General features: G+C 69.8%; 32 protein-coding genes and 1 pseudogene. 22 read left to right on the top strand and 11 right to left on the bottom strand.

Features of this window, described 5'->3' with window-relative positions; genetic code table 11:
• Window positions 1–287 (bottom strand): annotated as a pseudogene (locus AB0I22_RS36360) (hypothetical protein); the annotation flags it as partial.
• Between the two features lie 236 nt (window positions 288–523).
• On the opposite strand from AB0I22_RS36360, the gene cobT reads away from it, so the two are divergent.
• From cobT to AB0I22_RS36345, 3 genes are all read left to right on the top strand, one after another.
• Window positions 524–1,570 carry a nicotinate-nucleotide--dimethylbenzimidazole phosphoribosyltransferase gene (gene cobT / locus AB0I22_RS36355; protein WP_363135302.1) on the top strand — a complete coding sequence of 349 codons (1,047 nt, stop codon included), beginning with the start codon at window positions 524–526 and terminating at the stop codon, window positions 1,568–1,570.
• 61 nt (window positions 1,571–1,631) lie between these two features.
• Window positions 1,632–3,398 carry a phosphatidylglycerol lysyltransferase domain-containing protein gene (locus tag AB0I22_RS36350; protein WP_363135301.1) on the top strand — a complete coding sequence of 589 codons (1,767 nt, stop codon included), beginning with the start codon at window positions 1,632–1,634 and terminating at the stop codon, window positions 3,396–3,398.
• Complete coding sequence (locus AB0I22_RS36345; RefSeq protein WP_363135300.1) at window positions 3,395–4,258, top strand: hypothetical protein; 864 nt, start codon at window positions 3,395–3,397, stop codon at window positions 4,256–4,258. Before AB0I22_RS36350 ends, AB0I22_RS36345 begins: the two co-directional genes overlap by 4 nt.
• Here the strand turns inward: AB0I22_RS36345 and AB0I22_RS36340 are convergent.
• The gene (locus tag AB0I22_RS36340) at window positions 4,225–4,962 is read right to left on the bottom strand and encodes a hypothetical protein (RefSeq protein ID WP_363135299.1); all 738 of its coding nucleotides are present in this window, start codon (window positions 4,960–4,962) and stop codon (window positions 4,225–4,227) included. The genes AB0I22_RS36345 and AB0I22_RS36340 overlap by 34 nt on opposite strands.
• Window positions 4,963–5,030: 68 nt before the next feature.
• Here AB0I22_RS36340 and AB0I22_RS36335 point away from each other — a divergent pair, with 68 nt between their 5' ends.
• The 7 genes from AB0I22_RS36335 (at window position 5,031) to AB0I22_RS36305 (ending at window position 16,266) form a co-directional block, all read left to right on the top strand.
• Window positions 5,031–5,831, top strand: a complete 801-nt coding sequence (locus tag AB0I22_RS36335; protein WP_363135298.1) for an adenosylcobinamide-GDP ribazoletransferase — start codon at window positions 5,031–5,033, stop codon at window positions 5,829–5,831.
• Window positions 5,832–6,341: 510 nt separating this feature from the next.
• Window positions 6,342–7,874, top strand: a complete 1,533-nt coding sequence (locus tag AB0I22_RS36330) for a leucyl aminopeptidase (protein ID WP_363135297.1) — start codon at window positions 6,342–6,344, stop codon at window positions 7,872–7,874.
• A 359-nt stretch (window positions 7,875–8,233) separates the two neighbouring features.
• Window positions 8,234–9,622 (top strand): dihydrolipoyl dehydrogenase, encoded by a 1,389-nt coding sequence (gene lpdA / locus AB0I22_RS36325; protein WP_363135296.1) that lies wholly within the window; start codon window positions 8,234–8,236, stop codon window positions 9,620–9,622.
• A 49-nt stretch (window positions 9,623–9,671) separates the two neighbouring features.
• Window positions 9,672–11,426, top strand: a complete 1,755-nt coding sequence (gene sucB, locus AB0I22_RS36320; RefSeq protein ID WP_363135295.1) for a 2-oxoglutarate dehydrogenase, E2 component, dihydrolipoamide succinyltransferase — start codon at window positions 9,672–9,674, stop codon at window positions 11,424–11,426.
• A 149-nt stretch (window positions 11,427–11,575) separates the two neighbouring features.
• Window positions 11,576–12,199 (top strand): GntR family transcriptional regulator, encoded by a 624-nt coding sequence (locus tag AB0I22_RS36315; protein WP_363135294.1) that lies wholly within the window; start codon window positions 11,576–11,578, stop codon window positions 12,197–12,199.
• Between the two features lie 157 nt (window positions 12,200–12,356).
• Window positions 12,357–15,035 carry a pyruvate dehydrogenase (acetyl-transferring), homodimeric type gene (gene aceE, locus AB0I22_RS36310; protein WP_363135293.1) on the top strand — a complete coding sequence of 893 codons (2,679 nt, stop codon included), beginning with the start codon at window positions 12,357–12,359 and terminating at the stop codon, window positions 15,033–15,035.
• A 208-nt stretch (window positions 15,036–15,243) separates the two neighbouring features.
• The gene (locus AB0I22_RS36305; protein ID WP_363135292.1) at window positions 15,244–16,266 is read left to right on the top strand and encodes a YafY family protein; all 1,023 of its coding nucleotides are present in this window, start codon (window positions 15,244–15,246) and stop codon (window positions 16,264–16,266) included.
• Between the two features lie 123 nt (window positions 16,267–16,389).
• Here the strand turns inward: AB0I22_RS36305 and AB0I22_RS36300 are convergent, their stop codons facing one another.
• Complete coding sequence (locus tag AB0I22_RS36300; protein WP_363135291.1) at window positions 16,390–17,322, bottom strand: SDR family oxidoreductase; 933 nt, start codon at window positions 17,320–17,322, stop codon at window positions 16,390–16,392.
• Between the two features lie 383 nt (window positions 17,323–17,705).
• On the opposite strand from AB0I22_RS36300, the gene AB0I22_RS36295 reads away from it, so the two are divergent.
• Entirely contained in the window at window positions 17,706–18,233 is a 528-nt protein-coding gene (locus AB0I22_RS36295; RefSeq protein WP_363135303.1) for a DUF4240 domain-containing protein, read from the top strand.
• Between the two features lie 38 nt (window positions 18,234–18,271).
• Here the strand turns inward: AB0I22_RS36295 and AB0I22_RS36290 are convergent, their stop codons facing one another.
• On the bottom strand, window positions 18,272–18,760 hold the full coding sequence (locus tag AB0I22_RS36290) for a GNAT family N-acetyltransferase (protein WP_363135290.1): 489 nt from the start codon (window positions 18,758–18,760) through the stop codon (window positions 18,272–18,274).
• A gap of 75 nt (window positions 18,761–18,835) precedes the next feature.
• Here AB0I22_RS36290 and AB0I22_RS36285 point away from each other — a divergent pair, with 75 nt between their 5' ends.
• Window positions 18,836–19,744: a TIGR01777 family oxidoreductase gene (locus AB0I22_RS36285; RefSeq protein WP_363135289.1), complete on the top strand. Its 909-nt coding sequence runs from the start codon at window positions 18,836–18,838 to the stop codon at window positions 19,742–19,744.
• Between the two features lie 374 nt (window positions 19,745–20,118).
• Window positions 20,119–21,459 (top strand): NAD(P)/FAD-dependent oxidoreductase, encoded by a 1,341-nt coding sequence (locus tag AB0I22_RS36280; RefSeq protein WP_363135288.1) that lies wholly within the window; start codon window positions 20,119–20,121, stop codon window positions 21,457–21,459.
• 43 nt (window positions 21,460–21,502) lie between these two features.
• Here AB0I22_RS36280 and AB0I22_RS36275 read toward each other — a convergent pair whose 3' ends face one another.
• Window positions 21,503–23,074 (bottom strand): regulator, encoded by a 1,572-nt coding sequence (locus AB0I22_RS36275; protein WP_363135287.1) that lies wholly within the window; start codon window positions 23,072–23,074, stop codon window positions 21,503–21,505.
• A gap of 318 nt (window positions 23,075–23,392) precedes the next feature.
• Here AB0I22_RS36275 and lipB point away from each other — a divergent pair, with 318 nt between their 5' ends.
• The 4 genes from lipB to AB0I22_RS36255 all read left to right on the top strand — a co-directional run bounded on the left by lipB (window position 23,393) and on the right by AB0I22_RS36255 (window position 26,414).
• Complete coding sequence (gene lipB, locus AB0I22_RS36270; protein ID WP_363135286.1) at window positions 23,393–24,175, top strand: lipoyl(octanoyl) transferase LipB; 783 nt, start codon at window positions 23,393–23,395, stop codon at window positions 24,173–24,175.
• A 116-nt stretch (window positions 24,176–24,291) separates the two neighbouring features.
• Window positions 24,292–25,242: a lipoyl synthase gene (gene lipA, locus AB0I22_RS36265; protein ID WP_363135285.1), complete on the top strand. Its 951-nt coding sequence runs from the start codon at window positions 24,292–24,294 to the stop codon at window positions 25,240–25,242.
• A 232-nt stretch (window positions 25,243–25,474) separates the two neighbouring features.
• Window positions 25,475–25,723 carry a hypothetical protein gene (locus AB0I22_RS36260; protein ID WP_363135284.1) on the top strand — a complete coding sequence of 83 codons (249 nt, stop codon included), beginning with the start codon at window positions 25,475–25,477 and terminating at the stop codon, window positions 25,721–25,723.
• A gap of 10 nt (window positions 25,724–25,733) precedes the next feature.
• On the top strand, window positions 25,734–26,414 hold the full coding sequence (locus AB0I22_RS36255; RefSeq protein WP_363135283.1) for a DUF4191 domain-containing protein: 681 nt from the start codon (window positions 25,734–25,736) through the stop codon (window positions 26,412–26,414).
• A 115-nt stretch (window positions 26,415–26,529) separates the two neighbouring features.
• Here AB0I22_RS36255 and AB0I22_RS36250 read toward each other — a convergent pair whose 3' ends face one another.
• Window positions 26,530–26,997 (bottom strand): RDD family protein, encoded by a 468-nt coding sequence (locus AB0I22_RS36250; protein WP_363135282.1) that lies wholly within the window; start codon window positions 26,995–26,997, stop codon window positions 26,530–26,532.
• Between the two features lie 244 nt (window positions 26,998–27,241).
• On the opposite strand from AB0I22_RS36250, the gene glnA reads away from it, so the two are divergent.
• Entirely contained in the window at window positions 27,242–28,651 is a 1,410-nt protein-coding gene (gene glnA, locus AB0I22_RS36245; RefSeq protein WP_363135281.1) for a type I glutamate--ammonia ligase, read from the top strand.
• 71 nt (window positions 28,652–28,722) lie between these two features.
• Here the strand turns inward: glnA and AB0I22_RS36240 are convergent, their stop codons facing one another.
• Window positions 28,723–29,250 carry a VOC family protein gene (locus AB0I22_RS36240; RefSeq protein WP_363135280.1) on the bottom strand — a complete coding sequence of 176 codons (528 nt, stop codon included), beginning with the start codon at window positions 29,248–29,250 and terminating at the stop codon, window positions 28,723–28,725.
• A gap of 258 nt (window positions 29,251–29,508) precedes the next feature.
• On the opposite strand from AB0I22_RS36240, the gene AB0I22_RS36235 reads away from it, so the two are divergent.
• From AB0I22_RS36235 to AB0I22_RS36225, 3 genes are all read left to right on the top strand, one after another.
• Window positions 29,509–29,790, top strand: coding sequence for a hypothetical protein (locus tag AB0I22_RS36235; RefSeq protein ID WP_363135279.1), 282 nt, complete (start codon window positions 29,509–29,511; stop codon window positions 29,788–29,790).
• Between the two features lie 35 nt (window positions 29,791–29,825).
• The gene (locus tag AB0I22_RS36230; RefSeq protein ID WP_363135278.1) at window positions 29,826–30,023 is read left to right on the top strand and encodes a hypothetical protein; all 198 of its coding nucleotides are present in this window, start codon (window positions 29,826–29,828) and stop codon (window positions 30,021–30,023) included.
• An 893-nt stretch (window positions 30,024–30,916) separates the two neighbouring features.
• Window positions 30,917–36,019 carry a hypothetical protein gene (locus AB0I22_RS36225; protein WP_363135277.1) on the top strand — a complete coding sequence of 1,701 codons (5,103 nt, stop codon included), beginning with the start codon at window positions 30,917–30,919 and terminating at the stop codon, window positions 36,017–36,019.
• Between the two features lie 220 nt (window positions 36,020–36,239).
• Here AB0I22_RS36225 and AB0I22_RS36220 read toward each other — a convergent pair whose 3' ends face one another.
• Window positions 36,240–37,154, bottom strand: a complete 915-nt coding sequence (locus AB0I22_RS36220; RefSeq protein ID WP_363135276.1) for a hypothetical protein — start codon at window positions 37,152–37,154, stop codon at window positions 36,240–36,242.
• Window positions 37,155–37,381: 227 nt separating this feature from the next.
• Between AB0I22_RS36220 and AB0I22_RS36215 the strand changes: the two genes are divergently transcribed.
• Window positions 37,382–38,797, top strand: a complete 1,416-nt coding sequence (locus tag AB0I22_RS36215) for a hypothetical protein (protein WP_363135275.1) — start codon at window positions 37,382–37,384, stop codon at window positions 38,795–38,797.
• A gap of 357 nt (window positions 38,798–39,154) precedes the next feature.
• Here AB0I22_RS36215 and AB0I22_RS36210 read toward each other — a convergent pair whose 3' ends face one another.
• From AB0I22_RS36210 to AB0I22_RS36200, 3 genes are all read right to left on the bottom strand, one after another.
• Window positions 39,155–41,911: a DUF3962 domain-containing protein gene (locus AB0I22_RS36210; protein WP_363135274.1), complete on the bottom strand. Its 2,757-nt coding sequence runs from the start codon at window positions 41,909–41,911 to the stop codon at window positions 39,155–39,157.
• Window positions 41,912–41,965: 54 nt separating this feature from the next.
• The gene (locus AB0I22_RS36205; RefSeq protein ID WP_363135273.1) at window positions 41,966–45,370 is read right to left on the bottom strand and encodes a hypothetical protein; all 3,405 of its coding nucleotides are present in this window, start codon (window positions 45,368–45,370) and stop codon (window positions 41,966–41,968) included.
• 58 nt (window positions 45,371–45,428) lie between these two features.
• The coding region (locus AB0I22_RS36200; RefSeq protein ID WP_363135272.1) for a hypothetical protein at window positions 45,429–46,109 on the bottom strand (681 nt) is incomplete at its 5' end.

The raw sequence follows: 46,109 nt of genomic DNA, 5'->3' as shown, positions 1-46,109 counted from the left end.
CCTGCGGCGGGGCTTCGCCTGCGGCGGGGCTTCGCCTGCGGCGGGGCTTCGCCTGCGGCGGGGCTTCGCCTGCGGCGGGGCTTCGCCTGCGGCGGGGCTTCGCCTGCGGCGGCAAGGCCGTGCCGGCCTGCCGCCGGGATCGCGCGGCGCGCGGAGCGGGTGCTGGGGGTGCGGCGGATGCGGGTACGGGTACGGGCGCGGTTCAGGGGCACGGCACGGTCCCAGACCGGCGTCAGCCCCTCCCCGGCGCAGCCGTCAGCGCGAGTACAGGCGCGGTTCAGGGGCATGGCACGGCCCCAGGCCTCAGCACCGGCCCGGCGCAGCCGTTGGTGCGAGCACAAGCGCGCGGTCCAATGCGGGCGTCAGCCCCAGCCCGGCGCAGCCGTCGGCGGGGGGCGGGGCCGCCCGTACAGCCTCCCCCCGCGACAGCGGCCCCGCCGGCGAGGCGGTCGGTGGGGCGTCCGTGGATCGACGGCTCGTTCCCGTGGGACTGGCATCTACTTCTGCGGGTACTGTTCTGCGGATGAGCGGCCTGAATCTCGATGACTTCGCCACCCTGATCGAGCGCCCGGACTCCGGCGTACGCCGGGACGCCGAGGAGCACCGTGAACGGCTCGTGCCCGCGCCCGGTGCGCTGGGGCGGCTGGACGAGCTGGGCGAGTGGCTCGCGGCCGCGCAGGGTTCGGTGCCGGTGAAGCCGGTCGAGCGGCCGCGGCTGCTGCTGTTCGCGGGTGACCATGGGGTCGCCGAGCTGGGGGTTTCCGGCGGCCCGGCGGAGGGCGCGCGGGCGCTCGTACGGGCCGTGCTGGACGGCGAGAGCGCGTCGGCGGTGCTGGCGCGCCGGTGCGGGGCGCAGGTGCGGGTCGTCGACATGTCGCTGGACTGCGACCCGGCGGAGCTGCCCGAGGACGTGACGCGCCACCGGGTGCGGCGCGGTTCGGGCCGTATCGACATCGAGGACGCGCTCACCGCGGACGAGGCGGAGCGGGCCTTCCGCGCCGGGATGGCCGTCGCGGACGAGGAGGCGGACTCCGGCACCGACCTCGTGGTGCTCGGCGACCTGAGCGTGGGCGGGACCACCGCGGCCGGCACGCTGATCGCGGCGCTGTGCGGCACCGACGCCTCCGTGGTGACCGGCCGCGGCGGCGCCGGGATCGACGATCTGGCGTGGATGCGCAAGTGCGCGGCGATCCGGGACGGGCTGCGCCGGGCGCGGCCGGTCCTCGGGGATCAGCTGGAGCTGCTGGCCACGGCCGGCGGCGCGGATCTCGCCGCGATCACGGGTTTTCTGTTGCAGAGCGCCGTGAGACGGCTGCCGGTGATCCTCGACGGAGTCGTCTCGGCCGCGTGCGCCCTGGTGGCGCAGCGTGTCGCGTTCCGGGCGCCGGACTGGTGGCTGGCCGGTCAGGTGAGCGGGGAGCCGGCACAGGCGAAAGCTTTGGACCGCATGGCACTCAACCCTTTGCTCGATCATGGCGTCTGTGTAGGCGAGGGGACAGGGGCGCTGCTCGCTCTGCCGATGGTTCAGGCGGCGGCGGCCCTGGCTGCGGAGCTCCCCGCGCGCACCTGACGTCCTACGTCACCCGCGTCGGAGCCCCCGTCGCACATGACGCCCCATATGCTCACTTTTCATGGGAGAAGTCCGCTTGACTCCGGATGAGGGCGCCCGCCGCGGTATCTGGCCGCGGCGAGCCGCCGGCTTCGCGGTTTGGTACCTGCGCGCCGTTACGTTCGTCAATCTCCTCAGCGCGGTGTGGCTGTCCTTCGCGGACGACATCCGCCGGCACAACGTCGAGGAGTTCTACACCCCGTACCTGGTGACCGCGGGCTTCGCGTCGGCGCTCTTCTCACTGTTCATGGCCATCACGCTGCGGCGGCGCAAGCGCGCGGCGTGGATTCTGAACCTGGTGATGGCCGGGGTCACGGCCGCGATCTTCGTGTACGCGATATGTTTCCGCGAATTCAACCGGCACGGCCTGAACTGGTTCTCGACGGTGATCACGGTGCTGTTCGTGGTCGCGCTGGTGGTGGGCCGCGGCGAGTTCTACGCCAAGGGCGACCGATCCAACCCGAAGCTGGCGGCGGTCGTCGCCCTCGGCGGGCTGCTGGTCACCTCGCTGATCGCGGCGCTGCTGGTCGGCGTCACCAACGACGCGCCCGACGACTACAAGGCCTCCTTCCTGGACCGCTGGCGCTTCGGCGTGATGCGGCTGATCTCGCTGGCCAGCGACGAGTCCCGGTACCAGGGCATCTCCGCGCCCGGCTGGGTCAACGTCGTCATCAACGTGATGAGCACGCTCCTGCTGCTCGGCGTGTTGTACGCGGCCTTCCGCTCGCGCCGCGCCACCGACCCCATCACCCCCGACGACGAGGAGAAGCTCCGCGCCCTGCTGGACAAGCACGGCGACCGCGACTCCCTCGGCTACTTCGCGCTGCGCCGCGAGAAGAGCGTCATCTGGTCCCCCACCGGCAAGGCCGCCGTCACCTACCGCGTGCTCGGCGGGGTCTCGCTGGCCTCCGGCGACCCGATCGGCGACCCCGAGGCGTGGCCCGGCGCCATCGAGCCCTGGCTCACCGAGGCCCGCGAGCACGGCTGGATCCCGGCCGTGATGGGCGCGAGCGAGGAGGGCGGCACCATCTACGCGCGGCACGGCATGGACGCCCTCGAACTCGGCGACGAGGCGATCGTGGACACCGACGAGTTCACCCTCGAAGGCCGGGCCATGAGGACCGTGCGCCAGGCGTACAACCGGGTCAAGCGCGCCGGGTACACGGTGCGCATCCGGCGGCACGAGGACATCCCCGAGGACGAGATGGCCGACCTGCTGCACCACGCCGACGACTGGCGCGACGGCGCCACCGAGCGCGGCTTCTCCATGGCGCTCGGCCGGCTCGGCGACCCCGGCGACGGCCGCTGCGTGATGCTGGAGTGCCACGACGGCGACGGAAAGCTGCGGGCCCTGCTCAGCTTCGTGCCCTGGGGGCCCAAGGGCCTCTCGCTCGACCTGATGCGCCGCGACCGGGAGTCCGAGAACGGCCTGATGGAGTTCATGGTCATCGAGATGATGCAGCGCTCCCGCGAGGTCGGGGTCGAGCAGGTCTCGCTGAACTTCGCGATGTTCCGGTCCGTCTTCGAGCGCGGCTCCAAGCTCGGCGCGGGCCCCGTGCTGCGAATGTGGCGCTCGCTGCTGACGTTCTTCTCCCGCTGGTGGCAGATCGAGTCGCTGTACCGCGCCAACGCGAAGTACCGGCCCATCTGGGAGCCCCGGTTCATGCTGTTCGAGAAGAGCAGCGACCTGCTGCGCATCGGTATCGCCAGCGGCCGGGCCGAGGGCTTCCTCGAAGCGCCCGGCCTGCCGAAGTGGCTGAACCGCAAACATCTGGAGAGCAAACGGTGAATCGTGCGGCGCTCCGACGCGCCGCACGTGCCGAGTGGGGTCCCCTCCTGGGGGCCCTGTACGAGGCGCTCGCCCGCAGGAAACTGCGGGCCATCCCTATGACCCTCGCCGCGGTCCTCCTCACCTCGGTCTTCCAGATCATCCAGAACCAGCCCTGGGGCTTCGAGCCGGTCCAGCGGATCGGCTCGGTCCAAGCCCGGCTGCCGTGGTGGCTGGCGCTGCTGCGCACCCCGCTGTCGCTGTTCGTGCCCGCCCTCGACCTGCCGATATGGGGCGCGCTGGCGCAGCTCCTCGTCGCCTTCGGCATCGCGGAGATCTGCCTCGGCCGCAGGCGCACGCTGGCCATCGCCTACCTCGCGACGCTCGCCGGGACGATGTACGCGCGGCTGGCCGTCCACATCGGCCCCGACTCCGCCTTCGGCCTGCCGGCACACGCCGCCAAGGTCGTCGACACCGGCCCGTCGGCCGCCGTGGTCGGCATCGCGGTGTACGTGACCTGGCGTTACCGGGCATGGTTCACCTGCGTCGTGCTGATCGCGGCCATGTCCGCGGAGGCACTGATAAAGCCCAACCTGGCCGGCAAGGAGCACCTGGCGGCCATCGCCGCGCTGCTCGTGGTGTGCGTGCTCGACGAGGTGCGCAGGCGGCGCAAGCCGCGCGACCCGTACCGCTCCCCGGGGCCGCTGCCCGGCGGCAGACCGCGGGACGACGGCGGCCGCGGGCGGAGTGCGGAGCGCCGGTCCCGGCCTCCGCACGCTCCGGCACGGCCCCCGGCCTCGTACGGATTCGGGCCGGGCGAGCGGCTCCCGCTGCCCGACGCCTGCGGTCAGGGGTCCGGGGCCCCCGCGACCAGATCCTGAAAGCGGCGGCGCAGCGCCTGCCAGCGCGCGTCGTGCCGGTACGCCCGTACCCGCGCCTTGCGCCGGGCCCGCGGCCGGCGGCGGTAGCAGCGGCGCGCCCACGGCGAGCCGGGCCGGGCTAGCCGCACCGCCCCGATGATCGCCACGAACGGCACCACCACCCCGATCACCGCTATCCGCGGCTTCCCCTTGGCCAGGGCGAACAGCGCGACGGCGAAGTTGATCAGTACGTTCGTCGTCACGAGGCCGCGGCTGCGCAGTTCCTCCGGCGTCAGCGCGTCGACCCCGAACGGCGAGAAGCCCGCCAGCATCAGCGTGACCAGCGCGGCCGTCAGCACCACGACCTCGACGCTCTTGCGCCCCTGCTCGCTCCAGTACACGTCGTCCAGGTGCAGTACGAGCGCGAACTCGTCCAGCACCAAGCCCGCGCCCGCCCCGAACAGCACAGCCGTCACCGCGGTCCCGAAGCCGTGCCGGCCGCCGGCCACCGCGCCGAAGCCGCCGACCACCATGAGCACGATGCCGGGCACCACGTGGTGGATGTGCAGACCGCCCGGCCGAATGTTGCGGAAAGGGCCCTTGCCCGCCCGGATCAGCCGGGTGATCACCCGCGTGACCAGGAACGTCAGGACGAACGAGGCCAGCGCCAAGAGGAGCGGCAGCTTCCCCGGCTCGATGATGTTCCGACTCCACCAGTGACCCATGACCGACGCTCCCGAATCTGCCCGCTAGGGGAAACCTAACGCCCTGACGTCGGATAACCTGCGCGTCGATGACCGACACCGCCCCCGCCCGCGCCTCCCTCGGCGACGCCCTGCGCTTCGCCTTCGGCACCCTGAGCGTGCTCCCCGTACGCCTGACCCGGTGGGACCGCCCGGCCGCCCGCGGCGGAATGCTGGCCGCGCCGCTCGTGGGACTGGCGGCCGGGCTCGGCGCGGCGGCCGTCGGCGGGGCCCTGCTGTTCCTCGGCACCGGCCCGCTGCTCGCCGCGGTCGCCACCGTCGCCGTACCGGCGGTGCTCACCCGGGGGCTGCACCTCGACGGGCTCGCGGACGTGGCCGACGGGCTGGGCAGCGGCAAGCCCGCCGAGGACGCGCTGCGCATCATGAAGCAGTCGGACATCGGCCCCTTCGGGGTCCTGACCCTGGTCTTCGTCCTGCTCGGCCAGGTCGCCGCCGTGTACGAGCTGTACGGGGCCGGCTGGGCGCGCGGGGCCCTCGCCGTGACGGTCGCGGCGGTCGCGGCCCGTACGGCCCTGACCCTCGCCTCCCGTGCCGGTGTGCCCGCCGCACGGCCGGAGGGCCTGGGCGCGGCGGTCGCCGGGGCGGTCCCGGTCCGTTCGGCGGCGATGGCGACGGCCGCCGTGACGCTCGCCTGCGCGGCGGCCGGCTCCGCCTACGGCCCGTACACCGCCGCCCACTGCGCCGCGGCCCTGCTGCTGTCCCTGGCCTGCGCCGAACTGATGCTCCGTCACTGCCGCCGCCGCTTCGGCGGCATCACCGGCGACGTATTCGGCACCCTCGCCGAAACCGCCGCGACCACAGCCCTGATCACACTCACCCTGGGCCGGTAGCCGCCGCATATCAGCCCGCCCGACGTTCGAGGACACCCCCCACCCGCACCCGCACCACCCAGCCCGTCCGGCGCTTGAGGACGCCCCCACCCGCACCACCCAGCCCGCCCGGCGCTTGAGGACCGGGGCCCGGGGCAGAGCCCCGAATCCAGCCCGTCCGGCGCTTGAGGACACTCCCCGCCCGCACCCACGAACCCACCACCCGCACCATCCAGCCCGTCCGGCGCTTGAGGACCAGGGCCCGGGACGGAGCCCCGAATCCAGCCCGTCCGGCGCTTGAGGACACCCCAAGGCCCAAGGACCGGGGCCCGGGGCAGAGCCCCGAAGGCCGCGGACCCAGGGCGAAGTGCCCCCGCAGGGCGCGGCCTTGCGAAGGCCGGGAGTTAGGCTCGCGGCAAGCGCCCGGCAGCCCGCGCCCGGTCGGCCGAAGCCCGCCGCATACGATGCCCGGGGCGCGGCCGGCCCATCCACCGGCCGGTCGAACTCAACGGAAGTAGGGACCCCACCACCGTGACTGCACTGACTCTCAGCACCTCCGGCGCGGCGACGCTGCGCGCTGACGCCCTCGTCGTCGGCGTGGCGAAGGGCCCGAAGGGCCCCGTCGTAGCCCCCGGCGCGGAAGCCGTCGACAAGGCGTTCGACGGAAAGCTGGCCTCCGTCCTGGAGACCCTCGGCGCCGTCGGCGGCGAGGGCGAGGTGACGAAGCTGCCCGCACCGTCCGGTGTCAAGGCCCCCGTCATCCTCGCGGTCGGCCTCGGCACCGCTCCGGCCAAGGGCGACGGCTTCGACGGCGAGGCGCTCCGCCGGGCCGCGGGCTCCGCCGCGCGGGCCCTGGCGGGCACGAAGAAGGGCGCGTTCGCGCTGCCCGTCGAGAGCGCCGCGGACGCCGCCGCCATCGCGGAGGGCGCGCTGCTCGGCGCGTACGCCTTCAACGCCTACCGCAACGGCAACGGCAACGGCAAGAACGGCAAGGACGACAAGAGCGCTCCGCTCGCGGAGGTCGCGATCCTCGGCGGCAAGCCGCGCGACAAGGCGTACAAGGCCGTGGCGGACCGCGCCATCGCGCTGGCGGAGGAGATCAACCGCGCCCGCGACCTGATCAACACGCCCTCCAACGACCTCACCCCGAAGTCGTTCGCCGCCGCCGCGCAGGCCGCCGGCAAGGAGCACGGCCTCACGGTCGAGGTGCTGGACGAGAAGGCGCTGGCGAAGGGCGGCTACGGCGGTCTGACCGGCGTCGGCCAGGGCTCCGCCAACCCGCCGCGGCTGGTGAAGATCGCCTACACGCACGCCAAGGCGAAGAAGACCGTCGCGCTGGTGGGCAAGGGCATCACGTACGACTCGGGCGGCATCTCGCTGAAGCCGGCCGGTCACAACGAGACGATGAAGTGCGACATGAGCGGCGCCGCCGCGGTGTTCGCCTCGGTCGTCACCGCGGCCCGGCTCGGCCTCCAGGTCAACGTCACCGGCTGGCTGGCGCTGGCCGAGAACATGCCGTCGGGCACCGCGACCCGCCCCGGCGACGTGCTCACGATGTACAGCGGCAAGACGGTCGAGGTGCTCAACACCGACGCCGAAGGCCGGCTGGTGCTGGCCGACGCGATCACCCGCGCCTCGGAGGAGAAGCCGGACGCGATCGTGGACGTGGCGACCCTGACGGGCGCGATGGTGGTGGCGCTCGGCGACCGCACGTTCGGGATCATGTCGAACGACGACGCCTTCCGCGCCTCGCTGCACGAGATCGCGGACGAGGTCGGCGAGCAGTCCTGGCCGCTGCCGCTCCCCGCCGAGCTGCTCAAGGGCATGGACTCCCCCATCGCCGACCTGGCGAACGTGGGCGGCCGGATGGGCGGCGGCCTGGCCGCCGGGCTGTTCCTCCAGGAGTTCGTGGGCGAGGGCATCACCTGGGCGCACCTGGACATCGCGGGTCCGGCGTTCCACGAGAGCGCGCCGTACGGCTACACCCACAAGGGCGGCACCGGTTCCTCGGTCCGCACCCTGGTGCGGCTGGCCGAGCGCACCGCCGCGGGCGACCTCGGCTGACGTTCCGCGCACTGCCGTCCGTACGGCCCCGGGTCCCGTGCCCGGGGCCGTACGGACGTCATGCCGCCCCCGCTCGCCAGGGAGCGCGTTCCGTTCGTCGTTCCGTTCGTCGTTCCGTTCGTCACGTTCGCCCTCGACGAAATCCGTACGTCCGTGCGCCTGAGCGAGGTCGGGGAGGGCCGTCGCGCCGCCCCCGACACCGGCCCGGCGTCCCGCCACCCGTCAACAAGTGCGAAGATGTTGTCACGGCAGGACAGGGCCCCCCTTACACCCAGGGCCGATCTAGAAGCGGCCGAACAACAGCCGCCGCCCGGTCACCGACGACCGGCTACGGCGTATCCATGCATGGAGGACGTGACGTGGCGAACGACGCCAGCACCGTTTTCGACCTAGTGATCCTCGGAGGCGGTAGCGGCGGTTACGCCGCTGCCCTGCGCGGAGCGCAGCTGGGTCTGGACGTCGCCCTGATCGAGAAGAACAAGCTCGGCGGCACCTGCCTGCACAACGGCTGCATCCCCACGAAGGCTCTGCTGCACGCCGGCGAGATCGCCGACCAGGCCCGCGAGGCCGACAAGTTCGGCATCAAGACGTCCTTCGAGGGCGTCGACATCGAAGGCGTGCACAAGTACAAGGACGGCGTGATCGCGGGCCTGTACAAGGGCCTGCAGGGTCTCGTCGCCAGCCGGAAGGTGACCTACATCGAGGGCGAGGGCAAGCTGTCCTCGCCGACCTCGGTGGACGTCGCCGGCCGCCGGGTGGAGGGCCGCCACGTCCTGCTGGCGACCGGCTCCGTGCCGAAGTCGCTGCCCGGTCTGGAGATCGACGGCAACCGCGTCATCTCCTCGGACCACGCGCTGACGCTGGACCGCGTCCCCAAGTCCGCGATCATCCTGGGCGGCGGCGTCATCGGCGTCGAGTTCGCCTCGGCGTGGAAGTCCTTCGGCACCGACGTCACGGTCATCGAGGGCCTCAAGCACCTCGTCCCGGTCGAGGACGAGAACAGCTCCAAGCTGCTGGAGCGCGCCTTCCGCAAGCGCGGCATCAAGTTCAACCTCGGCACGTTCTTCGAGAAGTCCGAGTACACCGCCGACGGCGTCAAGGTGACCCTCGCCGACGGCAAGACCTTCGAGGCCGAGGTGCTGCTGGTCGCGATCGGCCGCGGGCCGGTCTCCCAGGGCCTGGGCTACGAGGAGCAGGGCGTCGCGATGGACCGCGGCTACGTCCTGGTCGACGAGTACATGCGCACCAACGTGCCGACCGTCTCGGCCGTCGGCGACCTCGTCCCGACCCTCCAGCTCGCGCACGTCGGCTTCGCCGAGGGCATGCTGGTGGCGGAGCGGCTGGCCGGTCTGAAGACCGTGCCGGTCGACTACGACGGTGTGCCGCGTGTGACGTACTGCCACCCCGAGGTCGCCTCCGTCGGGATCACCGAGGCCAAGGCCAAGGAGATCTACGGTGCGGACAAGGTCGTGGCCCTGAAGTACAACCTCGCGGGCAACGGCAAGAGCAACATCCTCAAGACCTCCGGCGAGATCAAGCTCGTCCAGGTCAAGGACGGCGCCGTCGTCGGCGTCCACATGGTCGGCGACCGTATGGGCGAGCAGGTCGGCGAAGCACAGCTGATCTACAACTGGGAGGCGCTGCCGGCCGAGGTCGCGCAGCTCGTCCACGCGCACCCGACGCAGAACGAGGCGCTCGGCGAGGCCCACCTGGCCCTGGCCGGCAAGCCGCTGCACTCGCACGACTAAGTCCCGAGCGCACCACCATCCGCACTTTTCGTAAGGAGCAACCGAAACCATGGCGGTTTCCGTAACCCTGCCGGCGCTCGGCGAGAGCGTGACCGAGGGCACCGTCACCCGCTGGCTGAAGGCCGAGGGTGAGCGCGTCGAGGCCGACGAGCCTCTGCTGGAGGTGTCGACCGACAAGGTCGACACCGAGATCCCCGCCCCGGCCGCCGGTGTGCTCGCCTCCATCAAGGTGGCCGAGGACGAGACGGTCGAGGTCGGCGCCGAACTGGCGATCATCGACGACGGCTCCGGCGCCCCGGCGCAGGAGTCCGCTCCGGCCGCCGAGCCCGCCCCGGCGGCTCAGCCGGAGCCCACCCCCGCCCCGGCCCAGGCCGAGGCGCCCGCCGCCCCGGCTCAGGAGGCTCCGGCCCCGGCCGGCGGCTCCGCCGAGGGCACCCCGGTCACGCTCCCCGCGCTGGGCGAGTCCGTGACCGAGGGCACCGTCACCCGCTGGCTGAAGGCCGTCGGCGACGACGTCGCGGTGGACGAGCCGCTGCTGGAGGTGTCGACGGACAAGGTCGACACCGAGATTCCGGCGCCCGTCGCGGGCACCCTGCTGGAGATCGTGGTCGGCGAGGACGAGACCGCCGAGGTCGGCGCGAAGCTCGCCGTCATCGGCGCCGCGGGCGCCGCTCCGGCCGCTCCCGCCGCCCCGGCCGCGCCCGCCCCGGCGGCGCAGCCCGAGCCCGCCCCGGCTCCGGCGGCCCCCGCGGCCCCGGCCGCTCCGGCGCCGCAGGCCCCCTCGGCCCCGGCTCCGCAGCAGGTCACCACCCCGGCGCCGGACCCGGCCCCGGCCGCTCCGGCCCCGGCGCCCGCCCCCGCGCAGGCTCCGGCCGCCCCGGCGTCCGGTGACGCGGACGGCGCGTACGTCACTCCGCTGGTGCGCAAGCTGGCCTCCGAGAGCGGCGTGAACCTCGCCGAGGTCAAGGGCACCGGCGTCGGCGGCCGTATCCGCAAGCAGGACGTCATCACCGCGGCGGAGACCGCCAAGCAGGCTCCGGCCGCCGCTCCCAAGGCCGCCGCCGCTCCGGCGCAGCCGTCGGCGCTGCGCGGCCAGACGGTGAAGATGACCCGCATCCGCAAGGCGACCGCCAAGCACATGGTGGAGTCGCTGAAGGTGTCGGCGCAGCTGACGACCGTGATCGAGGTGGACGTCACCAAGATCATGCAGCTGCGCGCCAAGGCGAAGAACAGCTTCCTCGCGCGGGAGGGCGTCAAGCTCTCGCCGATGCCGTTCTTCGTCAAGGCCGCCGCCGAGGCGCTGAAGGTCCACGCGTCGCTGAACGCCAAGGTGAACGACGACGACACGATCACCTACCACGACGTCGAGAACATCGGCATCGCGGTGGACACCGAGAAGGGCCTGTTCGTCCCGGTCATCCACGAGGCGGGCGACCTGAACCTCGCCGGCATCGCGAAGAAGACCGCGGACCTGGCCGGCCGGGTGCGCGACGGCGGCATCAAGCCGGACGAGCTGGCGGGCGGCACCTTCACGGTGACCAACACCGGTTCGCGCGGCGCGCTGTTCGACACCCCGATCCTGAACCAGCCGCAGGTCGGCATGCTCGGGATCGGCGCGACGGTCAAGCGTCCGGTCGTCGTCTCGACGCCGGAGCTGGGCGAGACCATCGCCATCCGCGACATGGTCTACCTGGCCCTGTCGTACGACCACCGGCTGGTGGACGGCGCCGACGCGGCCCGCTTCCTGGGCACGCTCAAGGCCCGTCTGGAAGGCGGCGAGTTCGAGGGCGACCTCGGCCTCTGAGGTTGGCAGCACCGTATGAAGGGAAGGCCCCGGCTCAGCGAGCCGGGGCCTTCCCCGTTGCTGGACGTCGCTGGACCTCACTGGTCGTTGCTGGACGTTGCTGGAAGAGCAGAATGGCGGCCGACCGGCCGCGCCCCGAAGGAGCACTCATGACCCCGCCCGTCGTCCACTCGCTGCGTGAGCAGATCCGCGAGCACATCCTCAAGGGGATCGTCAGCGGCCGCTGGCAGCCCGGCGAGCGGATCGTGGAGCGGCGGATCGCCGTGGAGCTGGAGGTCAGCCAGACGCCCGTACGGGAGGCGCTGCGCGAGCTGGAGTCGCTGCGGCTGATCGAGTCGGCGCCCAACAAGGGCGTCCGCGTGCGCAATCTGACCGCCACCGATCTCAAGGAGAGCTATCCGGTGCGGGCCGGGCTGGAGCGGGTGGCGGCGGGGCTGGCCGCGGAGCGGCTGGCGGCGGACCTCTCCGGGCTGGAGCGCGAGGTCGCGGCGCTCTGCGAGGCGGACCGGACGAACGACGGCGAGGCGCAGGTCAGACACACGGTGGCGTTCCACCGGGAGATCGTGCGGGCGGCCGGGAACGGCGTGCTGCTGCACACCTGGGAGTCGCTGGGCATCGAGGTCTGGACGACGCTGTCGATCCGCTGGCTGAGCCCCGAGCCGCGCTCGTACGCCGCCGATCACCAGGAGCTGGTGGACGCTTTCCGACGGCGCGATCCGCTCATCGGAGACGTGCTGACCACGCATGTGCTGTGCTGCGCCCCGCAGGTCTGACACCGGGTGCCACAACCAACGACACCCCGTGCCACCAGGGGTTTTTTCTTTTGATGAAACATTGATCGATCATCGATCAGAGGCGTATCGTCGATCGTGGGCGCAACCCCTGCCTGCCGCCTCCCACCTTCCTTTCGTCCGGAAAGGGGCTCACCTCATGCCCGATCCCGTGCGCCAGCCGTACAGCCAGCTCGACCAGCTCCCGGACGTCGATCCCGAGGAGACGGCCGAATGGGGCGAGTCCCTCGACGCCGTCACCGCCGCCGCGGGCCCGCACCGCGCCGCCTACCTCATGCGCCGCACCATGGAGCACGGCGAGGGCGCCGGTCTCGGGCTCCCCCCGCTGCTGGAGAGCGAGTACGTCAACACCATCCCCACCGCCGCGGAGCCCGGCTACCCGGGCGACGAGGAGATGGAGAACCGGATCACCGCCTACAACCGGTGGAACGCCGCCGCGATGGTGACCCGCGGCAGCACCCTCGGCCTCGGCGGCCACATCGCCACCTACGCCTCCGCCGCCTGGCTGTACGAGACCGGCTTCCAGCACTTCTTCCGCGGCAAGGACGACGCCGCCTCCGGCGGCTCCGGCGACCAGCTCTACCTCCAGGGCCACGCCTCCCCCGGCATCTACGCCCGCGCCTTCCTCGAAGGCCGCCTCACCGAGGGCCAGCTCGACCGGTTCCGCCAGGAGGCGAACGGCGACGGCCTGCCCTCCTACCCGCACCCCCGCCGGCTGCCCTGGCTGTGGGAGTTCCCGACCGTCTCCATGGGCCTGGGCCCGCTCTCCGCGATCTACCAGGCGCGCTTCAACCGCTACCTGGAGCACCGCGGGATCAAGGACACCTCCGGCTCCCGGGTCTGGGCGTTCCTCGGCGACGGCGAGATGGACGAGCCCGAGGCCACGGCCGCGCTCGCGCTGGCCGGCCGGGAGGGCCTGGACAACCTCACCTTCGTCATCAACTGCAACCTCCAGCGCCTCGACGGCCCCGTCCGCCCCAACTTCAAGATCGTGCAGGAGCTGGAGGCCCAGTTCCGCGCCGCGGGCTGGAACGTCGTCAAGTCCCTGTGGGGCGCCGCCTGGGACGACCTCTTCGCCCGCGACGCCGACGGCGCGCTCGTACGGCGGCTGCGCGAGACGCCGGACGCCCAGTTCCAGACGTACGCGACGCGCGACGCCGCGTACCTGCGCGACCACTTCTTCGGCGCCGACCCGGCGCTGCGGGCGATGGCCCAGCAGCTGACCGACGCCAAGCTCCTGGAGCTGTTCCAGACCTCCCGCGCCGGCCACGAGCCGCGCAAGGTGTACGCCGCCTACCGCGCCGCCGTCGAGCACAAGGGCGCGCCGACCGTGATCCTCGCGCAGACCGTCAAGGGCCACACCCTCGGCGCGGGCTTCGAGTCGCGCAACGCCAACCACCAGATGAAGAAGCTCACCGGCGAGCAGTTCCGCGACATGCGCGACCTGCTCGGGCTGCCCATCCCGGACAGCGCGCTGGCCGACGGCCCCGTGCCGTACGCCCACCCCGGCGAGAACTCCCCCGAGATGGCCTACCTCCGCGAGCGCCGCGCCGCGCTCGGCGGCCCGTCCCCGGCCCGCAAGGTCACGGCGAAGCCGCTGCCCGAGCCGTCCGCGAAGCCCTTCGAGGCGCTCCAGAAGGGCTCGGGGACCCAGGAGATCGCCACCACCATGGCGTTCGTCCGGCTCGTCAAGGACCTGATGCGGGAGAAGGAGACCGGCCGCCGCTGGGTCCCGATCGTCCCCGACGAGGCCCGCACCTTCGGCATGGAGTCGCTCTTCCCGTCCGCCGGGCTCTACTCGCCCAAGGGCCAGACGTACGACCCCGTCGACCGCGACCAGCTCCTGTACTACAAGGAGGCCAAGGACGGTCAGATCCTCAACGAGGGGATCACCGAGGCCGGTTCGCTGGCCGACTTCACCGCCGCCGCGACCTCGTACGCGACGCACGGCGAGCCGATGATCCCGTTCTACATCTTCTACTCGATGTTCGGCTGGCAGCGCACGGCCGACCAGTTCTGGGCGCTCGCCGACCAGCTCGGCCGCGGCTTCGTCATCGGCGCCACCGCCGGCCGTACGACGATGACGGGCGAGGGCCTCCAGCACGCCGACGGCCACTCGCACCTCATCGCCTCCACCAACCCGGCGGCGATCTCGTACGACCCGGCGTTCGCGTACGAGGTCTCGGTGATCGTCCGCGAGGGCCTGCGCCGGATGTACGGGCCCGAGGCCGAGGACGTCTTCTACTACCTGACCGTCTACAACGAGACGAAGGTGCAGCCCGCCATGCCCGAGGGCGTGGAGGAGGGCATCCTCAAGGGCCTCTACCGCTACCAGGAGGCCCAGGGCACGGCCGCGGACGCCCCGCACCTCCAGCTCCTCGCCTCGGGCACCGCGATCCACTGGGCGCTGGACGCCCAGCGGCTGCTCGCCGAGGACTGGGGCGTGGCCGCCGACGTCTGGTCCGCGCCCTCCTGGACCGAGCTGCGCCGCGAGGCCCTGGACTGCGAGGCCGCGGCACTGCGCGGCGAGGAGCGGGTCCCGTACGTCACCCAGACCCTGCACGGCGCGCCCGGCCCGGTCGTGGCCGTCAGCGACTGGATGCGGGCGGTCCCGGACCAGATCGCGCCGTGGGTCGAGCAGGACTGGACGTCCATCGGCACGGACGGCTTCGGCCTCTCCGACACCCGCGAGGCCGCCCGCCGGCACTTCGGCGTCGACCCGCAGTCGGTCGTGGTGTCCGCCCTGTCCGCGCTCGCCCGCCGCGGCGAGGTCAAGGCGTCCCTCGTGAAGGAGGCCGCGGAGCGCTACGGCCTCTGAGCCCTCCCCCACAACTCGGCGGCCGCGCCCGCCTGTCCCGGTACTCAACCGAGGGCGCGGCCGCTGAACAACACCTCTGGCGGGTCACTTCTTTTAAAGAAGAGGCCCGCCAGAGGTCATTGCGGTCATTGCCGCCCCGGGTGGCAGCGGCGCCCCGCCCCCAGATGCCCCTGGGCCGCCTGTCAGTGGCGCCCGGCATGATGGCCGTATGCGCGCTGCCCGGCTCATCACGATGGTGCTGCTGCTCCAGTCCCGGCCGACGATGACGGGGGCCGAGCTGGCCCGCCGGCTGGAGGTCTCGGAGCGCACGGTCGCGCGGGACGTCCTCGCCCTGTCCGAGGCGGGCGTCCCCGTCTACGCGGACCGCGGCCGTACGGGCGGCTACCGCCTCGTCGGCGGCTACCGCACCCGGCTCACCGGGCTGGGCCGTACGGAGGCCGAGGCGCTGTTCCTGTCCGGGGTCCCCTCCGCGCTGCGCGAGATGGGCCTGGCCGACGCCGCCTCCGCCGCCCGGCTGAAGGTCTCGGCCGCCCTGCTGCCGGAGCTGCGGGACGCGGCGGCGGGCGCGGCCCAGCGCTTCCACCTGGACGCGCCCGCGTGGTTCCGGGAGGCGAGCGCCCCCGAGCTGCTGCCCGCGATCGCGGAGGCGGTCTGGGACGACCGCCGGCTGACGGCGCGCTACCGGCGCGGCAGCGCCGAGGCGGAGCGGGAGCTGGAGCCGTACGGCCTCGTGCTCAAGGCGGGCGTCTGGTACCTGGCCGCGCGGGTCGCCGATACGGGCGCGAATCCGCCCTCGGGCGCGGAGGCGTCCCCTCGGCGGGACTTCCGGGTCTACCGGGTGGACCGGTTCACGGCGGTCGCGCGCGGCGAGGAGCGGTTCCGCCGTGACGAGGCGTTCGAGCTGCCCGCGTTCTGGGAGGAGCGGGCCGTCGAGTTCGCGCGGTCGATCCTGCGGGAGCGGGTGGAGCTGCGCCTCACGCCGGACGGCGCGCGGCGGCTGCCGCACGTGACGGACCGGCTGGCCGCCCTGGAGGCGCTGGCCGCGGCCGGGGACCCCGACGAGCGGGGGCGGATCACCGTCACCCTGCCCGTCGAGACGTCGGACGTCGCGTACTCCCAGCTGCTCGGGCTGGGGCCGGACGCCGAGGTGCTGGCCCCGGCGGCGCTGCGCGAGCGCTTCGCGCGGGCGGCCCGCGAGATGGCCGACCGGTACGGGAACGGGCCGCCGTGAGCCGCTGGGAGGGGGCGCGGGGCCCCGTAACGACGGGTGCACTGCCGCGAGCCGTACAAGGCCCCTCCCAGCGGCGTGTCTCAGCGGTGGGCCTCAGCAGCGGGTCCCAGCGGCGTACGGCCGTCAGCGGTAGTCGGCGGCGGTGGCGTCCTTCCCGCCGAAGACGACGTCACGGAAGTACGCCATGGCGTCCGGCCGCGACCCGTCGGTGTCCGTGAAGCCGTACTCCCTGGCCATCTCGCCGCTGGAGACCGACGCGCCGTTCCAGCGCGCCCGGTCGGGGTCGGCGGCGAGCGCCACGACAGCGCGCCCGATCAGGGCGGGCGACTCGGCGATGGCGAAGTGCGGCACCTTCTCCACCGCGTCGCGCCAGGTGGCCTCCGTGACCCCGAAGTGGTCGAGCATCTCCTCCGAGCGCAGGAACCCCGGCGTGATGGAGAGCGCGGTGCCCCCGTACTCCTTGAGCTCCTCGGCGAGGCCGAAGGCCATCCGGTGCGGGGCGGTCTTGGCCAGGTCGAAGGGGAGGTTCCCGCGGTAGCTCTTGTTGAACTCGGATGTGCCGTCGGTGACTTCGACCACCAGGCCGCCGGGGTTGCGGATCAGCAGCGGCAGCGCGTAGTGGCTGGTGATGAGGTGCGTGTCGATGCCGAGCCGGAGCATCCGCAGCCCGTCGGCGACCTTCACCTCCCAGATCTTCTTGTCGAACTCCAACAGGTGGTCGCCGCCCCAGACGTCGTTGACCAGGATGTCGAGCCGCCCCGCTTCCCGCTCGATACGTTCGACGAGCGCCTTGACCTGCTCCGGCTCCAGATGATCGGTGACCACCGCGATCCCCGTGCCGCCGGCCGCCGTCACCAGCTCGGCCGTCTCCTCGATGGTCTCGGTGGGCCGCCCGACCTCGCTGACGCGGGCGCGGGTCGTGCGCCCTGTCGTGTAGACCGTGGCCCCAGCCCGCCCCAGCTCGACGGCCATCGCCCGCCCCGCGCCGCGGGTCGCCCCCGCGACCAGCGCGACCTTGCCGGTAAGGGCCTTCGCCGATGCGTCCTGTGTGCTCACGTCCGTACGTCCTCTCGCTCCGCCGGTTGGCTACGAGCCGACCCTGACAGCGATACCGGACACCTTCTGTCGTCTTTTCGCGGCGGGTCGGACGTTCGTGGCGGGCCGGACGTTCGCGGAAGCGCAGCTGTACCGTTCCACCGCGCCCCGACCGGCCCCCGCCCCCGCACCCTCTGCCGCGAAGACCGCCGGGCAGCAGCCATGAGCCATCGCCGCACTCCAACGCGCGGGCGTGACACGCCCAGGAGCGTCGGGATCGATCACCGGCCGCCACCGGGCGCGTGGGAATCGGCGTCCGCCCCTCGCCCGGCCGATAACGACACAGCCGCATCTGGGCCGCTCCGCGTGCATGGTCCGCCCCCAGGCCCGATGCTGGTGCCGTGATGGACGAGACGGAGTTCTGGTCGTTGATCGACGGCGCCCGCCAGGCGGCCGAGGGCGACCCCGAGGACCAGGCCGATCTGCTGATCGAGCGGCTGACGCAGCTCGACCCGGACTCCGTGCTGTACTTCGCGCGACATTTCGAGGCGCGCTACAACCGCGCGTACCGCTGGGACCTGTGGGGCGCGGCCCGGGTGCTGCTGGGCGGGGCGGGCGACGACGTGTTCGACTGCTTCCGCTGCTGGCTGATCGGGCAGGGTCGAGAGGTCTTCGAGGGGGCGCTGCACGAACCGGACGACCTGGCCGATCTGCTGGACGAGTTCGACGAGCGGATCGACGGGGACGCGGAGGATCTCGGGTACGCCGCCGATGAGGCGTACGAGCAGCTGACCGGGGCCGAGTTGCCGGACCTGGGGCTGCCGGAGCCGCCGTCGGAGCCGCTGGGCAGCCCGTTGGACCTGGAGGACGAGGCGGCGCTGGCGGAACGGTTCCCCAAGCTGTGGGAGGGCCGCTTCCGGCTGGGGGCGTAGGACGCCCGTACAAGCAGCGCCCCGGGCCCGCGCGCCGGCTACAGCGCCCGCGCCATCAGCACATCGTCCACGTACTCCCCGTCCAGCAGGAACTCCCCCCGGAGCACGCCCTCCACCACGAAGCCCTCCGACTCGTACAGCCGCCGGGCGGGGGCGTTGTGCCCGAGGACCCGCAGCGTGAGGCGGACCGCGGCCTGCCGGCGGGCCCATGCGGCGCACTCCCGCAGCAGGGCGCGGGCGACGCCGCGCCCGCGCGCGGCCTCGTCGACGGCGAGGCCGCGTATCTGCCGTACATGCGCGTTGGAGGGCAGCCCGGTCGCCGGTACGAGGCGCAGATAGCCCGCGACACGCCCGTCGAGCTCGGCCACCAGGATGTGCTCGGGCGGGCCGGCCTCGGTGAAGAACGGCGCGTACGGCGGCTTCGGCCGGGCCGTCACCGCGTGCGTCGGCGACCAGGCACGGCGGTCCAGTTCGGCGAGCGCCGCGTCGTCGGACAGGGCGGCGGGGCGGATGACCGGTTCGGGCATGCGGGTCACTGTGGCACACGCGTGGCCTCCTTCGACGGCCTTTTCGGCGGCCTGCGGACCGGCGCAGGGGGCAGGATGGCCCGTATGCGGATCGCGATCACCGGTTCGACCGGACTCATCGGTACGGCGCTCGTACGCTCCCTGGAGGCGGACGGCCACCACGTGGTGCGGCTGGTCCGGCGCGCGCCCCGGGCGGCGGACGAGGTCGAGTGGGACCCCGAGCGGCAGCGGATCGACGCGGCCGGGCTCGCCGGGTGCGCGGCCGTCGTGCACCTCGCGGGCGCGGGCATCGGCGACCACCGCTGGACGGACGCGTACAAGAAGAAGCTGCGCGACAGCCGGGTGCTGGGCACGGCCGCCGTCGCCGAGGCCGTGGCCGCCCTCGACGAGCCGCCGCGGGTGCTGCTGAGCGGCAGCGCGATCGGCTTCTACGGGGACACCGGGGACCGCCCGGTCGACGAGGACCACCCGCCGGGCGACGGCTTCCTCGCGGACCTCTGCCAGGAGTGGGAGGAGGCCGCCGGGGCGGCCGTGGAGGCGGGCGTACGGACCGTGTACGCCCGTACGGGGCTGGTCGTCTCCCGCGCCGGCGGCGCCTGGGCACGGCTCTTCCCCCTCTTCCGGTACGGCCTCGGGGGACGCCTGGGCGACGGCCGCCAGTACTGGAGCTTCATCTCCCTGCACGACCACGTCGCCGCCCTGCGCCACATCCTGGACACCGAGACGCTGTACGGGCCGGTCAATCTCACCGCGCCGACGCCCGTCACCAACCGCGAGGTGACGGAGACGATGGGCCGGGTGCTGCGCCGCCCGACGCTGTTCCCCGCGCCCGCGCCCGCCCTGCGGATCGTGCTGGGCGAGTTCGCGACGGATGTCCTGAGCAGCCAGCGGGTCCTCCCCCGCAAGCTGCTGGACTCGGGTTTCACGTACGCGTTCCCTCAGGTCGAGGACGCGGTACGGGCGGCGCTGGCGGAACGGGGCTGACGGGGCCGGACCGGGGAGCACGGGCCCGCCCCTCGACGGACCGCGCCGCCTGGCCCCGGTCCAGCCGCCGGCCCCGGTCCGGTCGCCGTACGCCGCCTCCCGCACCCTCCGTACGCCGTGCACACGCCCGTCGGCCGACGTACGCGTACGCGCCGTGCGACCTCCCCGCGGCCTCCCCGCGGCCGCCGTGCGACCGGCGTGCGACCGTGCTCTGTCCGTGCGCGACTGCCGCGGCGGGGTTTTGTCCCTACCGTCGAGGCAACTCACGCATCCCCGGCTTTCGCCGGGGGAATCAGGCCACCGAGTGAGCGGACCGACCTCGGGGAGGGCACGTGCTCGACCGTGCACGAAATTCCGCGGACCACACCGGTGTCATGGACGCCGTCGACTCCGATGGCGCGGATGTCGTCGATGTCGTCGATGTCGTCATCGTGGGCGCCGGGCTCGCCGGCCTTTCGGCGGCGCAGCAGCTCACCAGCGCCGGAGTAACAGTCACCGTCCTGGAGGCCGCCCCTTACGCGGGGGGTCGGATGACCACGGAGACGGTGGACGGTTTCCGCCTGGACCGCACCGGACAGCTGCTCAACACCGCCTACCCCGAACTGCTGCGCACCCCCGGCCTGGGGACGCTCACGCTGCGGCCCTTCGCGCCCGGCGTGCTGGTCCGCCACGACGGCGTCACCCTGCGGACGGGGGCGCCCCGCGGCGCGAGGAGCGCCCGGAGCACGCGGGGCGCACTGACGACGGCGCGCGCCCTCGCACGCGCGCCCCGCGCGGGCGGACTCGACCAGGCGCGGATAGGTGCCGCGCTCTCCCGATTCGCGACCCTCTCCACCGACCGGCTGCTCACCCGCCCCGACCGGCCCGCCGCCGAGACCCTGACCGGGCGCGGCCTCTCGCCCCGCACCGTCGAGAGCTTCCTGCGGCCGCTGCTGATCTCGCTGCTCGGCGACCCGGCCCTCACCACATCCAGCCGCGTCGCCGACCTGGTGCTGCGCGGGTACGCGCGCGGGCGGCTGTGCCTGGCCGCCGGCGGGGCGGCCACGATCCCCGAACTGCTGGTCGCGGCCCTGCCGCCGGGCACGGTCCGGACGGGCGTACAGGCGAAGTCGGTGTGCACCACGTCCGTCTCCACCGCCGGTCACGGCGACATCCGCTGTCGCTCCGTCGTGGTCGCCACGGGGGCGCGCGCCGCCGCCGAGCTCATCCCCGGCCTGCGGCTCCCCGCGTTCCACCCCGTCACGGTGCTGCACCACACCGCCGACGAACCGCCGCTGCGCGGGCCGGCGCTGATCCTCACCGCCGGCGGGAACGGCCCGGTCGCACACACCACGGTGGCCAGCGAGGTCGACCCGGCGCGCACCCCGCCCGGCCGCACCCTGATCACCTCGACGGTGCTGGGCCGCGCCGCCGCCCTGCCGACCGCCGAGCTGGACCATGCGGCCCGCGCCCAACTGGCCGCCGTCTACGCCACGTCCACCACCGGCTGGAGTCTGCTGGCCGCGTACCACGAACCCGACGCGATCCCCGCCATGACCGCGCCCCACGACCTCCGCCGCCCGGTCCGGCTCCTCTCCGGCCTGTACGTATGCGGCGACCACCGCGACACCAGCACGGTGCAGGGCGCCCTCTACTCGGGCCGCCGGGCCGCCCGCGCGGTCCTCACCGACCTGGGCGTCACCGCCGACGCACCACCGGCGCTGCGCGCGGCGTGACCGGGGACCGGGCCCCTCCCCCAGGGGGCCCGCCCCGCGCCGGCTACCCCAGCGCGGCCACCCGCTCCCGATACCCGCGCGCGGCCGCGGCGTCCCGATACGGCTCCAGCCTCCGCTCGAAGTCCCGCACGTACTCCACCGCTCGGGCCGACCGCATCTCGGAGGCCTGCTGCGCCGCCTCGGCCCCCAGCACGCACGCCTGCTCCAGCTCGCCGAGCCCCAGCCGCGCCGATGCCAGCACCACCCGGCAGAACAGCCGGCTGCGCGCGAACCCGGCGCCGCGCAGTTGCAGCGACCGTTCCGCGTGCAGGGCGGCCGCCCGGTACTGCTGCAAGTCCCGGTAGCAGTGGCCGAACTCGTCGGCCAGCTGCGCCTCGTCGAAGAACCGCGCCCAGTACGGCACCTCGTCCCCGGGCCGCGCCGTCTCCAGCGCCCGCTCCGCCCGCGCGAGGGACGCGGTGCACGCCCGTACCTCCGTCAGCACGCCGTGCCCGCGCGCCTCCACGGCGTGCAGCAGCGCCTGCACCACCGGCGGCGCGCCCGACCCGACGCCCTGCTGGGCGACGCGCGCCAACTGCACGGCCTCCCGGCCGTGCCCGAGGTAGACGGCCTGCCGGCTCATGGTGACCAGGACATAGCTGCCGTAGGCCCGGTCACCGGCGGCCTGCGCCAGCCGCAGCGCCTGTACGAAGTACCGCTGCGCCAGCCCGTGCGCGGCGATGTCGTACGAGGTCCACCCCGCCAGCCGCGTGAGGTCGGCCGCGGCGGCGAACAGCCGCCGCCCGGTGGCCTCCCCGTACGCGCCGCGCAGCATCGGCTCCACTTCGTGTTCCAGATAGCGCACCAGCGCCTGGCGCGCGTGGCCGCCCCCGTACGCGTGGTCGAGCGTCCGGAAGAGCTCCCCCACCGACCGCAGCGCGGCGACGTCGCCCATCGTGACGCGGGAACCGGGGCCGCGCTCGGTCTGCCGCTGCCGGGATACGGGCCCCCGCCCCTGTACGGGCACGCGCGGCGCCTCGCCCGTGGCCTCGGCGACGAACCCGAGGGGCTTGCCGGCCGCGCCACCGACCGCGACGCCGACCGAAGCACCGGCCGAGGCGCCGGCGCTGGGGGCACTTTGGGTACCGCCCGCACCACCGGCCCCACGTGCCGCCGGGTCCCCTCGCGCCACCCGCTCGTCGGGCCGCCCGATGAGCCAGTCCCGGCTCGGCACCACCAGCCCGGCCGGGGTGAAGGCGATCTTCCGCAGTTCGGTGTGGCTGCCCGAGTCCTTGCGCCACAGCCCGCTGACGATGTCGACCGCCTCGTCGGGCGACGCGGCGAACTCCAGCCCCGCGTACACCGGCGCGCAGGCGTCGAGCCCCATGTCCTGCGCGGAGAGCCGCCGCCCCAGCCGCCGGGTGAAGACCTCGGCGATCAGCGCCGGGGTGGTGCCGCGCGGCTGCTGCCCTCTCAGCCAGCGCGTCACGGATGTCTTGTCGTACCGCAGGTCGAGCCCGTGTTCGAGCCCGAGCTGATCAACCCGGCGCGCTAGCCCCGCGTTGGAGAAGCCCGCCTCGGCGATGAGCCCGGCGAGCTGACGGTTGGGGGTGCGGTGCGGGGGTCGTTCCGTCATCAGCCTGTCGGTCTCCCTGATCGCCCTCTGGAACGGCGCGAATTTAGCGGCAGTCATGGCCCTGATCGCCACCTTCGCCCCGCATTCATCCGATCGTGTGAGCACAGCGGGAAGCGGTTGGCGGGCCCTCCGCCCGACCTCTCCCGCCCTCCCCGACGCCTTCTCCACCCCCTCTCCCGGCCCCCTCTCCGCCCCCCTCCGGCCGTCCTCCGCCCTCCCCGACCGCCTCCCGACCCGGCCGCCTTCGGCGCTGTCAGCCCCCCGCCGTACAGTTGCAGAGCGCGATGGCTGCAAGACAAGGTTCGAAGAGGAGCTGCCGTGAGTGAGCTGCGCTTTGTCCACCTGGGCTTCGGGGCGGACGCCGTCGAATACCAGGAGGCGTGGCAGGAGCAGCGCCGGGTCCACGCCGCCCGCTTCGCGGACGAGATCCCGGACACCTGCCTGCTGCTGGAGCACCCGGCGGTCTACACCGCGGGGCGGCGCACGGCCGACAACGAGCGCCCCCTGGACGGCACCCCCGTCATCGACGTGGACCGCGGCGGCAAGATCACCTGGCACGGCCCCGGCCAGCTCGTCGGCTACCCCATCCAGAAGCTGCCGCGCCCGGTGGACGTGATCGCGCACGTACGCCGCCTGGAGGACGCGCTGATCCGCGCCTGCGCGGAGTTCGGCCTGGAGACCACCCGCATCGAGGGCCGCAGCGGCGTCTGGGTGCTCGGCGACCCGGTCGAGGAGCGCCCCGCCCTGGGCGGGCTGTCCCTGGACTTCGATCCGCGCGTGGCGGACGAGGAGTTCGACCCCCGGCTGAACGGCCCGGAGTACGCGCCGTCCAACGCCGGACAGCGCCGCGAGGACCGCAAGCTGGCCGCGATCGGCATCCGGATCGCCAAGGGCGTGACGATGCACGGCTTCGCGCTGAACTGCAATCCGGACAACACCTGGTTCGACCGGATCGTGCCGTGCGGAATCCGGGACGCGGGTGTGACGTCGCTCTCCAACGAGCTGGGCCGCGAGGTGAGCGTCCCCGAGGCCGCACCCGTGATCGAGAAGCACCTGCGGGACGTCCTACTAGGGGCGGAGCTCCTCCCCCGGGCCGTCTAGCGGGAATGCGCCCCCAACCTCAGAGGTTGGCTTGGGCGTAAGAGCGTAGGTAGTACGGGCGTACCCTAGGGTTCGCCGACGAATCGAATGCCGTACAGCAAAGGGGAGTACCGGACGTGTCCGCTGTCGCACCCGACGGACGCAAGATGCTGCGCCTGGAGGTCCGGAACAGTCAGACCCCCATCGAGCGCAAGCCGGAGTGGATCAAAACCCGGGCGAAGATGGGCCCCGAGTACACCGAGCTGCAGAAGTTGGTGAAGTCCGAGGGCCTGCACACCGTGTGCCAGGAAGCGGGCTGCCCCAACATCTACGAGTGCTGGGAGGACCGCGAGGCGACCTTCCTCATCGGCGGCGACCAGTGCACCCGGCGCTGCGACTTCTGCCAGATCGACACCGGCAAGCCGCAGGCCCTGGACCTCGACGAGCCCCGTCGCGTGGCCGAGTCCGTGGCCACGATGGAGCTGAAGTACGCCACAATCACCGGCGTCGCCCGCGACGACCTGGAGGACGGCGGCGCCTGGCTCTACGCCGAGACCGTGCGCCAGATCCACCAGCTGATGCCGGACACCGGCGTGGAGCTGCTGATCCCGGACTTCAACGCGGAGCCCGAGCAGCTCGCCGAGGTGTTCTCCTCGCGCCCCGAGGTACTCGCGCACAACGTCGAGACGGTGCCGCGCATCTTCAAGCGCATCCGCCCCGGCTTCCGCTACGAGCGCTCCCTCGACGTCATCCGCCAGTCCCGCGCGGCCGGGCTGGTCACCAAGTCCAACCTGATCCTGGGCATGGGCGAGACCCGTGAGGAGATCAGCGAGGCCCTGCGCGACCTGCACGAGGCGGGCTGCGAGCTCATCACGATCACGCAGTACCTGCGCCCCTCCCCCCGGCACCACCCGGTGGAGCGCTGGGTGAAGCCGCAGGAGTTCGTGGAGCTCAAGGACGAGGCCGACGAGATCGGCTACGCCGGGGTCATGTCCGGACCGCTGGTCCGCTCCTCGTACCGCGCCGGCCGCCTCTACCAGCAGGCGATCGACAAGCGGACCGCCGCCCCGTCGGCCCAGGCGGTCTGAACCACCTCGCAGAGGGGCGGGAGCACGGTGGGCTCCGGCCCTCCGGCCCCCGCCGCACGGCAGTACTACGCGGCCCGTACGACCCGCAAGAGCGCGCGACCGGACGGGCCGCGTCAACGTTTCATAGGTGTTTGACCAACAGGTCATCCGTTGGTAACACCGTTCAGTGACGATGTAGGCACGCACCGCTCCCCGTTACATCCACATCCAGGCTCCCGAGGGGGACCCCGACATGCAGGCCGCGCCCGTACGCGCCTCTTCCGCCCCGCCCTCCGCTCTGCCTCCCACGCTCTCCGTACGCCCGCCGTCCGTGACCGACGCCCTGCGCGCCCTGGAAGGGCTGCTGCTGCGCGGCGGACAGCGCACAGCCCGCCGAAACGCCTGGACCGCGGTGCTTGAGGACCGGCGCCGGGCCAAGGACCGGCGCGAGGCGCAGCACGTACTGGAGGCCGTGGCTGCTCCGGGCCCACAGGCCACGTAAACTTCGCTGTATGGCGAGGAAGGAAACATCCGAGAACCCCGGGCGACTGAAGCAGATCGCTCTGACCTACAAGATGACCAAGAAGGCCGACCCCAAGGTCGGTCTTGTCCTCGCGGCTGTGGGAATCGTCACCTTCGGTGTCCTCCTCGCCATCGGCTTCTGGATCGGTCACCCGATCTACTTGGGCATCCTGGGCTTCCTGCTGGCCTTCCTCGCGATGGCGATCGTCTTCGGACGGCGTGCCGAGCGGGCTGCCTTCGGGCAGATGGAGGGCCAGCCGGGCGCGGCGGCCGCGGTGCTGGAGAACATCGGCCGCGGCTGGACGACGACCCCGGCGGTGGCGATGAACCGCAGCCAGGACGTCGTGCACCGGGCGGTCGGCAAGGCGGGCATCGTGCTGGTGGCCGAGGGCAACCCGAACCGGGTCAAGTCACTGCTGGCCGCGGAGAAGAAGAAGATGGCGCGCATCGTCGTGGACGTGCCCGTGCACGACGTGGTGGTGGGCGACGGCGAGGGCCAGGTGCCGCTGAAGAAGGTGCGCACGACGCTGCTGAAGCTGCCGCGGGTGCTGCCGGGCGCGCAGGTGACGGTGGTCAACGACCGGCTGCGGGCACTGGGCGACCTGATGAGCAACATGCCGATGCCGAAGGGTCCGATGCCGAAGGGCATGCGGATGCCGAAGGGCCGCTGAGGCGGGCAGGCACCGCACGCAGGCCGTACAGCAGTACAGCCGTACAGAAGACAGAAAAGGGCGGTCCGGGTTTTCCCGGACCGCCCTTCAAGGTCTCAGCGCGTCTACTACAAGTTCAGATCCGGACCTGGACGGCGCGGGCGAGCTTGTCGTGGAGGCCGCGGGAGTCGCGGTCCCAGACGACGGCGGGGATGACGACGACGAGCAGGACGCTGCGCAGCGCGACGCGGGGCAGCGACAGCCGACCGCCGCCCTCGCCGGCGACGCGCAGCCCGAGGAGGCGCTTGCCGGGGGTGAAGCCGACGGTGCCGACGGTGAGCAGGCTCAGTACGAGGAAGACGAGGAGCGCCCAGTTGCCGGCGCGCTGGGCGCTGCCGTCGGCGAGGAACGCGTAGGCGATGAGCATGCACAGCGCCCAGTCGATGCACAGGGCCCCGATGCGCCGGCCGAGCGGGGCGATGGAGCCGGGTCCGTCCTTCGGCAGCCCGAGCCGCTCGCCCCGGTACCCGAAGTCGACGCCCATGTCCTCGGCGGCCGCGCGCGGCCCGGAGAGCCACGATCCGATTGCTTGCCTGTTATCCACCCGACCACGGTACTGCGACCGCATACGTTCGCCCCGCTCCGGGTCGGGTATACGGGCTGTTCGTACGGTGCCGGGGCGCGCTCCGTACGGCACCGGGGGCGCACTCCGGTTAACCTCGGCGAAACAAATGGGTCATGCTTGGGAAATCCCGCCTGCCTAGGGTCGGGCCCAGCGCGCCACCGCACACAGGGACTGCGCCATCGAAACAACCCCGACCGCACCGGGCCGGGCTAGGAGGAGTTGGATGTTCCAGAACGGCGACGACGCCAAAAAGTTCATCTCGGACGAGGACGTCAAGTTCGTCGATGTCCGCTTCTGCGACCTGCCCGGCGTGATGCAGCACTTCACGATCCCGGCGAAGGCGTTCGACCCGACCGAGGAGCTGGCCTTCGACGGCTCGTCGATCCGCGGGTTCCAGGCCATCCACGAGTCCGACATGGCGCTGCGCGCGGACCTGTCGACGGCGCGCGTCGACCCGTTCCGCAAGGACAAGACGCTCAACGTCAACTTCTTCATCCACGACCCGATCACGGGCGAGCAGTACAGCCGCGACCCGCGCAACATCGCCAAGAAGGCCGAGGCGTACCTCGCCTCCACCGGCATCGCGGACACCGCGTACTTCGGCCCTGAGGCCGAGTTCTACGTGTTCGACAGCGTCCGCTTCGAGACGAGCGCGAACCAGTCCTTCTACCACATCGACTCCGAGGCCGGCGCCTGGAACACCGGTGCGGTGGAGAACAACCGCGGCTACAAGGTCCGCTACAAGGGCGGCTACTTCCCGGCCCCGCCGGTCGACCACTTCGCCGACCTGCGTGCGGAGATCTCCCTCGAACTGGACGCGGCGGGCCTCCAGGTCGAGCGCCAGCACCACGAGGTGGGCACGGCGGGCCAGGCGGAGATCAACTACAAGTTCAACACGCTGCTCGCCGCGGCCGACGACCTGATGCTCTTCAAGTACATCGTGAAGAACGTCGCCTGGCGCAACGGCAAGACCGCGACCTTCATGCCGAAGCCGATCTTCGGCGACAACGGCTCGGGCATGCACGTCCACCAGTCCCTGTGGTCCGGCGGCGACCCCCTCTTCTACGACGAGCAGGGCTACGCGGGCCTCTCGGACATCGCCCGCTACTACATCGGCGGCATCCTGAAGCACGCCCCGTCGCTGCTGGCCTTCACCAACCCGACGGTGAACTCCTACCACCGCCTGGTCCCCGGCTTCGAAGCCCCGGTCAACATGGTCTACTCCCAGCGCAACCGCTCCGCCGCGATGCGCATCCCGATCACGGGCTCCAACCCCAAGGCCAAGCGCGTCGAATTCCGCGCCCCGGACCCGTCCTCCAACCCGTACCTGGCCTTCTCGGCCCTGCTGCTGGCCGGCCTCGACGGCGTCAAGAACAAGATCGAGCCGGCCGAGCCGATCGACAAGGACCTCTACGAACTCGCCCCCGAAGAGCACGCGAGCGTCCCCCAGGTCCCGACCTCCCTCCCGGCCGTACTCGAAGCCCTCGAAGCGGACAACGAGTACCTCCAGGCGGGCGGCGTCTTCACGGCCGACCTGATCGAGACCTGGATCGACTACAAGCGCACCCAGGAAATCGCCCCGATGCAGCTGCGGCCGCACCCGCATGAGTTCGAGATGTACTTCGACATCTAAACCGCGGATTCCGCCCGAGGCCGCCATCCCCGTTGAGGGGGTGGCGGCCTTCGCCGTTGCTACCAGGGTGGTCAGCGCCAGTTGTTGTTGCTGGTGTGGTCGCCGGCGAGCCAGCGGGCGAGGTCGGCGTGGGCTGTGGCGCGGCGCTCGTCGTCGACTTTTTCCACGTCGGGGTGGTCGACGGTGAATTCGAGCTTCAGGCCGTTGGGGTCCGTGACGTAGAGCGAGACGCAGAAGCCGTGGTCGATCACGCGGGCGTCCGAGTCCGGGTCGGCTTCGACGATGCGGTTGCGCATGGCCTCCTGGGCGTCGTGCTCGACCTTGAAGGCGATGTGGCGGAAGGGGGTGACGTTGATGTCGGTCTTGAATTCCTTCTGGGCCTCGGGGTCGGCGAACTGGAAGAAGGCCAGGGCGCTGCCGTCGGCCAGGCCGTAGAGGGCGTGGCTGTACGCGCGTTCGGCGCCGAGCAGTGTGTTGACCTCGGTCCAGGTGGCCACCAGTGGCAGGCCGAGCACGTCTTCGTAGAAGTGGCGGTTGGCTTCCTGGTCGTCGGTGATCCAGGCGTTGTGGTGGAGGCGGAGGGGGATGGACTCGCTCATCTTGAATCAACTCCGTTGGCCATATTGGGTGTTGTCGCCGCGTCGGGTTACTACCGACCGGCACTCCATCCAGGATGCACAGCTAAATGGTTGACTATTAAATCATTTTCCGCCATTATCCGCCACCCAGGGCCGAGTTCAGGCCAGCCCCAGCGCGAAGGCCGAGAAGTGGGCCGCGCGCATTGTCGAGCGCCTGCGCCTGATGCACGAGCTCTCCCTTCAGGGCCTCGCCGAGCAATGCATCGCCCCGGCCGTCCCATGACCAACATCGCCCTCGGCCGCACCGAACGTGTTCGCCGCGTTGGCTTCGACGGCTTTTGCCGCCATCGCCACCGCACTCGACGTCTCGGCGCCGCCCGGCAACACCTCACCAAGATGCAGGGGCAGCACGTCGACGACAGCACGTACATCGACTCCAGGAAGGGCAAAGCCCAGCTCAAGGTGGTGGCCGAGCAAGGGATGCCGAACCAGACGTTCGACACCCCTCGGATGTACGCTCAGTACGAGTCCCGCGTCAGCAACCAGTCACCGAGCCACTGATCCCACTCAAGCCACGCCAGATCGAGGAATCCACCGTGCAGACGTGGATCAAGCGTCGGCTGCAGGTGCTCGACGAGGCAACCGTCGGGCCGATCTTCACGTACCTGTCATCGATCCTGGCCACGGCCGTGGGCGACGACCTGATCTCCGAGAATCCTTGCGAGACTGGCACGGTGAAGCGCGTGAAGCCGCGGCGGTCAACGAAGGCAACGAAGGACGTACCGGTATCCTGAGAGCAGACGGGTGCCCTGTGACCCCACCCACCCAAGCGCTACCAGTCGACGGTCGACTGCGGCCGGAGACTGGGCATGCGGCAGGGCGGAGATCTTCGGGTTCAGCTCAAGCACCCGCCGGTCGAGGTCACGCTGCTGTGCAGGACCAAAGATGGTGAGCCGGTGACCGTGCGCCTGGTGTTCACCACGCGGGAGCGCAGAAAGAGAACTACTTCACCTACCTCTGGAAGAGCGCCCTGGAGGCGATCGACGCGATATGGGCCCTCGACACGGCAAGGACCGCAAGTAGGAGGATCGCCGCGGCAAGATGACGCACGCCCTGCGGCGCCTCTTCGCCCTCGAGGCAATCAGCGAGGGCGTTGACGTCCACACCCTTCGCTGGCCTTCTCGACCATGAGGACCCTGCGTTCGCCCTCCGCCGCTACGTCCATCACGTGACCGATGCGGTCGAGAAGATGCACAAGCGATTGGAAAGCGGTATCGAAACGCTGCATAGATCGTGATGGACCGAAGCCCGCCGCTGCATGTGCCGCGAACTCCTCACCAGAGCCCACCTCCACCTAATCGACGGAGAAAACACCGACACGGCCACTTCCGCCAAACTATTCGCCTAGTCTCCCAACAGACGGCCGAGTGGCCGACTCGTACACCGCTCCGAAGGACGTGTACGGGATCGGTAGCCCTGGGTCCTCAACTGCGGACCAGATACCCAGCCGCAGCATGACGGATCAGGTGCGTCGTTCCACCCAGATTGACGCGAGCGACAAGGGCCGTTGTCCCAGGTACCGCCACCACCTCATGCACAAATGCAATGACTAGGACTGCCACGGTTCTCGAAGCACCGTTACGGTCAGCCCAGCGGCCACTGACAGCACGATGCCACTGAGGAGCACATGAACGAGCCTGTTGCGCCCGACGCTGCCGATCCGTCCAAAGGCGAGACGGCACCTGATCCTGCCGCCGCCCCCCAGGATACGGCCGCCGGGGTTGCCACTGCCGTGTCCGGTGAAACTGAGCGAGGCTCGAGCCCCTATGCGACCGGCGGTGGCGGCGTTTCGTTCGCACACCGCATCGCGACTGTCTATCTCGCCGGCATGTTGACCGGCGAACGACGGGCGGAGGCATTTGAGCTGCCAGTCCGGAGGGTGTCGTTCCAAACCGGTCCGACGCATCCGGTGGATGACCTACTGATTGAGTGCGGCGATGAGTCAGGCGAGGTCACCCTTGCCGTGGCATGCCGTGCAACGCCGAACTTCGTCACGAGCCATAACGAGACGGTGAAGCTCATCAGGTCGCTGCTCTGCGAGGTCGAGAAGTTCAATACCGAATCTCACCTGGTTGCCGTCGCGACCGTCGGTCGGTCCAATCAGTGGGACCAGCTCTCAATGCTCTGCGGCATCGCGCGTGCTCATGCCGACCCGAAGTCATTCCAAGCGTCCATGGACATCGATGGCCGCTGGTCGAAGCTGGTGCGTGAGCGCCAGGAACATTTTCTGAGAATGGTCGAGAAGGGCGTCGACGACGACACAAGGCCGGAAGAAGTCCAGCGGTTGGCGTGGCGGCTGCTTGGGCGACTGCGCATTCTCGGTTTCGCGGTTCAGAGCCCAGGGGAAGGTGACCGCGCGGCGGTCGCGACGTCGCTGGACGGGTTGGCCTCGACTGCCGCCGACGGAGTGGCAGTCCGGGACCTGCTCGAGGTTGAAGCAACCCGCTACGACTCGATCGGCGCCGTGGTGGACCTCAACGTGCTTCGCCGTGACATTCATGTGGTCTTGGACTCGGCCGCGACTCGAAGCCGACACGCGTGGTCGGTGCTCGCTGAACAACGCAAGTTGGCCGTTGCCGGTGTGCGAACCACTATCGGTGATGATTCATCCGGCGGGTCGGTCGAGATCTCATTCACCGACCGCCGCGAGCAACTCGCCGCGGCTGTGCGCGAGGCAGGTACCCACGCCTCGGCTCTGTTGGTATCCGGTGAGTCGGGCGTCGGTAAGAGCGCGTTGACGCTCTCGGCTCTCGCGGAGTTGGAAGCTGCAGACCCTGCCGGGTTCCAGGGCATAGTGGTGAACTTCCGCGGTCTGCCGCAGTCGAGCTTGGAGCTGCGCGCGGCGCTTGGGATGTCGATGGAAGACGTGCTGGCGGAGCTGTCGGCACCTGCTCGGGTCTTGGTCATCGATGCAGCTGATGCCGCTCTGGAGCGGCCTGCCGGCCTGTTGGGTGACCTGGTGCTGGCAGCGGCTGCGGCGGGTGTTGGGCTAGTCACCGTGACATCTGACGTGGCACTGGGATTCGTGCGGGAGCGGGTGGAGTTGGGTTTCGCGAAGTCCATTTCATCGTTCGCGATGAGGCCCTTGGGCGACGAGGACATCTCGGTCGTCTCAGGCCACTTTCCACTTCTGCGTGCGGTCCTGCGAGACCTGCCCGTGAATTCGCTGCTGCGCAGGCCCGTTGTACTGGACCTGCTTGCTCGCACCGGGTCGGAGCCCGATAGCTCACTGGGTGAGTGGGAGTGTCTTGAGCTGGTCTGGAGAAGGGTTGTGCGGGGCGATGGGCGCCCCGGTGTCGGTTCGGCGGAGGCACGCGAACAGACATTGCTCGCGGTGGCCGCGGCGACGATGGAGCTACCCGAAGACCGTCGACCTGGCGCAGGTGCCGATGCTGCAGCGGTCGACGTGCTGCGTCGGGATCATCTGCTCGCGCCGGCGAGCCCGTATCGGGGCCAGCCAGATTTTGCACACGACGAAGTCCGACGGTACGCCACCGCCATCCTTCTGGTCCGTGGCCAGAGCCCGACCGAGTTGTTGGAGGCAGCTGGGACTCCCCGGTGGGCGCTGTCGGCTGCCACTCTTGCGTGCAAGGGACTGCTGAAAGCACCAGACGCCCGCCCTGTTCGGAAGTTCATCGAACTTCTTTCGCAGTTCAAGGCGTTCGCGGCGACGCACGGGCCCCGGTGGTCTGACGTCCCGGTGGAAGCGGTCCTGGAGACACTATTCGCGTACGAATGTCTGAAATCAGCGCTCACGGATCAACCGGCCGGCCTGGCGCTCGGCGACGTGGTGCGGGTTGTTCAGCAGAGGCACATGGTTGACGGGCTGGTCGACCGTTCAATCTCGAACCCCGTTGTGCAAGTTCTCCTCGATGACGAAAAGCCGTGGGACGTGTCGAAGGAGTCGTTCGTGCTACTCGCGGGCTGGCTGCAAACCCTGTCCCTAGTGGGAGTGCCAGCAGGCAACGAACTACGAATCCGGCTGCGGGACCGGCTCCTTGCCTATTGGGACTCGCTCCCTCCACGCGAAGCCAACGGGGCCGAACTGCCCGGGTGGATGTCGCAGCGTCGTCGACACCGAAGTCAGCTGGACTACCACCTGACCCAGGAAGAGTTCGTCGAAACGTTGGGGTTGCTCGGACCGGACATCGACGATGCCATCGAATCGCGTCTTCGGGCCATCGCAGACGATGCACCAGCGTACCTAGCTCCGGCTGCGGACTCACCGTTGAGCGCCCGAGCCTTGGCGCAGAAGGACCCGGAGTTATTGGCGACGCTAATGGCCGCCTACTACATCGACGACGAGCCAAGCTGGCACCGAGATGAGGGTGTCCGAAGGCATCAGGGCCGGTGGAAAGGTTTCGGACCACCGTACTTCCAATACTACTTCGGGGGGTTCTGGCAGCTGTTCCAGACAGCGCCGTTGCAGACCTCGGTACGAGTTTTGAATAACATCCTGAATAGCGGTGCGCGAACACGCGTAGCAAATCTGTCACGGCTCAATTCACCTGACGTGTTGACTGAGCCCATTGACGCCCGGAATGAAGGCTCGGATGGCGAGATAGAGAACGGAGAGAGCGAAGACCGTGGTGCGGTCCTGAACCTTAACGGCACAGCCCGCTTGTACGTCGGCGACAGCCACGTGTGGAGCTGGTACCGGGGAACGTCCGTCGGCCCGTACCCGGCGATGAGCGCCCTCCAGGCGATGGAACGCCTCGCCGACACATGGTTGAGCCAGGGAGCGCCACCGAGAAGGGTCGTCGAAATGCTCCTAGACGGCTGCGAGAACCTGGCGATTCCGGGGATGCTGTTCGGTCTGCTCGTACGACACATCGAGAACGTCGACACCGAACTTGACCTGTTTCTCGCCGAACCGGTCGTATGGGTATTGGAGTTCGGTCGTACGATGAGTGAGCATTCAGGGTTCCATGCAACAACCGAAGGGCTCGTGAACCTCGAACGTCGCCGATGGACACCGCGTGAGGTAGCCATGTGGTTGATGATGCACGGCGGGCAGGAGCGTGCCCCGGCATTGAAGAAGGTGGCTGAAAAGCTTGTCGAGAACGGCGACCAGCTCAGTATGCGCCAGGAGCGTACGAAGAACTGGGCCGCCAGCCTGGACTCGGACCAGTATCGAGTCAAGCAGCATGGCGATGAGTTCTACATCGAGGTCGAACCGCCGCCTGAACTGCGAGCCGCACAAGAAGCGCACACGGCCTACCAGGATGTCGTGCAGACCAGCGTGCGGCTGACAAGTCGGTACTGGGGCTCGGTCCAACATGACGCCGACCACGTGCCGCCCTCGTCGGAGGAGATCGCCGCGGACCTGGCGGCAGGACGTGCCCTGCTGAAGCACCATGGAGATCCGATGCCGGCCCGCCATGTGGACGCCGTTGCCCACGTCGTCCGAGCAGCGGTCGAACGAGCCGCCGCTGGTGATATGCGGGCGCTGGGCAATGAAGAGCAGTTCGTAACCGAGTTCGTCATCGGCATCGCACTGTCGTTCCAAGAGGCCAATGACCAACGCCACGAAGGCCAGTTCTTCACTCTTGGTGCCGACCGAGCCGTGGCTCAAACCGTGCCTGCGTTCCTCACACCTGCACTGGCAGCACCGCTGGAAGCGGGAAGTGGCTCGACCGCAGATGTCGCCCAAGCTGGTCTTGCGATGGCAGGTAAGGCGTCCTTGGAGACTCGTCTGTACCTGGCGCGTGGATGCGATGTCGTCTGGAGTTCCCCATGCCACTCCGACACTTGCATCCACCAGACCTCGTTGAACTGGTTGCTCGAGACCGCCCGTGGCGCAGAAATCGGCCCGTGGGACCAGGATGGTGAGCGGCGGCCGAGTATCCAGATTTCCGGCGACGTCGCCGAACGCCTCCAAGAACTATCGGGTGACTCCGTTGATATCGCAGTTCTGGACGCAGCCATTCGCGGACTCGGGACAGCTGCGTCGACGGACCACTGTTGCACCAACGACGCAGCCACACTCCTCGCCGCGTTCCTCGACGTCGAGCGACGCGCAATGGTGGCGCAGGAGAAAGGGGGCTGGACCGCGGACGACCGCGGGACGCACACCCTGGTCGCCGCACGGGCCCTGCTCGAAGGCTTTGCGAAGAACGGTGACGTCGGCCCGGTCCTCGGACACCTCGATGTCCTTCGCGCAGATGCAGGCCTGATGTCGAATTTTCTTCACGGCCTTGCGGCAGCAGGTGCAGAGAGCGACCGCCTGGCCGAAGCTGCCCGAGGTATCTGGCCGCCTCTACTACGCCACGCCATTGGCTACCTGAGCGACGACCCAAGCCCCTATCACGATCGTCGCTGGGGCGACTGGGCTGCCGCTGCGCTGCTGCCGGACCCACTTCCATGGGCGCGAGGTCCGTATAACGAGGTCGTCGGTAAAGCCATCGACTGGGTCCGCGCTGAAGACCTCGTCGAGTCGATCGACGATTGGCTGCTGGCCGCTCGCGGGGAGGCCAAGTCCGTCGACGCGCTCATCGGCATCCTGCGGAAACTCCCGGAGAAAATGCAGGTCACCCGTGGCGTGCACTGGGTCTCCAACTTGTGCATTCAAGATGGAAGAGTCACGGTCAAGCAGTCGTGGTTTTCGGACAGCTGGCTCAAGGAAATCCGCAGAGCGGCCAAGGAACTCGGCACGTTGGACGAGTGGCAGATGCTCGTAGACTCCTTGGTCGTCGCTGGAAACGGGGGGCTGGCGCCGTACAGCAGGTGATCTCTCAGGGCCCTGCCCGCTCCCTTGAAGTGATCATCGCTGAGAAGACCTCGCTGTCTGCCGCCACGGAGGTCGCCCCCCGAACCGCGCGCACGGCCAAGGCGAGCACGGCGACCAGAGTATGCATCACGCCGCGTGGATCTTCGTCGGTCGAGCACCTCGACTGATCGCTTCAGCAGGTGCGGGACTTCGTTGGACAGGTCCCCTGCGGCGAGCGACGCTACGTCGCAGGGGGCTCGGAGATGCGCCAGATGATGTGGAATCGCTCATCGTCGGGGAGCCCGAGCGGGCCAACGGGACTGATCTGCTTGATCAGGTAGCCGAAGACCATGTGATGCCCCTCCTCCGACACCTCGTCCCAGGTGTCGGGGGTTACGATCATCACCTCGCGCATCAGGCTTGGATCCGACTCGTTCTCCAGCATTGCCGCCCGGTCGTCCCGGTCCATCGTCTCGTCGGCGCGCATGGCATGAATCGACTCCGCGAGGAGGTTCGGCTCGCGACCGAGGCGCCGAATAATCTCCTGGCAGCCATACTGAAATGCCGCGTACGCCTCCATGGCCTCCCGGTCGAGGTTACTGTAGCCGTACGGTGCCCCTTCCTCCGCTCCGACGTAGTCGCCCTTCAGCATGTGCAGCAGGATCCGTAGCGTGTGTTCGGCTCCCTGCTCCTCCATCTGCTTCACCATGATCCGGACCCAGTCGTCCTCCGACACCAGCGGCTCATGCGGAACAGCAAGCGACGGATGGATCTCAATGGCGTTGAAGGGGTTAAGCAACGCGCCCAGGACCAGCTCCGGCGTCCACTTGCCGTCCTCACCTCCCCAGCCGCCGTTGACGAGCTCTTGGAACGACTTCAGCGCACCGGACTCCCCTTCACCGATCGCGCGCCACAGCGGCAGGAACCTGGCTGTCTCGGACTCCTCGTCCCGGGGCGGGCTGCACAGACCGGCCAGGACCACGACAACGTCGTGCACGGTCTCCCAGCGTGGCACCCGTATCCCGTTGACGGCGGAGCGCACGGTCTCGTGGCTCGCGTCCGATAACTGATCATTGCGGCTGCGGATGAGCGCACTCACCTTCCGAAAGCTCAACTTGCCTGCCGCGCGGTGCAATTCTTGGAGAGCTTCGGTCAAATCCCTGTGTCGTCCTGCTGTTGGGGGAGCACTGGAGACAGCCATGGGAGCCCTCACTGGTCGGAGTGTCAAGTTTCGCCAACACGATACGAGCCGCGAGCCAGGGCCGAGGCAGTATTCGTCAAGTTTGCTGGTCCGCCTGCCAAACCGTGACTCGCGGCCGACCCACGAGGTGAGCATGGAGATGAGGCCGACAAAGCACCCTCGTCCAAGGAGAGTTGCCGCGCATGCACATCCCTGTCTACGCCCATGTCACAATTCGCGCCGCGCTGCCCAGCGTGCCCACATCCCGGCAGGCAGGCGGACTGGATTGCTGCCTGTGCGACAAGTCGTTCGGCGAGAGTCTCGCTGCCATACCGCTCGGGCCGACACCGACGTCCGGGCTGTTCGGATGCCGCCCCTGCCTGACCCGATTGATCACCCGGGCGCGACGGTCCCGCGATGCCTCCCTAGCCCATGACGCCCAGCGGGCCCGAGCGGAGACCACGGCCTGGATGCCGGTGCGTGCACACCACCTCACCCACCTCGACAGTGTGCGGCAGGCTGCTGAGGCCGTGGCCGAGTTGGCCCGGGCCGGAGACGCCGAGGCGTTGCACGTCGCCTGGCTACTGGTCTCGCTGGAGTCCGCCTACGCCTGGGTCCCTGAGGCGCCGGAGCCACCCGCTTCCGCTGATTGCGAGGACTCGGCGCTGAAGGACGAGTCTTTCCGGCTCGACCTTGCCATGATCACGGCGCGGGAGGCGGTGGCGGAGCGCCTCGCCTATCACCTTCTCAACGAAGCGCAGCCCGCTGAGCCGGAGATGTGCGCGGAGTTTGAATGCCCGGATGGCTGCTCGGGACGCCACGACACCACACACATCGACTGTGGCCCGGACACCGTCTTCGACGACCTGACGGAGCATGGAATCACCGTGGCACAACCGGGGCCCACGCCCCTGCCCGCCGGACACACAGTTCTTCTGGGAAGGACCGATACCGAAGAGAAACGCACGCCGCTTCCGGACATCGAGGAGCAGGCCCTCGTTGTCCTGACGCACTTCGGGATAGACACGCACGACACGGAGGTCCTGGTGAGCGCCGCGGCGGTCGGCCTGGTCGCTGAGGTCTGGCGTGAGGGGCCACTGGACGCGATCCACGCGGCCGACGACGGGCCGAGCGATGGGGAGATTTTCGCACAGAGCGTCGATCTGTACCGCAGGGCCCGTGCTGCGCTGCTGGCCGCGCAGGACAACGGGCCCGAGGCCCTGCTCGCGTTTGTAGCCGTTGCCTCGGACGTGAGCCTTCCGTGGGCCGGCGGCTCGCGATTCGCACTGCGGACGGTGTCCGAATCCCTGACGGAGTTCGTCCAGCACATCGACGATCGAGTCTGGTTCACCGCAGAAGTGATGCGTGAACAGGGTTGGCGCGCGGGGCTGCTGCACAGAGCCGCTTCGGCCGTGCACAAGGCCCCTGCCCATTTCGGCATGCCTGGCTGGCCCGGGGCAGTCGCCTCGGCGATGGTGCGTCTCGCCGTGCTGGACCGGCCGGACGTGCCCGAAGCGCTGTCCGACCTCGCGACGGTGGAAGCAGCGCTGCTCGAAGCACCCGACCGGCTGGGAGCCTACGCGCTCGACTGGCTGACCGAGCATGTCCCGTTCGGCTAGCACCCCACGCCCTCAGCACGGCCCTGAGCCCGGCGCCCCAGTCCGACAGAGTACGGAGTTCACGCTATGAACTGGGACAACCTGACCCTGATCATCCTCGCCGCATTCGGCTGTCTCATGCTCCTGCTGGCGCAGGTCAGTGAGGTCTTGTCGAAGCTTCCGCACATCATCCGAGCTTGGCGTCAGGTACGCCAAGAACTCAACACCACTGCGGATACCCGCTCCCCAGTCCACTCAGCAGACGACGCCTCCCATAGACCCGCAGTCGACCCACCGAGCGCGCATAGTGGTGGCCGCTGTTCAGCAGGACAGCCTCCAGCCGGAACGGCCGGAGGCTGAATGGAGGTCTTCATCACTCTATTCGGCGTCCGGTACCAGGGCCTTCGGCGAGGCACCGGTGGCTAGAGGCAGGACGTACTGACCGGCCAAGCGTGCTAGGTGCAATGGCAGGGGGCGAGCCAGGGGCGGATAGTCGTCGTGGAAGCGAAGCTGGTGGGTGAGGGTGGCCCACTCCGCCGGCCGATCGGCCGGGACATCCGCCCGTCCGGCGTCCTTCAGAGCCCCCTCCGACAGGCAGCCAAGCACCGTCACCTCCAGGAGGGCCGGGTTCCAAGCGCTCTTGCCCGGTGCTGTTCGGCCCGTCTCGGAAGGGACCAGCTTCATGAGTCCTTTGGGCAGTGGTGCCGTGTGCGGGACATCCACCGTACTGGCGAAGACGCGATTTTCTGGGGCCGACAGGCCCCAGACCCCCTTTGCGAAGCCTGCTTTGCCCTTACCATCGTGCGCGTACCACTCGGGCACCTCCTCGCGGCCGTTTCCGTCCCGGGTGAGGACGACGCGCAGGTCGGAACCGTAGATCGCGAGCCGCTGGTCCGGAGTGACACCGAACCCCAGCATGTCCTTCACGAGGGCGCCGTTGCGCAGCCGGGGCCAGCACTGGCGCAGATTACCGGTGTTGGCCAGGAGCAGGGTCGGCCGGCCGCGGAGCTGGTAAAGGAGAGTTCTGATCTGCTGCTCGGCTCCCTGCCGCGGTTGTTCACCTCGATACCCCGCTCCGCTGCGACTCGCCATCTGGTCTTCCGCGGCTTCGGCAGCGTCCATGTCGGTTTCCGTGGCCAACGAGAGCAGGAGCTGCGGGTAAGGCACCCATTCGGCTCGGTCCGCGTCCCAACCGTGGACAGCACCGGGGCCCTCCTCAGGGCGAACGCGCACGGCGACCAGGCGTCGCGCAGGGCAGCGAGTTGGCCCCCTTCGTGTGTAGCGCACCATCCAGAGGGCGGCGTATTGCAGGTCGCCCGGGATTCCCGCGCCCACCCGGTGTGCAGGCGGGGCAATGGCCCCCAGCTGACGGAAGGCATCCAGCCAGGTCCAGCGGGCACGATGGCGGAGAGTGCCCTCCGCGTCCTCGGGGTGGTTGACGAACTGGCTGAGCCTCCCGCGGCGCGCGCAGGCGATGCGCAAAGCGTGCTTGGGGTCGGAGTACGGGTTCTTTTTGAAGCGTTCCTTTCCTCCGATCTCAATGATCGTCAGTCCCCATACGTCTTGAGGCCGCTCCATATGCTCACCGACCAGTGCGCAGCGGTCCGCGACAGCTTCAGCGAGCCGGACGGCGCGGGGGCGCCTGCGGTCGACCGGGACCGTCAGCGGAGCGGCCAACGAACCAGCTGGGGACGTGCGGACGCGGATGTCGATACCGTCGGCCTGCCAGCGCCAGGGGGACTCGGTCCCGCCACGCGACTGACGGCCCGGTGACAGCCCGATCAGGTCCGGCAAGGCAGTGATCAGTTCGTCCCGGGTCTCCGGTGTCTGCCAGAGGATGTCGACCTCCAGCGGTTTGCCCGCCAAGGCTCCAGCCAGCGCTTGACGTCGGGCAAGGGTCTCGCGTGCCTCCCGCGCGCCATCATCGCCGGCCGAAGCCGTTCGGGGCAGCAACGAGGGAGTATTGCTCCGAGTGACTCGAGTCATGTCCGGGACACGGCGCAACATCGGTCGCAGACCCTCCTCGACCCAAGCGTCCAACTCTGCGCGCTCTTTGGGCATCAGGCCCGGACCGACGCTGTGGGGGCCGAGAGTCGGACTGTAGATGATCCCGGCGGCGATGCCTTGCCGTCCATTGATCCATTTCTCCGGGGCGGTCAGCAGGTGTTCCGGCTCCGGATAGCTGCGGACGATGTCCAGTTCGGGCAGGAGGAGGGCGGGGCTGTGTCGACGCCAGGCGACCTCTCCCCGGCTGCGGTCGAACGCTATGGTGTTCCCGACCAGCCGATATCCGCGTCGAGGACCATCCGGCCAAGGCAGTGGCGCGTCGAGCAGTACGGTCGCACCATGCAGGTCCCTGCGACGGATATCCAAGTGGGTGGCCCAACGCCGGATGCTGGTCGAGACATGGACGCGGAAGCGTTCGGCGAACGGCACCGTGTGGACGGTGATGGTGACGAGGGCCGAGTAGTACCAGGTCCGGTTCCGGTGCTCGTACCGCCGTGGCGGCCAGGAGACCAGCTCGGCACCATTCTCACAGCTGACCACGCGGAATCCGAGCGTAGTACCGTGGCTGTGGTACGGACGGGAGGCAAGGCGGCAAGCGATCCGCTCCGGCAACAGGCTGTACAGTCTGCCAGCGGGTTCGGCCGTGCCGCCCGGCGTGATCAGATTCTCGGTGAAGTCGACTGATTCGCTACGCCACGGCGGCAGGTCCGACACTGCAGTCTCGATGTCGTGGAGCAGCTCGTCCTCTGCCCCCACACGGTCGGCCCTTTCTGCGCCGTCGGCGGATTCGTAGTCGTAGTCGCGCAACAAACCTGCGGCCCAGGTACCGATCAAAGGGGCGACGACCTCCTGCGGTACTGGCTCGCGTCCGTACAGCCAAGGAGCTTGGCAGTCCGCGTCGGCGTTACGCGCGGTGGCGACGGATCCGGGGGCCATAGCCCGCAGCAGAGCGTTGAGTTGGCGTACCGGCAGCCGTACAGGGTGGTCGGACTGGCCGCGAATGCGCACGTAGAGGTCGGTCAGCGACCTGTGCAGTTCTTCACCGAGCTGCATAACGTGGGTGTTCTCGACCCACGGCCCGTAGTCGGGGTCGCGTTCATAGGCCGCCGTTCGAATCGTTTGGTACATGGGTTCCTCCATGGACGGGTTTTGCCTGCCGGCGGTTTCCCGGCCGGCTGGGATTCACGGAGTGAGGCAGCGGCTGAGCATCCGCCACAACGGCTCGTATAGAGCTCGAGCGATGAACCGGTCGTGATCTGATGTCGTGTCCTCGGCGGTGAGGTACGGCCGGAGTACGTGCAGGATGCTGTGCAGGAGGCTGGACTTGTGGGTATCCGGCCGAGGGGGCGTGACGGTCCGGTTCGGGGCGAAGGCAGAGTCCACGAAGACCACCCGAGCCGGTACACCGCCACGCACCAAACGTCCGACGACCTGCCACATCACAACGAGCATGTCCCAGGTGACCTGCTCTCGGTCGTCTCCGAGCCGACTCCAGGCCATGCTTCGCTGCAGTACTTGGTACCACTGCGAACGTGCTCTGCGGCGGACCTCTTCGGCCCCTTCGCCCACAGTGGCACCGCTGCGGACCCAGGCGTCGAATTCGCCGCTGTCCACTGCCCGGACGATCCAGTCATTGATCGCGTTGACGGCCAATGAGAGGTCATCGGGGTGCGGGTTCGGTCGGGCCAGAAAGTACACCGTGCCGATGGCCGCCTCGGCGCTGTCGTTGAGGATGTTGTGTCCACGCTCGATGGCGAGCAGGGGTGCCACCAGGATGTCGGCGCCGCAGTCTCTGAGATGTTCCACGTCCCCTCGGCGCAGCACCTTGGCGTGTTGGCCGCCCCCGTAGTGGAAGTCGTCCTCGATGTCCTCATCATCCGAGACGAGCCGCACCACCTTGTTCTCCCAGCGCGCGTTGAGGTTGTGCAGGGTGTCCGCCACCAGCCGCGCTTCCTCGTAACTGCCCACCAGCAAAAGGATCTGGTCGCGTCCGGTCGGGAGGACCCGCAGCTCCCGTTCCAGTGGGCCGCCGTTCTCCTCCTCGTCCGCGCTCGCCCCCAGCCACGTCGCGATGCGACGCAGCTTCTCGGGTCGCCCCTCCGGATCGGTCCCGGAGACTCGGAGTGTCTCGCCTCCGTCGTCGATGAATTCGAAGCGCATCTCGCTCTCGTCGGCGATGCGCTCGGTCACCTCCGGATCCGGTTCGATGATCGCGCCGACCTGCACAGGAATGTGGTAGCGGCTGGACTTACCCGCCCAGCTGCTGCCGGACATGAGCAGCACGTTGGTGCCGGGGCGGCCGTCGACCGTCGCCAGGTCGGGCAACTCGCGCAGCAGTTCCCGGCCGACACCGCTGCATCGGAAGAACTTCAACTCTCCCGTGCGGACGCCTCCTTCGTCCCGGCCTTTGACGTGGAACTGGAAGCCGAGGACATTGCCCATAGGCGCCTCGGGCACGACCGGACCGTAGTCCACGGGGCGTCGGTACATTGAGTTGTACCGCAAGTTGAGGGCCGCCTCGACTCTCGGCCACATAGCGTTGATCATTGCGAGTTTCGGTTCGAGAGCACAGAGCAGAAGGGTGAACTCAAAGTGCTTGGCGAGTTCCGCATGCCAGTCCTCAGGTGTCTGCGGGGGCGGTGTGTCCTCCCTCTCCTCCGTCCTCCGTCGGCCTCCGCTCCGCCCCGGCATTCGCTGCCGCTCCCACTCGACGAGCTTGCGTGCGTACTCCTCTCTCTTGATGAACATGAACGGTTTGAGATCGAAAAGCTCGTCCATCACCGTGTCCAGCCGTCCCCTGGTGTTTTCCGGGCTGCCGGTATGCAGGACCTCGTTGAGTAGACGGGTGAGTGCGCTGAAGTCTTCGGCGGTACTCCGGGAGCGGTCGCCGAACGGGTTGTCCCGAAACGCATCCAGCCGGTTCCCCAAGGCTTCCCGCGCAGCGCATCCCAGGTTGTCCTCACCGGTGCCCGTCGAGAGCGGGTAGCGTTCGTCGAGCAGGCCGAGTTGTAGCGTCCAGGCGCTGAAGTAGCCGATCCGTACCCAGGTGCGCAGCTTGTGGTCGGAGACGAGCATGGCGTACATCCGGTTCGTCGCCGTTTCGGCGGTGTTCAGCGCCGCGGTGAAGTTCTCCACGTCGCGGTCGGAGAGCTGCGTCCGGCCGCCCACGGCCAACTCCCGGGTCTTGTGCCCGCTCAGCTCGTCGATGAAGCCGTCCTCGCGGTCACTCCTGGCCAGCAGCACAGCGGGGGCGAATGCCTGGTCCAGCTGCATCTGGACTCGGTCCGCCTCGTCCACTATCACCAGGTCACTACGCCGGCAGGCCAGTTCCAGGTACCGGATGCGTTCACCGTTCTGTGCGCGTGGCGGGGAAGCGTCGAGGAGGCCGGCGGGGGTGGCCACCCAGATGTTCGCGCCCGCGAGCTCGCGGGCGGCGTGGTGACGGGGGCAGACGGGCCAGTACGGGCAGCTCACCGATCTCTTCTGCCACTGAGGCGCCTCGGGTCCGTCACCGGGCTCAGGCCGCCGCGGTGATCTGGGTCGCAGCCGATTGCAGGGCGCCTCACCGAAACTCAACGGCTCCTCGCCCGAGGTGCTACCGCGCAGTGTGTTCAGCACACAGGAAGTGCTCAGGTAATCGAAGGCCGGGTCGTCGTGAGCGAGCAGCCGGTGCTCCCCTCGCCCTGCCATTCGGCGGTGCAACCGCTGGGCATGCCGCTCCTTGCCGGCAGCCCCGAGGACGGGAGCGGCGGCTCCGTCGGTATAGACGTTGTAGAGCTCCACCAGTTTGAGAACTTCGGCGACATCCCCGACGACGACCGTGACGGTGCGCTTCTCACGCTTGGTGACCATGTGGACGGCGATGATGTCGCGCAAGGTGCTCTTGCCTGAGCCGACGATGCCGAGCAAGTGCTGGATGCGGTCCACGGTGAAGGTGTCCGACGGCTCGAAACCATCCGTCGCCCTGGTCGAGAGGTTGAGCGCGCGGAGTCTGCCGAGCCAGTCCCGGCCGGGCCGTACCGCGTCCATCTTCGCCGCCGTCGCCGCCAGCTCCGCGAGGCAGAAGGTCAAGGGTTCGCCCTCGCCCTGCGGGAGTGCGTCCATGTCGTGCGCGACCAATGGCACGGCAGGCACTGATGGCAGATCGACCACGGCCATGGTGCGGCTGACGGGAAATGCATGCGGTCCAGGTTTGGCCACCCTGAGGCGTTCGCCGGCCAGCGGCGGAGCTACGTGCAGCAGGCTGTCGTAGTCCTGCCAGCGTCTGTGGGCGATGGAGACCTCGCACCGCACTGCCTGCCTGTCGGGGTCAGGCACGTCGAAACCGCGCAGTGGCCGAAGGAACCGCTGATACCGTTCGAGTGCCTCCCGCCAGGCCCGGGGCCTGCGTAGGGTCCACATCGAGTGACGCGCGACGCGGAGCACTGTCTTCCCATCCGGAGGCAGCGGGACGCCCCAGGCGGCGGCGTAAGGGTACCCGCTGAAGAGCACCCATGCGTGTGATGCCGGACTGTCCGGCATCAGGCGCTGCTGCAGATGCAGGCCGATCTCGACCTGGCACAGGGCTTCGAGAGCGGGCTTCCGCACGTCCGAAGCGGCGTAATCCGATAGTTCTGTTAGTACGTCATGAAGGCCTCGGGTGAGGCTACGCATCATCCTGCTCCGTATTCTTCCGGGAAGTGTGCTGGGCCCGTACGCGGCACACGAGGTCGTCAGGTGTGGTGAGCGCCACGCGTTCGCGAGGGCCGTCGCCCAGCGCGGTCTCGAAGGCCGCGCGGTATCCGGCCCGGTTCGCCAGTCGCTGAGGAACGACCACCCAGGCCAGGCCGGCGAGGTCGACGAAGGAGTTCGCGACGCGGGCAGCCAGCACGGTGGGCTCCTGCCGGTCGTACACCCGCATGAAGCAAGTGCGGGCGCCGGCGTCATGGATCCGATAGGTTCCCAGGTCCGCCGGGATGAAGTCGTATCCGATCCCTGCGCCGGAAAGCTTGTCCAGCGCAGCTTTCTCGGTGGGGCCGGACAGGGTGAGAAAGGCACGCAAACAGCGCCGTAGGACGAGAGTGTGACCGGGATCGCGGGCCAGCCGGAAGGGGATGCCGGGCGGGCAGTCCTCTCCTTCACACCACCTGCCGTTGGCAGCCTGGGGCTTGTCCCCGGACAGGGCGGGGAGCCCACAAGTGCCGCACAGGGCCAGGACCTTACCGGTGAGCAACGATTCCGGAACGAGCGTGTAGGGCGTGCAGATCTTTAACTCGTGGCTTTCCGCTCGGTGGTTCGTTGGTCTGGCGTGAGCGGGTTGGAAAGTCAGCGGGCTGTGCTGGCAGCC

This window comes from Streptomyces sp. NPDC050610, assembly GCF_040654875.1.
GTDB lineage: Bacteria > Actinomycetota > Actinomycetes > Streptomycetales > Streptomycetaceae > Streptomyces.
Note: the sequence above shows the minus strand (reverse complement) of the source record. Positions and strands in the feature narration are given on the sequence as shown.

Excerpts from the sequence above, each read along its gene's own strand:
- cobT (WP_363135302.1), top strand. The coding sequence starts at position 524 with ATGAGCGGCCTGAATCTCGATGACTTCGCCACCCTGATCGAGCGCCCG.
- AB0I22_RS36350 (WP_363135301.1), top strand. The coding sequence starts at position 1,632 with ATGGGAGAAGTCCGCTTGACTCCGGATGAGGGCGCCCGCCGCGGTATC.
- AB0I22_RS36340 (WP_363135299.1), bottom strand. The coding sequence starts at position 4,962 with ATGGGTCACTGGTGGAGTCGGAACATCATCGAGCCGGGGAAGCTGCCG.
- AB0I22_RS36335 (WP_363135298.1), top strand. The coding sequence starts at position 5,031 with ATGACCGACACCGCCCCCGCCCGCGCCTCCCTCGGCGACGCCCTGCGC.
- sucB (WP_363135295.1), top strand. The coding sequence starts at position 9,672 with ATGGCGGTTTCCGTAACCCTGCCGGCGCTCGGCGAGAGCGTGACCGAG.
- AB0I22_RS36315 (WP_363135294.1), top strand. The coding sequence starts at position 11,576 with ATGACCCCGCCCGTCGTCCACTCGCTGCGTGAGCAGATCCGCGAGCAC.
- aceE (WP_363135293.1), top strand. The coding sequence starts at position 12,357 with ATGCCCGATCCCGTGCGCCAGCCGTACAGCCAGCTCGACCAGCTCCCG.
- AB0I22_RS36305 (WP_363135292.1), top strand. The coding sequence starts at position 15,244 with ATGCGCGCTGCCCGGCTCATCACGATGGTGCTGCTGCTCCAGTCCCGG.
- AB0I22_RS36295 (WP_363135303.1), top strand. The coding sequence starts at position 17,706 with ATGGACGAGACGGAGTTCTGGTCGTTGATCGACGGCGCCCGCCAGGCG.
- AB0I22_RS36290 (WP_363135290.1), bottom strand. The coding sequence starts at position 18,760 with ATGCCCGAACCGGTCATCCGCCCCGCCGCCCTGTCCGACGACGCGGCG.
- AB0I22_RS36285 (WP_363135289.1), top strand. The coding sequence starts at position 18,836 with ATGGCCCGTATGCGGATCGCGATCACCGGTTCGACCGGACTCATCGGT.
- AB0I22_RS36280 (WP_363135288.1), top strand. The coding sequence starts at position 20,119 with ATGGACGCCGTCGACTCCGATGGCGCGGATGTCGTCGATGTCGTCGAT.
- AB0I22_RS36275 (WP_363135287.1), bottom strand. The coding sequence starts at position 23,074 with ATGACGGAACGACCCCCGCACCGCACCCCCAACCGTCAGCTCGCCGGG.
- AB0I22_RS36260 (WP_363135284.1), top strand. The coding sequence starts at position 25,475 with ATGCAGGCCGCGCCCGTACGCGCCTCTTCCGCCCCGCCCTCCGCTCTG.
- AB0I22_RS36255 (WP_363135283.1), top strand. The coding sequence starts at position 25,734 with ATGGCGAGGAAGGAAACATCCGAGAACCCCGGGCGACTGAAGCAGATC.
- glnA (WP_363135281.1), top strand. The coding sequence starts at position 27,242 with ATGTTCCAGAACGGCGACGACGCCAAAAAGTTCATCTCGGACGAGGAC.
- AB0I22_RS36240 (WP_363135280.1), bottom strand. The coding sequence starts at position 29,250 with ATGAGCGAGTCCATCCCCCTCCGCCTCCACCACAACGCCTGGATCACC.
- AB0I22_RS36235 (WP_363135279.1), top strand. The coding sequence starts at position 29,509 with ATGACCAACATCGCCCTCGGCCGCACCGAACGTGTTCGCCGCGTTGGC.
- AB0I22_RS36225 (WP_363135277.1), top strand. The coding sequence starts at position 30,917 with ATGAACGAGCCTGTTGCGCCCGACGCTGCCGATCCGTCCAAAGGCGAG.
- AB0I22_RS36215 (WP_363135275.1), top strand. The coding sequence starts at position 37,382 with ATGCACATCCCTGTCTACGCCCATGTCACAATTCGCGCCGCGCTGCCC.
- AB0I22_RS36210 (WP_363135274.1), bottom strand. The coding sequence starts at position 41,911 with ATGTACCAAACGATTCGAACGGCGGCCTATGAACGCGACCCCGACTAC.